Source organism: Streptomyces tanashiensis (assembly GCF_014648895.1).
GTDB classification, from domain to species: domain Bacteria; phylum Actinomycetota; class Actinomycetes; order Streptomycetales; family Streptomycetaceae; genus Streptomyces; species Streptomyces tanashiensis.
In genome coordinates, this window is the sequence record NZ_BMRZ01000013.1 from 57,672 (window position 1) to 115,342 (window position 57,671).

At 71.8% G+C, this 57,671-nt stretch carries 52 protein-coding genes and 1 tRNA gene (2 of these 53 cut by a window edge); 37 read left to right on the forward strand and 16 right to left on the reverse strand.

The annotated features are described in order from the left end of the window. Together IE237_RS29700 and IE237_RS29705 are read left to right on the forward strand one after the other, a co-directional pair. Positions 1-750, forward strand: partial view of an NAD-dependent malic enzyme gene (locus tag IE237_RS29700; RefSeq protein ID WP_189805215.1) — the 3' portion only. 681 nt of this gene lie to the left of the window's left edge; only the last 750 of its 1,431 coding nucleotides appear in the window; its start codon lies beyond the left edge, outside the window; it ends in the stop codon at positions 748-750. Positions 751-1,062: 312 nt separating this feature from the next. Further along, positions 1,063-1,344, forward strand: a complete 282-nt coding sequence (locus tag IE237_RS29705; RefSeq protein ID WP_015033921.1) for an HU family DNA-binding protein — start codon at positions 1,063-1,065, stop codon at positions 1,342-1,344. A gap of 112 nt (positions 1,345-1,456) precedes the next feature. Here IE237_RS29705 and murA read toward each other — a convergent pair whose 3' ends face one another. After that, the gene (gene murA / locus IE237_RS29710; RefSeq protein ID WP_189805216.1) at positions 1,457-2,797 is read right to left on the reverse strand and encodes a UDP-N-acetylglucosamine 1-carboxyvinyltransferase; all 1,341 of its coding nucleotides are present in this window, start codon (positions 2,795-2,797) and stop codon (positions 1,457-1,459) included. Between the two features lie 278 nt (positions 2,798-3,075). On the opposite strand from murA, the gene IE237_RS29715 reads away from it, so the two are divergent. From IE237_RS29715 to IE237_RS29785, 15 genes are all read left to right on the forward strand, one after another. Further along, a complete protein-coding gene (locus IE237_RS29715; protein ID WP_189805217.1) occupies positions 3,076-3,636 on the forward strand; it encodes a YqgE/AlgH family protein in 561 nt (186 codons plus the stop codon). A gap of 30 nt (positions 3,637-3,666) precedes the next feature. After that, positions 3,667-3,954, forward strand: coding sequence for a DUF3039 domain-containing protein (locus IE237_RS29720; protein WP_015033918.1), 288 nt, complete (start codon positions 3,667-3,669; stop codon positions 3,952-3,954). Between the two features lie 241 nt (positions 3,955-4,195). After that, entirely contained in the window at positions 4,196-5,512 is a 1,317-nt protein-coding gene (locus IE237_RS29725; RefSeq protein ID WP_189805218.1) for an extracellular solute-binding protein, read from the forward strand. Between the two features lie 5 nt (positions 5,513-5,517). Further along, positions 5,518-6,462 (forward strand): carbohydrate ABC transporter permease, encoded by a 945-nt coding sequence (locus IE237_RS29730; RefSeq protein WP_370468317.1) that lies wholly within the window; start codon positions 5,518-5,520, stop codon positions 6,460-6,462. Then, positions 6,459-7,307, forward strand: coding sequence for a carbohydrate ABC transporter permease (locus IE237_RS29735; RefSeq protein ID WP_189805219.1), 849 nt, complete (start codon positions 6,459-6,461; stop codon positions 7,305-7,307). The genes IE237_RS29730 and IE237_RS29735 overlap by 4 nt, the downstream gene beginning before the upstream one ends. Before the next feature lie 4 nt (positions 7,308-7,311). Next, entirely contained in the window at positions 7,312-8,946 is a 1,635-nt protein-coding gene (locus IE237_RS29740) for a beta-N-acetylhexosaminidase (protein WP_189805220.1), read from the forward strand. Positions 8,947-9,170: 224 nt separating this feature from the next. Then, a complete protein-coding gene (locus IE237_RS29745; RefSeq protein WP_189805221.1) occupies positions 9,171-10,046 on the forward strand; it encodes an FAD binding domain-containing protein in 876 nt (291 codons plus the stop codon). Next, complete coding sequence (locus IE237_RS29750; RefSeq protein ID WP_229842972.1) at positions 10,043-11,500, forward strand: (2Fe-2S)-binding protein; 1,458 nt, start codon at positions 10,043-10,045, stop codon at positions 11,498-11,500. The genes IE237_RS29745 and IE237_RS29750 overlap by 4 nt, the downstream gene beginning before the upstream one ends. Next, positions 11,497-13,818, forward strand: a complete 2,322-nt coding sequence (locus tag IE237_RS29755; protein ID WP_189805222.1) for a xanthine dehydrogenase family protein molybdopterin-binding subunit — start codon at positions 11,497-11,499, stop codon at positions 13,816-13,818. Before IE237_RS29750 ends, IE237_RS29755 begins: the two co-directional genes overlap by 4 nt. A gap of 162 nt (positions 13,819-13,980) precedes the next feature. Continuing rightward, positions 13,981-14,418: a DUF2563 family protein gene (locus IE237_RS29760; RefSeq protein ID WP_189805223.1), complete on the forward strand. Its 438-nt coding sequence runs from the start codon at positions 13,981-13,983 to the stop codon at positions 14,416-14,418. 92 nt (positions 14,419-14,510) lie between these two features. Further along, entirely contained in the window at positions 14,511-15,974 is a 1,464-nt protein-coding gene (locus tag IE237_RS29765) for a WXG100 family type VII secretion target (RefSeq protein ID WP_229842973.1), read from the forward strand. Positions 15,975-16,051: 77 nt separating this feature from the next. Continuing rightward, positions 16,052-17,227, forward strand: a complete 1,176-nt coding sequence (gene mycP, locus IE237_RS29770) for a type VII secretion-associated serine protease mycosin (protein WP_229842980.1) — start codon at positions 16,052-16,054, stop codon at positions 17,225-17,227. 49 nt (positions 17,228-17,276) lie between these two features. Next, entirely contained in the window at positions 17,277-17,699 is a 423-nt protein-coding gene (locus tag IE237_RS29775) for a hypothetical protein (protein WP_189805226.1), read from the forward strand. A 36-nt stretch (positions 17,700-17,735) separates the two neighbouring features. Next, the gene (locus IE237_RS29780) at positions 17,736-20,054 is read left to right on the forward strand and encodes a DUF6571 family protein (protein ID WP_189805227.1); all 2,319 of its coding nucleotides are present in this window, start codon (positions 17,736-17,738) and stop codon (positions 20,052-20,054) included. 5 nt (positions 20,055-20,059) lie between these two features. Then, a complete protein-coding gene (locus tag IE237_RS29785) occupies positions 20,060-20,704 on the forward strand; it encodes a hypothetical protein (RefSeq protein ID WP_229842974.1) in 645 nt (214 codons plus the stop codon). 8 nt (positions 20,705-20,712) lie between these two features. Here IE237_RS29785 and IE237_RS29790 read toward each other — a convergent pair whose 3' ends face one another. From IE237_RS29790 to IE237_RS29800, 3 genes are read right to left on the reverse strand one after another with little or no spacing between them, the layout of a single operon-like run. Beyond that, positions 20,713-22,809 (reverse strand): serine/threonine-protein kinase, encoded by a 2,097-nt coding sequence (locus tag IE237_RS29790; protein WP_189805229.1) that lies wholly within the window; start codon positions 22,807-22,809, stop codon positions 20,713-20,715. Between the two features lie 58 nt (positions 22,810-22,867). After that, positions 22,868-25,063 (reverse strand): serine/threonine-protein kinase, encoded by a 2,196-nt coding sequence (locus tag IE237_RS29795; RefSeq protein ID WP_189805230.1) that lies wholly within the window; start codon positions 25,061-25,063, stop codon positions 22,868-22,870. Positions 25,064-25,072: 9 nt separating this feature from the next. Continuing rightward, the gene (locus tag IE237_RS29800; RefSeq protein ID WP_189805231.1) at positions 25,073-25,987 is read right to left on the reverse strand and encodes a protein kinase family protein; all 915 of its coding nucleotides are present in this window, start codon (positions 25,985-25,987) and stop codon (positions 25,073-25,075) included. 298 nt (positions 25,988-26,285) lie between these two features. Between IE237_RS29800 and IE237_RS29805 the strand changes: the two genes are divergently transcribed. From IE237_RS29805 to IE237_RS29815, 3 genes are read left to right on the forward strand one after another with little or no spacing between them, the layout of a single operon-like run. Then, a complete protein-coding gene (locus tag IE237_RS29805) occupies positions 26,286-26,714 on the forward strand; it encodes a hypothetical protein (protein WP_189805232.1) in 429 nt (142 codons plus the stop codon). 15 nt (positions 26,715-26,729) lie between these two features. Beyond that, the gene (locus IE237_RS29810) at positions 26,730-29,051 is read left to right on the forward strand and encodes a hypothetical protein (protein ID WP_189805233.1); all 2,322 of its coding nucleotides are present in this window, start codon (positions 26,730-26,732) and stop codon (positions 29,049-29,051) included. A gap of 8 nt (positions 29,052-29,059) precedes the next feature. Further along, entirely contained in the window at positions 29,060-29,731 is a 672-nt protein-coding gene (locus tag IE237_RS29815) for a hypothetical protein (protein WP_229842975.1), read from the forward strand. Positions 29,732-29,758: 27 nt separating this feature from the next. Here IE237_RS29815 and IE237_RS29820 read toward each other — a convergent pair whose 3' ends face one another. Next, positions 29,759-30,145 carry a phage holin family protein gene (locus IE237_RS29820; RefSeq protein ID WP_189805235.1) on the reverse strand — a complete coding sequence of 129 codons (387 nt, stop codon included), beginning with the start codon at positions 30,143-30,145 and terminating at the stop codon, positions 29,759-29,761. Positions 30,146-30,202: 57 nt separating this feature from the next. Continuing rightward, positions 30,203-30,277, reverse strand: a tRNA-Cys gene (locus IE237_RS29825). A gap of 180 nt (positions 30,278-30,457) precedes the next feature. On the opposite strand from IE237_RS29825, the gene IE237_RS29830 reads away from it, so the two are divergent. From IE237_RS29830 to IE237_RS29850, 5 genes are all read left to right on the forward strand, one after another. Continuing rightward, on the forward strand, positions 30,458-31,945 hold the full coding sequence (locus IE237_RS29830) for an MFS transporter (protein WP_189805236.1): 1,488 nt from the start codon (positions 30,458-30,460) through the stop codon (positions 31,943-31,945). Positions 31,946-31,968: 23 nt separating this feature from the next. After that, complete coding sequence (locus tag IE237_RS29835; RefSeq protein ID WP_017237051.1) at positions 31,969-32,169, forward strand: ribbon-helix-helix protein, CopG family; 201 nt, start codon at positions 31,969-31,971, stop codon at positions 32,167-32,169. Then, a complete protein-coding gene (locus tag IE237_RS29840; protein ID WP_189805237.1) occupies positions 32,166-32,558 on the forward strand; it encodes a type II toxin-antitoxin system death-on-curing family toxin in 393 nt (130 codons plus the stop codon). The genes IE237_RS29835 and IE237_RS29840 overlap by 4 nt, the downstream gene beginning before the upstream one ends. Positions 32,559-32,698: 140 nt before the next feature. Beyond that, complete coding sequence (locus IE237_RS29845) at positions 32,699-34,492, forward strand: DEAD/DEAH box helicase (protein WP_189805238.1); 1,794 nt, start codon at positions 32,699-32,701, stop codon at positions 34,490-34,492. Between the two features lie 413 nt (positions 34,493-34,905). Continuing rightward, complete coding sequence (locus tag IE237_RS29850; protein ID WP_041129456.1) at positions 34,906-35,547, forward strand: IclR family transcriptional regulator; 642 nt, start codon at positions 34,906-34,908, stop codon at positions 35,545-35,547. A 297-nt stretch (positions 35,548-35,844) separates the two neighbouring features. Here IE237_RS29850 and IE237_RS29855 read toward each other — a convergent pair whose 3' ends face one another. Further along, complete coding sequence (locus tag IE237_RS29855) at positions 35,845-36,792, reverse strand: ArsR/SmtB family transcription factor (RefSeq protein ID WP_189805239.1); 948 nt, start codon at positions 36,790-36,792, stop codon at positions 35,845-35,847. Between the two features lie 81 nt (positions 36,793-36,873). Here IE237_RS29855 and IE237_RS29860 point away from each other — a divergent pair, with 81 nt between their 5' ends. Continuing rightward, positions 36,874-38,016 carry an alpha/beta hydrolase family protein gene (locus IE237_RS29860; RefSeq protein WP_189805240.1) on the forward strand — a complete coding sequence of 381 codons (1,143 nt, stop codon included), beginning with the start codon at positions 36,874-36,876 and terminating at the stop codon, positions 38,014-38,016. A gap of 9 nt (positions 38,017-38,025) precedes the next feature. After that, positions 38,026-38,829, forward strand: coding sequence for a S16 family serine protease (locus tag IE237_RS29865; RefSeq protein WP_189805241.1), 804 nt, complete (start codon positions 38,026-38,028; stop codon positions 38,827-38,829). On the opposite strand, the gene IE237_RS29870 is transcribed toward IE237_RS29865, so the two are convergent. The 4 genes from IE237_RS29870 to IE237_RS29885 all read right to left on the reverse strand — a co-directional run bounded on the left by IE237_RS29870 (position 38,762) and on the right by IE237_RS29885 (position 41,563). Then, positions 38,762-40,135: an MFS transporter gene (locus IE237_RS29870; protein ID WP_189805242.1), complete on the reverse strand. Its 1,374-nt coding sequence runs from the start codon at positions 40,133-40,135 to the stop codon at positions 38,762-38,764. The genes IE237_RS29865 and IE237_RS29870 overlap by 68 nt on opposite strands. Further along, positions 40,132-40,320, reverse strand: coding sequence for a hypothetical protein (locus IE237_RS29875; RefSeq protein ID WP_189805243.1), 189 nt, complete (start codon positions 40,318-40,320; stop codon positions 40,132-40,134). The genes IE237_RS29870 and IE237_RS29875 overlap by 4 nt, the downstream gene beginning before the upstream one ends. Positions 40,321-40,337: 17 nt before the next feature. Further along, positions 40,338-40,973, reverse strand: a complete 636-nt coding sequence (locus IE237_RS29880) for an ArsR/SmtB family transcription factor (protein ID WP_189805244.1) — start codon at positions 40,971-40,973, stop codon at positions 40,338-40,340. Between the two features lie 122 nt (positions 40,974-41,095). Beyond that, on the reverse strand, positions 41,096-41,563 hold the full coding sequence (locus tag IE237_RS29885; RefSeq protein ID WP_189805245.1) for an Lrp/AsnC family transcriptional regulator: 468 nt from the start codon (positions 41,561-41,563) through the stop codon (positions 41,096-41,098). A gap of 121 nt (positions 41,564-41,684) precedes the next feature. Here IE237_RS29885 and hppD point away from each other — a divergent pair, with 121 nt between their 5' ends. Next, positions 41,685-42,830, forward strand: a complete 1,146-nt coding sequence (gene hppD, locus IE237_RS29890; protein WP_189805246.1) for a 4-hydroxyphenylpyruvate dioxygenase — start codon at positions 41,685-41,687, stop codon at positions 42,828-42,830. Between the two features lie 99 nt (positions 42,831-42,929). Here the strand turns inward: hppD and IE237_RS41405 are convergent, their stop codons facing one another. After that, positions 42,930-44,345: a tetratricopeptide repeat protein gene (locus IE237_RS41405; protein WP_268253751.1), complete on the reverse strand. Its 1,416-nt coding sequence runs from the start codon at positions 44,343-44,345 to the stop codon at positions 42,930-42,932. 98 nt (positions 44,346-44,443) lie between these two features. Here IE237_RS41405 and IE237_RS29900 point away from each other — a divergent pair, with 98 nt between their 5' ends. Beyond that, on the forward strand, positions 44,444-45,811 hold the full coding sequence (locus tag IE237_RS29900) for an FAD-binding oxidoreductase (protein WP_189805248.1): 1,368 nt from the start codon (positions 44,444-44,446) through the stop codon (positions 45,809-45,811). A 23-nt stretch (positions 45,812-45,834) separates the two neighbouring features. Here the strand turns inward: IE237_RS29900 and IE237_RS29905 are convergent, their stop codons facing one another. Continuing rightward, on the reverse strand, positions 45,835-46,326 hold the full coding sequence (locus IE237_RS29905) for an SsgA family sporulation/cell division regulator (protein WP_189805249.1): 492 nt from the start codon (positions 46,324-46,326) through the stop codon (positions 45,835-45,837). Positions 46,327-46,660: 334 nt separating this feature from the next. Here IE237_RS29905 and IE237_RS41410 point away from each other — a divergent pair, with 334 nt between their 5' ends. Next, positions 46,661-48,247, forward strand: coding sequence for an RDD family protein (locus tag IE237_RS41410; RefSeq protein WP_189805250.1), 1,587 nt, complete (start codon positions 46,661-46,663; stop codon positions 48,245-48,247). 146 nt (positions 48,248-48,393) lie between these two features. Next, positions 48,394-49,152 (forward strand): RDD family protein, encoded by a 759-nt coding sequence (locus tag IE237_RS29915; RefSeq protein WP_189805251.1) that lies wholly within the window; start codon positions 48,394-48,396, stop codon positions 49,150-49,152. Positions 49,153-49,165: 13 nt separating this feature from the next. Here the strand turns inward: IE237_RS29915 and IE237_RS29920 are convergent, their stop codons facing one another. Continuing rightward, entirely contained in the window at positions 49,166-49,423 is a 258-nt protein-coding gene (locus IE237_RS29920; protein WP_189805252.1) for a hypothetical protein, read from the reverse strand. Between the two features lie 327 nt (positions 49,424-49,750). Between IE237_RS29920 and IE237_RS29925 the strand changes: the two genes are divergently transcribed. Both IE237_RS29925 and IE237_RS29930 read left to right on the forward strand, forming a co-directional pair. Beyond that, entirely contained in the window at positions 49,751-52,159 is a 2,409-nt protein-coding gene (locus tag IE237_RS29925) for an immune inhibitor A domain-containing protein (RefSeq protein ID WP_189805253.1), read from the forward strand. 122 nt (positions 52,160-52,281) lie between these two features. Continuing rightward, positions 52,282-52,593 carry a hypothetical protein gene (locus IE237_RS29930; protein ID WP_189805254.1) on the forward strand — a complete coding sequence of 104 codons (312 nt, stop codon included), beginning with the start codon at positions 52,282-52,284 and terminating at the stop codon, positions 52,591-52,593. Between the two features lie 131 nt (positions 52,594-52,724). Here the strand turns inward: IE237_RS29930 and IE237_RS29935 are convergent, their stop codons facing one another. Next, positions 52,725-53,324: a nicotinamidase gene (locus tag IE237_RS29935; protein WP_189805255.1), complete on the reverse strand. Its 600-nt coding sequence runs from the start codon at positions 53,322-53,324 to the stop codon at positions 52,725-52,727. Positions 53,325-53,409: 85 nt separating this feature from the next. Then, complete coding sequence (locus tag IE237_RS29940; RefSeq protein ID WP_189805256.1) at positions 53,410-54,738, reverse strand: nicotinate phosphoribosyltransferase; 1,329 nt, start codon at positions 54,736-54,738, stop codon at positions 53,410-53,412. Positions 54,739-54,852: 114 nt separating this feature from the next. Between IE237_RS29940 and clpS the strand changes: the two genes are divergently transcribed. The 4 genes from clpS to IE237_RS29960 all read left to right on the forward strand — a co-directional run. Further along, complete coding sequence (gene clpS / locus IE237_RS29945) at positions 54,853-55,158, forward strand: ATP-dependent Clp protease adapter ClpS (protein ID WP_189805257.1); 306 nt, start codon at positions 54,853-54,855, stop codon at positions 55,156-55,158. Beyond that, positions 55,158-55,742: a DUF2017 domain-containing protein gene (locus tag IE237_RS29950; protein ID WP_189805258.1), complete on the forward strand. Its 585-nt coding sequence runs from the start codon at positions 55,158-55,160 to the stop codon at positions 55,740-55,742. Before clpS ends, IE237_RS29950 begins: the two co-directional genes overlap by 1 nt. Before the next feature lie 322 nt (positions 55,743-56,064). After that, positions 56,065-57,522, forward strand: coding sequence for an amino acid permease (locus IE237_RS29955; RefSeq protein ID WP_189805259.1), 1,458 nt, complete (start codon positions 56,065-56,067; stop codon positions 57,520-57,522). A 76-nt stretch (positions 57,523-57,598) separates the two neighbouring features. After that, on the forward strand, positions 57,599-57,671 hold the beginning of the coding sequence (locus IE237_RS29960) for a M67 family metallopeptidase (protein WP_189805260.1). The gene runs 353 nt beyond the window's last position; the window shows 73 of its 426 coding nt (coding positions 1-73); its start codon is at positions 57,599-57,601; its stop codon lies off the right edge, out of view.

Below are 57,671 nucleotides of genomic sequence, written 5' to 3' on the forward strand. Positions count from 1 at the left end.
GCCCTCGACATCCCCGTCTTCCACGACGACCAGCACGGCACCGCCATCGTCGTCCTGGCCGCCCTCACCAACGCGCTGCGCGTGGTCGGCAAGGGCATCGGTGACGTACGGGTCGTCATGTCCGGTGCCGGCGCGGCCGGTACGGCCATCCTGAAGCTGCTGATCGCGGCGGGCGTGAAGCACGCCGTCGTCGCCGACATCCACGGCGTCGTGCACGCGGACCGCGAGGACCTCGTCGACGCCGCGCCCGGCACTCCGCTGCGCTGGATCGCCGACAACACCAACCCGGAGGGCGTCACCGGCACCCTCAAGGAGGCCGTCGTCGGCGCGGACGTGTTCATCGGCGTCTCGGCCCCGAACCTGCTGGGCGCCGAGGACGTCGCCGCCATGGCGGAGGGATCCATCGTGTTCGCGCTCGCGAACCCGGACCCGGAGGTCGACCCGGCCGCCGCCCGGCAGACCGCCGCCGTCGTCGCCACCGGCCGCTCGGACTTCCCGAACCAGATCAACAACGTGCTGGTCTTCCCGGGCGTCTTCCGCGGTCTGCTCGACGCCCAGTCCCGTACCGTCAACACGGAGATGATGCTTGCGGCGGCGTCCGCCCTCGCCGACGTGGTCACCGAGGACGAGCTGAACCCGAACTACATCATCCCGTCGGTCTTCAACGACAAGGTCGCCGGCGCGGTGGCCGGCGCGGTCCGGACCGCGGCGAAGGCCGCGGGATCGGGCACGGCGCCGTCCGGGCGCTGACGGCGCGTCGCGATTCGCGGAGCCGTAAACCCGCCTTTAGGGTGGCTTTTCGGCTCCGCGTGGTTTTCGTGGTGTCGACAGAACGTCACCACCACGGGGCTCTGGCGCTTTTCGTGTGACCCGCGGGGGTGCCGGATTGGCGTTCCCGCCGCTGGTGGGGGCAGGATGCGTGTTTGGGCGCGAGGGTCTGTCATTTGACCCGGGTCCGGGGACTGTCCGAGGGCCCTGGCAGCATCGGCTTCGCTGTACCCAATCGCGCGGCTTCCGCCGCGTGGCACGCCTCACAGGCAAGAAGAACACGGGAGTAACAACATGAACCGCAGTGAGCTGGTGGCCGCCCTGGCCGACCGCGCCGAGGTGACCCGCAAGGACGCCGACGCCGTGCTGGCCGCTCTCGCCGAGACCGTCGGTGAGGTCGTCGCCAAGGGTGACGAGAAGGTCACCATCCCCGGCTTCCTGACCTTCGAGCGCACCCACCGTGCCGCTCGCACCGCTCGTAACCCGCAGACCGGCGACCCGATCGACATCCCGGCCGGCTACAGCGTGAAGGTCTCCGCGGGCTCGAAGCTCAAGGAAGCCGCCAAGGGCAAGTAAGGCTGCCTGTAGGCGCCGAAAGGGCGGCCACCCTGTCAGGGGGTGGCCGCCCTTTCGTTCGTGCCTGTACGGGCCCGTGACGCCGTTCGTGCCTGTACGGGCCCGTGACGCCCTACACCAGCGCGCTGCCCGGGAGCTCGACCTTCGCGCCGAGCTCGACGAGCTTCTCCATGAAGTTCTCGTAGCCGCGGTTGATGAGCTCGATGCCGTGGACCCGGCTCGTGCCCTGGGCCGCGAGCGCGGCGATCAGGTACGAGAAGCCGCCGCGCAGGTCGGGGATGACCAGGTCGGCGCCCTGGAGCTTCGTCGGGCCGGAGACGACCGCCGAGTGCAGGAAGTTCCGCTGGCCGAAGCGGCAGTCGGAGCCGCCCAGGCACTCGCGGTACAGCTGGATGTGCGCACCCATCTGGTTCAGCGCGGAGGTGAAGCCGAGCCGGGACTCGTACACCGTCTCGTGGACGATGGAGAGGCCGGAGGCCTGCGTCAGGGCCACGACCAGCGGCTGCTGCCAGTCCGTCTGGAAGCCGGGGTGCACGTCCGTCTCCAGGGCGATCGCGTTGAGCGAGCCGCCCGGGTGCCAGAAGCGGATGCCCTCGTCGTCGATCTCGAAGGCGCCGCCGACCTTCCGGTACGTGTTGAGGAAGGTCATCATCGAGCGCTGCTGGGCGCCGCGCACGTAGATGTTGCCCTCGGTCGCCAGCGCCGCCGACGCCCAGGAGGCCGCCTCCAGGCGGTCCGGGAGCGCCCGGTGGGTGTAGCCGTCGAGCTTGTCGACACCGGTGATCCGGATGGTCCGGTCGGTGTTGATGGAGATGATCGCGCCCATCTTCTGCAGGACGCAGATCAGGTCCTCGATCTCGGGCTCCACGGCCGCGTTCGACAGCTCGGTGACGCCCTCCGCGAGGACGGCCGTGAGCAGCACCTGCTCGGTCGAGCCGACCGAGGGGTACGGGAGGCGGATCTTGCAACCGCGAAGGCGCTGCGGGGCCTCCAGGTACTGCCCGTCCGCCCGCTTCTCGATGGTGGCGCCGAACTGGCGCAGCACGTCGAAGTGGAAGTCGATGGGCCGGCCGCCGATGTCGCAGCCGCCCAGGCCCGGGATGAAGGCGTGGCCGAGGCGGTGCAGCAGCGGGCCGCAGAAGAGGATCGGGATGCGCGACGAACCGGCGTGGGCATCGATGTCAGCCACGTTGGCGGACTCGACGTGCGTCGGGTCGAGGACGAGCTCCCCGGGCTCCTCGCCCGGGCGGACCGTCACTCCGTGCAGCTGGAGCAGCCCGCGGACCACGCGGACGTCACGGATGTCGGGCACGTTGCGCAGGCGGCTGGGGCCGCTGCCGAGCAGAGCGGCGACCATCGCCTTGGGCACGAGGTTCTTCGCGCCGCGGACGCGGATCTCGCCCTCCAGCGGGGTGCCGCCGTGGACAAGCAGGACATCGTCTGTGCCGGTCATGAATCTCGCGTTCCGAAAGTGGGGTCCGACGGGTGGCCAGAGAAAAGGGTAAAGGGCCATGAGACCCCGATCGGGTGCCTCGGGGGGCCTGTCAGATGTAATGAATTCGGCACAACACCCTCTGTTCCCATGATCTTGCGGAGCGTCACCGTCCGCTTGTCCCCGCGGGCCGCCCCGGCGCGCCGGCCGCGTCCCTCCTGAACTGCGCTGGTCCCCGGCTTCCCCGCATCCCTCCCGACAACCCCCGCGAACGCCGAAGATGCGGGATCATGTGTCGCATGACCGAGGTGTCCTCGCTCACAGGACGGCTGCTCGTGGCCACCCCCGCGCTGGCGGACCCGAATTTCGACCGCGCGGTGGTCCTGCTGCTCGACCACGACGACGAGGGTTCCCTCGGCGTCGTCCTCAACCGGCCCACCCCGGTGACCGTCGGAGACATCCTCGCGCCCTGGGCCGCCCTCGCCGGCGAACCGGGCGTCGTCTTCCAGGGCGGCCCCGTCTCGCTCGACGCCGCCCTCGGCCTCGCCGTGATCCCCGGCGACGAGGGCCCCCTCGGCTGGCGGCGGGTGTACGGCGCGATCGGCCTGGTCGACCTGGAGGCCCCGCCCGAGCTGCTCGGACCGGCGCTCGGCTCGCTGCGGATCTTCGCCGGGTACGCGGGCTGGGGACCCGGCCAGCTGGAGTCCGAGCTCGGCGACGGAGCCTGGTACGTGGTCGAGTCGGAGCCCGGCGACGTCTCCTCGCCGCGCCCCGAGACGCTGTGGCGGCAGGTGCTGCGACGGCAGCGCGGCGAACTCGCGATGATCGCGACGTACGCCGACGACCCGTCCCTCAACTGAGGCCGCGGGCTTTCAGTACCCTTGGCGGTTATGAGCACTCTCGAGCCCGAGCGCGGGGCAGGTACGGGAACCCTCGTCGAGCCGACGCCGCAGGTGTCCCACGGTGACGGCGACCACGAGCGCTACGCCCACTACGTCCAGAAGGACAAGATCATGGCGAGCGCCCTCGACGGCACCCCCGTCGTGGCGCTGTGCGGAAAGGTCTGGGTACCGGGGCGCGACCCCAAGAAGTACCCGGTCTGTCCGATGTGCAAGGAGATCTACGACTCCATGGGCGCCGGCGGTGGCGACAAGGACAAGGGCGGCAAGGACAAGTAAGCGGGTCCTGACGTCGGGGACGGCCCCCGTCGTGCGTACTTCGGTGCGCACGACGGGGGCCGTTCCGCGTTCTCGGGTCCTCCGCGCGCGTTGCACGGGGTGCTTTCGCCGGTCACGGAGTGGTTGAGGTGGTCGAGACCTCTTGTCGGCCCGCCGGAGACGCGCCTAACCTCACGCGTGTTGTGCAGCACGAAACGCTCATTGCACATGATGCAACGCATGCATCCGGAGGGGATCCGCCATGAAGTCCGCCCGAAAGCTTCCCGCCAGCGTCACCGCCTCGGCCGCCGCACTCCTGCTGGCCGGCCTCACCGCCACCGCCTGCGCGCCCCAGACGTCCGGCGGCACGGCCACGGCCGACGAGAAGAGCGGGACCCTGCGCGTCTGGCTCTTCCAGGAGGTGAGCAACAAGCCCAAGGAGCAGGTCGTCCAGCAGGCCGTCGCCGCCTTCGAGAAGAGCCACGCGGGCGCGAAGGTCGAGGTCGAGTACATCCCCGTCGAGACCCGCGCCCAGCGCGTCAAGGCCGCCTTCAACGACCCGAAGTCGGCGCCCGACCTCATCGAGTACGGCAACACCGACACCGCCGGATACGTCAAGGACGGCGGACTCGCCGACATCAGCGCCGAGTTCGCCGCCTGGGACGAGGCCGAGGACACCGACCCCACCGCCAGGCAGTCCGTCACCGTCGGCGGCAGGATCTACGGCGCCCCGCTCTTCGTCGGCGTCCGAGCCCTCTACTACCGCACCGACGTGTTCCGGGAGCTCGGCCTCACCGCCCCCAAGAGCCAGGCCGAACTCGTCTCGACCGCCAAGAAGATCCGCAAGGCCAGGCCCGAGCTGTACGGCATCGCCGTCGGCGGCGCCTACACCTACGGCGCCATGCCCTTCGTCTGGGCCGCGGGAGGCGAACTCGCCACCGCGAAGGGCGACACCTACAAGGCCGCCGTCGACAGCGAGGCCGCCCGCAAGGGCATCAGCACGTACACCTCGCTCTTCGGCGACGACAACTGCCCGGCCGCCAAGTGCGCCCAGATGGGCGGCAACGCCACCGTCACCGCCTTCGCCTCCGGCAAGGCCGGCATGGCCATCGGCGGCGACTTCAGCCACGCCGCCGTCGAGGCCGGCACCGTGAAGGGCAAGTACGCCGTCGTCCCCCTGCCGGGCACCACCCCCGGCTCCATCGCCCCCGCCTTCGCCGGCGGCAACAACATCGGCGTCCTGAAGAGCACCTCCCACCGCAGCCTCGCCGTCGACCTCCTCAAGTCCCTGACCGGCAAGGAGACCCAGGGCAAGCTGTTCGACGCGATGGGCTTCCTGCCCACGTACACCGACGTCCGCACCGCCGCGGCCCGGCGCCAGCCCTTCGTGAAGCCCTTCATCGACACCCTCGGCGCGGGCACCCGGTTCGTCCCGGCGTCCCCCGGCTGGGGCCAGATCGACGCCTCCCTCGTCCTGCCCACGATGTTCCAGGAGGTCGTCAGCGGCCGTAAGGACGTCGCGACGGCCTCCGGCGACGCGGCGAAGAAGATGGACGCGGCGTTCTCGGCCGCGGGCTGAGCCGCATGACGACCCAGCTCACCCGGCCCGCCGAGCCGCTCACGGCCGCCGTGCGGACCCCCCGCACCCCCCGGCGCACCAGCCCCTGGACCCCCTGGCTCTACCTGCTGCCCGCCCTCGCCGTCCTCGGCGGACTCCTCGTCTACCCCGTCTACCAGCTCGGCCTGATCTCCTTCCTGGAGTACACCCAGGCCCAGGTCAGCGGCGGCGAACCTACCTCCTTCCAGGGCTTCGGCAACTACACGGAGCTCTTCACCGACCCCCAGTTCCGCCAGGTCCTCCTCGCCACCGTCCTCTTCGCCGCCGCCTGCGTCGTCACCACCCTCGCCGTCGGCTGCTCCCTCGCCGTCCTCCTCACGCGCGTGCGTGCCCTGCCCCGGCTGGTCCTGATGCTGGCCGCGCTCGGCGCCTGGGCGACCCCCGCCGTCACCGGATCCACCGTCTGGGTGTTCCTCTTCGACCCCGACTTCGGCCCCGTCAACAGGCTGCTCGGGCTCGGCGACTTCTCCTGGACCTACGGGCGGTACAGCGCCTTCGCCCTCGTCCTCCTCGAAGTCGTCTGGTGCTCGTTCCCGTTCGTGATGGTGACCGTCTACGCCGGCATCAAGGCCATCCCGTCCGAGGTCCTGGAGGCCGCCGCCCTCGACGGCGCCTCGCAGTGGAGGATCTGGCGCTCGGTCATGGCCCCCGTGCTCCGGCCGATCCTGGTCGTCGTCACGATCCAGTCGATCATCTGGGACTTCAAACTCTTCACCCAGATCTACGTGATGACGAACGGCGGCGGCATCGCCGGCCAGAACCTCGTCCTCAACGTGTACGCCTACCAGAAGGCCTTCGCCTCGTCCCAGTACAGCCTCGGCTCGGCGATCGGCGTCGTCATGCTGCTGATCCTGCTGGCCGTGACGCTGGTCTACCTGCGGCTGCTGCGACGCCAGGGAGAAGAACTGTGACCACCTCCCGTACGTACCGCATCCGGCGTCCCGGGCGCCTCGTCGCCGAGGCCGGCACCCTGCTCGTCGCCGCCGCCGTCGCCTTCCCGCTGTACTGGATGGTCCTCTCGGCCCTCAAGCCGGCGGGCGAGATCCAGTCCACGCACCCCCGCCCCTGGACGCTCTCCCCGTCCCTCGACTCCTTCCGGCGCGTCTTCGAGCAGCAGGACTTCGGCCGGTACTTCCTCAACTCGCTCACCGTCGCGGGCACCGTCGTCCTCGCCTCGGCCCTCATCGCCTTCCTCGCGGCGACGGCCGTCACCCGGTTCCGCTTCCGGTTCCGGACGACGCTGCTCGTCATGTTCCTGGTCGCCCAGATGGTGCCGGTCGAGGCGCTGACCATCCCGCTCTTCTTCCTCATGCGGGACTTCGGCCAGCTCAACACGCTCGGCTCGCTGATCCTGCCGCACATCGCCTTCTCGCTGCCGTTCGCGATCTGGATGCTGCGCGGCTTCGTCAAGGCGGTCCCCGAGGCCCTGGAGGAGCAGGCCCAGATCGACGGCGCGAGCCGCACCCGCTTCCTCTGGCAGATCCTCTTCCCGCTGGTCTTCCCCGGCCTCGTGGCGACGAGCGTCTTCTCGTTCATCTCGACCTGGAACGACTTCCTCTTCGCGAAGTCCTTCCTCATCAGCGACACCTCGCAGTCGACCCTCCCGATGGCGCTGCTCGTCTTCTTCAAGCCCGACGAGAACGACTGGGGAGGAATCATGGCCGGGTCGACCGTGATGACGATCCCGGTGCTCGTCTTCTTCGTACTCGTGCAGCGCCGCCTGGTCTCCGGACTCGGCGGGGCGGTGAAGGACTGACGCGATGACCCACCCCATGGACCTGATCCCGGCGCCCCTGCGGGTCGAGGGACCGTACCGCCGCGGCTTCGTCCTCGACCGGGAGACCACCCTGTACGCCGCCCCCGGCACCGGGACCACCGAGCGCTGGCTGCGCACCACGCTCGGCGCGGCCTTCGCGCTCCCGCTGCGGGACACGGCCGACGAGAACGCAGCCCACAGCATCCGGCTGCGCATCGACGACACCCTCGCCCCCGAGGCGTACCGGCTCCACGTCCTGGTCGACGAGGTCGTCGAGATCACCGGCGGCGGCCCCGCCGGCGTGTTCTGGGGCGCCCAGACCCTCCGCCAGCTCCTCGGCCCCGACGCGTACCGCAAGGCGCCGGTGAGGAGCGCGCCGGTCGCGGGTCTCGCGGCGCAGACGATCGAGGACGCCCCCCGCTTCGGCTGGCGCGGCCTCCTGCTCGACGTCTCCCGGCACTTCATGCCCAAGGACGACGTCCTGCGCTACCTCGACCTGCTCGCCGCCCACAAGCTGAACGTCTTCCACTTCCACCTCACCGACGACCAGGGCTGGCGCATCGAGATCCGGCGCCACCCGAAGCTCACCGAGGTCGGCGCCTGGCGCGCCCGGACCAAGTGGGGACACCGCGCCTCGCCGCTCTGGACCGAGACCCCGCACGGCGGCTTCTACACCCAGGACGACATCCGCGAGATCGTCGCGTACGCCGCCGAGCGGCACATCACCGTCGTCCCCGAGATCGACCTCCCCGGCCACGCGCAGGCCGCCATCGCCGCCTACCCCGAACTCGGCAACACCGACGTCGTCGACACCGCCGCCCTCACCGTCTGGGACACCTGGGGCGTCAACCCCAACGTCCTCGCCCCCACCGAGGCCGTCCTCCGCTTCTACGAGGGCGTCTTCGAGGAGGTCCTCGACCTCTTCCCGTCCACCTTCGTCCACGTCGGCGGCGACGAGTGCCCCAAGGACCAGTGGAAGGCCTCTCCGACCGTCCAGGCCCGCATCGAGGAGCTGGGGGTGGGCGACGAGGACGGCCTCCAGTCCTGGTTCATCCGCCACTTCGACCGCTGGCTCGCCGCCCGCGGACGCCGCCTCATCGGCTGGGACGAGATCCTGGAGGGCGGTCTCGCCGAAGGGGCGGCCGTCTCGTCCTGGCGGGGCTACGCGGGCGGGATCGCCGCCGCCGAGGCCGGCCACGACGTCGTCATGTGCCCCGAGCAGCACGTCTACCTGGACCACCGTCAGGCACCGGGCGAGGACGAGCCGATGCCCATCGGATACGTCCGCACCCTGGAGGACGTCTACCGCTTCGAGCCCGTCCCGCCGGGGCTCTCGCCCGAGGCCGCCGCCCACATCCTGGGAACCCAGGCCAACGTCTGGACCGAGGTCATGGAGAACCGCTCCCGCGTCGACTACCAGGTCTTCCCGCGCCTCGCCGCCTTCGCCGAGGTCGCCTGGTCCGCGCTGCCCGCGCCGGAGGCGCGCGACCACGCCGGATTCGAGCGCCGCATGCGCACCCACTACCGGCGCCTGGAGGCCCTCGGAGTCGACCACCGCCCGCCCGCCGGACCCCACCCGTGGCAGCGTCGCCCCGGGGTCCTGGGCCGCCCCCTGGAGGGCCGGCCCCCGAACGTGTGAGGGACCCGACGCCCCCCGTCACCCAAGAGCGGCGAAACGGAAGTTACCGTCACAGCGGGGGCGTCCCGGACGGAACAGTCCTTCGCGGACCCTCGCGCCGGACTCCTCGGAAGATGTGCCAGAGTTGCCACGTCCGGCCTGTGAGCACGTACGGTACGCCCACACGCAGGCGCGACGGCCGGGCACAGTCGGGGACCACCGGGACACCGGGAAGGGGCAGCGGGTTGACCACGCACGCACCACAGACGGCGCAGTCCGTGACGCTGCCCGCCTCGCTCGACGAGGCCGTGGCGGCGCTCACGGCCATGCCGGCCGCCGTGCCCGTCGCCGGTGGCACCGACCTCATGGCCGCCGTCAACAAGGGCCAGCTCCGGCCCGCCGGACTCGTCGGCCTGAGCCGCATCAACGAGATCCGCGGCTGGCAGTACCAGGACGGTCACGCCCTCCTCGGCGCCGGCCTCACCCACGCCCGGATGGGCCGCCCCGACTTCGCCGCCCTCATCCCGGCCCTCGCCGCCGCCTCCCGCGCGGCCGGGCCGCCCCAGATCCGCAACGCGGGCACCCTCGGCGGCAACATCGTCACCGCCGCGCCCACCGGCGACTCGCTGCCCGTCCTCGCCGCCCTGGAGGCCGACCTCGTCGTCCTCGGCCCGCTCGGCAGCCGCGAGATCCCCGTCTCCCACCTCCTCGCGGGCCGCGACCTGCTCGCCCCCGGCGAGCTCGTCGGCTTCGTCCGCGTCCCGCTGCTCCACGCCCCCCAGGTCTTCCTCAAGGCCACCGGCCGCACCGGCCCGGCCCGCGCCACCGCCTCCGTCGCCGTCGTCCTCGACCCGGCCCGGCGCGGCGTGCGCTGCGCGGTCGGCGCCGTGGCGCCCATGCCGCTGCGCCCGCTGGAGGCCGAGCGCTGGATCGCCTCGCTGGTGGACTGGGACAACGACCGGGGGCTCGCCCCGGAGGCGCTGGCGGCCTTCGGCGAGTACGTCGCCGCCGCCTGCATCCCGGACCCGCCGGGCGACGAACAGTTGCCCCCGGCCGTACAGCACCTGCGGCGCACCGTCGCCGCACTCGCCCGACGGGCACTGGGGAGGGCACTCGCGTGAGCAGCGACGAACAGCACGGCAACCAGGGCGGCTGGGAGCCGATCCCGCAGAGCGAGGGGTACGACGGCGACGCGACCGCCTTCGTCCAGCTGCCGCCCGACTTCATGCTGGACGGCGTCCCCCTGGAGGCGCCCGGCCACGGCTACGTACCGCCGATGATCACCCCGCTGCAGCCGCTCAGCCCGGTCGCGGCGACGGATCCGGCGGCGACGGGCAGCTGGACGGTGCACGTCCCGACGGAGGCGCAGCAGACGCAGTACTTCGACGGGTTCGAGGGCGGTGAGCCGGCGTACCGGGACCACGCGCCGGAGGGCCCGCCGCGGGAGGCGGAGCGCTTCCAGCCGCCGGCGTACGTGGAGAACGTGGTCGAGCACTTCGAGGCGCCCGAGCACTTCGAGGCGCCCGAGCACGCCGAGTACGTGGAGCACGCCGGGCACGCCGGGCACGTCGAGCACCTCGATCACGCCGGGCACGACGGGCAGGACCCGCACGCGACGGCCGAGTGGCGCTTCGACGAGGTCGTGGCGCCCGCCGCCGACCCGGGGGCCACGGGCCAGTGGCAGATCCCGGCCGTGCCGGAGGAGACCCCGGCGCCCGCCCCGTACGCCGAGGCCCCCGCGACGCTGCCGGGCGGCGCGCCCGCGCCCTGGGCGCTCCCGGAGGAGCCGGTGGAGCCGGTGGAGCCGGTGGCCGAGGCCGCCGGGGAGGAGCCGGAGGAGGCTCCGGAGGCCGTGGCGGAGTCCGCTCCGGAGTTCGCGGCGGAGTCCGCTCCGGAGTTCGTGCCGGAGTTCGCGCCCGAGGCCGCCGCGGAGGACGAGGCCCCGGAGGTCTCCGGACCCGTGTCCGCGCCCGCCGCCGCGCCCGCCGTCGACGCCTCCACGGACAGCGACGAGCACCCCCACACCTCGTACACCCTGCGGGTCAACGGGACCGACCGGCCCGTCACCGACTCCTGGATCGGCGAGTCGCTGCTCTACGTCCTGCGCGAGCGCCTCGGCCTCGCCGGGGCGAAGGACGGCTGCTCGCAGGGCGAGTGCGGCGCGTGCAACGTGCAGGTCGACGGGCGGCTCGTCGCCTCCTGCCTGGTGCCCGCGGCGACCGCCGCCGGCAGCGAGGTGCGGACGGTCGAGGGCCTCGCGGCCGACGGCGAGCCCTCGGACGTGCAGCGGGCGATGTCCCGGTGCGGCACCGTCCAGTGCGGCTTCTGCATCCCCGGCATGTGCATGACCGTGCATGACCTCCTGGAGGGCAACCACGCCCCCACGGAGCTGGAGACCCGCCAGGCCCTGGCCGGCAACCTCTGCCGCTGCTCCGGCTACCGGGGCGTGCTCGACGCCGTCCGGGACGTCGTCGCCGAGCGCGAGGCCGCCGCCGCGGCCAACGCGCCCGAGGCGGCCGGCGAGGCCCGTGTCCCGCACCAGATCCCCCACCCGCACGACGGAGGCATGGCGTGAGCAGCGACGCGACCACCGCCGCTCCCGCGGCTCTCGACACCCCCGGGGGCGTCGGCCAGGAACCGGCCGCGCACGGCCTCGGCACCTCGCTCCCGCAGGCCGAGGCGCGGGCGAAGACCGAGGGCACCTTCCCGTACGCCTCCGACCTGTGGGCCGAGGGGCTGCTCTGGGCCGCGATCCTGCGCTCGCCGCACCCGCACGCCCGGATCGTGTCCATCGACACCACGGCGGCCGCCGCCATGCCGGGCGTACGGGCCGTGGTGACGGCCGCCGACGTGCCGGGCGCGGCCACGTACGGGCGCAGGGTCGCCGACCGGCCCGTCTTCGCCTCCGACCTGGTCCGGCACCACGGCGAGGCCCTGGCGGCCGTCGCCGCCGACCACCCGGACACGGCCCGGCTGGCCGCCGCCGCCATCGGCGTCGAGTACGAGGTGCTCGACCCGGTGACGGACCCGGAGAAGGCGTTCGCGGCCGAGGCACTGCACCCCGACGGGAACCTGATCCGCCACATCCCGCTGCGCTTCGGCGACCCGGCGGCGACGGGCGAGGTCGTCGTCGAGGGCCTGTACCGGATCGGCCGCCAGGACCCGGCGCCGATCGGCGCCGAGGCCGGCCTGGCCGTACCGCGCCCCGACGGCGGGGTGGAGATCTACACCGCCTCCACCGACCCGCACACCGACCGCGACCTGGCCGCCGCCTGCTTCGGGCTGCCGCCCGAGCAGGTCAAGCTGGTCGTCACCGGAGTCCCCGGCGCCACCGGCGACCGCGAGGACCCCGGCTTCCAGATCCCGCTGGGGCTGCTCGCCCTCCGCACCGGCTGCCCGGTCAAACTCACCGCCACGCGCGAGGAGTCCTTCCTCGGCCACGCCCACCGCCACCCCACCCTGCTGCGGTACCGCCACCACGCGGACGCGGAGGGGCGCCTGGTGAAGGTGGAGGCGCAGATCCTGCTCGACGCGGGCGCGTACGCGGACTCGTCGTCGGAGTCGCTCGCGGCGGCCGTGGCCTTCGCCTGCGGCCCGTACGTCGTCCCGCACGCCTTCGTCGAGGGCTGGGCGGTCCGCACGAACAACCCGCCCTCCGGCCATGTGCGGGGCGAGGGCGCGATGCAGGTGTGCGCGGCGTACGAGGCCCAGATGGACAAGCTGGCCGCGAAGCTGGGCGTCGACCCGGCCGAGCTGCGCATGCGGAACGTCATGGCGACGGGCGACATCCTGCCCACCGGCCAGACGGTGACCTGCCCGGCCCCGGTGGCCGAACTGCTCGCGGCGGTACGGGACTTCCCGCTGCCCGCGCTGCCCAAGGACACCCCCGAGGGCGACTGGCTGCTGCCCGGCGGCCCCGAGGGCGCGGGCGAACCCGGCGCGGTGCGGCGGGGCGTGGGGTACGCGCTCGGCATGGTGCACATGCTCGGCGCGGAGGGCACCGACGAGGTGTCGACGGCGACCGTCCGTGTCATGGACGGGGTCGCCACGGTCATCTGCTCGGCCGTGGACACCGGCTCCGGCTTCTCCACCCTGGCCCGCCAGATCGTCCAGGAGACCCTCGGCATCGACGAGGTCCACGTCGCCCCCGTGGACACCGACCAGCCCCCGGCCGGCCCGGCCGCGCACGGCCGCCACACCTGGGTGTCGGGCGGGGCGGTGGAACGGGCCGCGAAGATGGTCCGGACGCAGCTTCTCCAGCCGCTGGCCCACAAGTTCGGCATGTCGACCGAGCTGCTCCAGATCACGGACGGCAAGATCACCTCGTACGACGGCGTCCTGTCGACCACGGTCACGGAGGCGATGGACGGTAAGGAACTCTGGGCCACGGCCCAGTGCCGCCCCCACCCGACCGAGCCGCTCGACGAGTCCGGCCAGGGCGACGCGTTCGTCGGCCTCGCCTTCTGCGCGATCCGCGCGGTGGTGGACGTGGACATCGAACTCGGCGCGGTCCGGGTGGTGGAGATGGCCGTCGCCCAGGACGTCGGCCGCGTCCTCAACCCCGCCCAGCTGACCGCCCGCATCGAGGCGGGCGTCACCCAGGGTGTCGGCGCGGCCCTCACGGAGAACCTCCGCACCGCCCGTGGTCTGGTCCGGCACCCCGACTTCACGGGGTACGCACTCCCGACATCCCTGGATGCCCCGGACATTCGCATCGTGAAACTCGTCGAGGAACGCGATGTGGTGGCCCCCTTCGGCGCCAAGGCGGCGAGCGCGATCCCCGTCGTCACCTCACCGGCCGCGGTGGCCTCAGCGGTACGCGCGGCGACGGGCCGCCCGGTCAACCGCCTCCCGATCCGCCCCCAGGCGGCGGTCGCCGTGCCCAATTCGTAACCATGTGATGTCCGTTGCTTGTGCAACCGGGAGGTGCGGACTGTCGTCGTTCCTGACTACAGTGAACTTCTAGACTTGTGCGGTACACAGCATGGTGGTTCACGGGGGAGGAGCGGCGGCATGCGAGCCGAGATGGATGGTGCGTCTTCCGGGATGCACGGCATGAGTGCGGACGCCGTCCGCTACAACTCCGAGTCCATGTCGGAGTTCAAGACGAGCATCGACGGACTGATCGAGATGCTCACCTCCTCGGAGGCCGACAAGGGCAAGATGAAGTCCGACCCGGTGACGCGCACGAAGTTCGGCGGCGGCGGGGCGGCCTGGGGCGAGGCCACCAGCGTCTACGACTCGTACAACACCGTCCTCAAGCAGCTGACGGAACTCTCGGGTCTGCTGCAGGACTGCCTCGAGGGCCTCGGCATCGCGGTCGTCGCGTCCAAGGACGGCTTCGAGCAGATGGACGACGACGTCAAGCGGAAGATGATCAACATTCACGACCGGACCTGGGACGCCAAGCAGAAGGCGGACAAGGAAGCGGGCCGAGGCGCGTCTGCGAGCGAAGGAAGCCAGTCGGCCGAGGGCGACGGCTCCCTCCAGTAGGCGGGTGCGGACGGAATGTCGGGGACACGGGGAAGAGGCGAAGGATGAGGCCTGCAGAGGGCGGCGGAGGCGGCGGAACCAATTTCCGCGCCATGACTCACCAGCAGATGCTGGAGTGGCTGAACGAGGCCAGCGAACCCAGCGTCAGGATCGCGGGCGACCGTCTGCAGGCGGCCGCCGAGGAGATGCATCGCATCGCCACCCAGCTCAAGAACCGTACGGGCCGGGTGGATTGGAAGGGCGAGGCGGAGAAGGCGTTCACCGAGTGGGCCGAGAGCGTGGTGAGCTCGACCCACTCGCTCGGCGACTACAGCGGCCACGCCTCCGAGTGGATGCACCGCGCCGCGCAGTCCATCGCCAGCGCGCAGAGCGCCATTCCCAAGTACACGTCCCACGAGTCGGCCAAGGCGAACCTGGAAGCCGCGCAGAAGTACCGCAACGATCCCGACTCGGCGACCGTCGCCCGCAACGCCCAGAAGGCGATGGCCGCGAGCGAGGAGCTCAAGGCCATCGAGGCCAAGGAAGAGGCGAACAAGCAGGCGGCGGCGGATGAGATGGAGAAGCTCTCGTCCTCGTACCAGTGGTCGAGCTTCCAGATGGGGAACTTCGTACCGCCGACGTTCCCGCCGCCGCCGGGCGAGTTCGTGCCGGCGGACGCGGGCGACCGGGGTACCGGGTCCCGTTCCAGCACCTATACGTCGCAGGGCGAGCGGTCCTCCGCCAACACGGATACGAGTACGGGGACGCGGACCACGCACACCCCGCCGGACACCCGGACCACGCCCGACGGCACCACGGTCCCGCCCACGGGCGACCCGACCGGGCCGACGCACGTCATCAAGCCCGAGGTCCGGCCCGACGTCCCCGTGGACCTGGGCATCGACAGCGTGCAGACCCTGCCGAAGCCGGACACCACCGGGCCGACGACGCACACCCCGGGCGGCCCGCCGCCGCTCACCAAGCCGGACGGCGGCACGCCTCCGTTCGTGACCACCGGCATGCCTCCGCTGCCCACGAAGGGCGGTCCGGGGCCCCTGGGCCCCACCTCGCCCATCACCGGCGGCACCAGCAACCCCCGCGGCCCGGTGACCGGCGGCCTCCGCAACGGCCCCGGCATGCCCCGCGAGGGCATCAGCGGCGGCCAGCGGGTTCCCAGCACCACCGGACGACCGCAGACCGGCATCCCGCGCAGCACCGTCATCGGCAACGAGCCCACCGGGCAGAACCGGACGGGCATGGGCCGCGGCATGGGCGGCGCGCACGGCATGGGCGGCCCCATGGGCGGTGGGTCCGGTCAGAGCGGCATCAGCGGCGGCCGGCGCCTCGCCGGCGAGTCCGGTGGTGTCGTCGGCGGCAAGGCGCAGCGCGCCGGTGGTGCCGGTGGCGCCGGCGGCGGGAAGCCCTTCACGGCCGGTGGCTCCGGCCTCGTGCGCGGGAACGCCGCGAAGCCGGGTGACCGCGAGGAGCAGAACGGAGAGCGTCCCGACTACCTGGTCGAGGACGAGGAGACCTGGCAGCAGGGCAACCGCCGCGTGGCACCGCCCGTCATCGACTGATCAGCGCGAGGAAGCAGATGCGTACCAGCAGTATTCGTCGGAGCCGTGCCCGAGTCACCGCTTCGGCCGCCTTGGGGATGCTGCTGGTGGGCATCGCTTCCGTTCCTGCCCACGCGGAAGGCATCCGGGGCCGGCAGTGGCACCTGGACGCCTTCGGTGCCGAGGAGATCTGGCAGCTCAGCACGGGCAAGGGCGTCACCGTCGCCGTCATCGACAGCGGAGTCGAGAAGCAGCAGCCGGACCTTGCGGGCCAGGTGCTCAAGGGCAAGGATTTCGCACCCGACGAAGCCGGTGACGAGTTCACCGACTACACCGGACACGGCACGGACATGGCCGGTCTCATCGCGGGCACGGGCCAGGCCAACGGAGGCGACGGTGCGTTCGGGCTTGCTCCCGGGGCAAAGATCCTCCCTGTGAGGGTGCCGGGCGCGGAAGGCGGCAAGAAGAGCCAGGCGGCGGCGAACCGGGAGTTCAACGCTGTCATGCCTGAGGCGATCCGCTTCGCAGTGGACTCCGGTGCCAAGGTTCTCAACATCTCGCAGGGCTCCCCGGAGGGGTCTCCACAGCTCACGGAAGCTGTGAAGTACGCCTTGGACAAGGGTGCCCTGGTGTTCGCCGCCGTCGGCAACACGGGCGACAAGAGGAACCAGACGGAATACCCGGGGGCGACCCCCGGCGTCGTCGGTGTCGGCGCGATCGACAAGAAGACGACCCGTATCCCGATGTCCCAGCACGGTCCGCAGGTCGACCTCGTCGCCCCCGGCAAGGACACGCTCGCTGCCTGCGCCGGTGGTCGCGTCTGCACCTCCTCCGGTACCAGTAACGCGACCGCTCTTGCCTCCGCCGCCGCCGCGCTCATCTGGGCGAAGCATCCCGACTGGACCAACAACCAGGTCCTGAAGGTCATGCTCAACACCATTGCCAAGCCCGCCCAGGGCGAGACGCGCAGTGACTACATCGGCTACGGCGCCATCCGGCCGCTCCGTGCGCTGAAGACCCCGGGGGACCCGGGCCCGGCCGACGTCCGTCCCATCGACGACCTCGCCGAGACCGTCACACCGTCCGCGTCCGCCTCCGCGTCCGGCTCGGCGGACCCGGGACCGGTGGAGTCCTCCGCCACCCCGGCCCCCACCCCCCAGGCCTCCCAGGAAGACGCCGGCAACACCGGTCTCTGGATCGGGCTCGGGATCGGTGCCGCCGTGCTGGTCGGTGCCGCGATCGCCGTTCCCGTACTTCGTTCGCGGCGGGGCTGAGTCCGAGCCCCTGCCGTCGACCGTCCGTAACTCACTCATGGGGAAGTAGATGTCGTTCGACGAGGAGTGGAGCCAGGTCCGCAGCGAGACCGCGGCGATGAGGCTCAACAGCGTGCCCATGGACCCCGGCGGCGGCGGTGGCGGCGGGGCCAGTGACTACAAGGTGACCTCCGCCGACCTCAAGGCCATCGGCAACGAGGCCCAGGAGCTCTTCCACTGGTTCGAGCGCGACGCCTTCCACGCGGGCGCCCAGAGCGACGCGGCGGCCAAGAGCCTGGACGGCGACGGGTTCCAGACCGGCTCCGCGATGTGGACGATGTGGGACACCTGGCGCGGCCAGGCCGAGGCGCTCCTCAGCGCCTGCGCGCACATCCACAACCACCTCGAGGACACGGTCATCAGCCACGCCAACCATGAAGAAGTGCTGGTCACGAACTTCTCCATGTCCGAGATCGACAAGCACTTCAACTGAGCCTGAGCCGGCAACGGCGGCTGACGAGGGAAACAGATGCTGAAGTTCGACCAGGTCCTCCACGCCCATCTCAGCGGCCTCAAGGAGGCCGTCACCGTCTGGTCGGAGACGGTGTCCAAGCTGGAGAAGACCAAGGAGAAGGCGGAGACCGGCCTTCAGGGCAAGGCCGACAAGGCCGACTGGAAGGGCGAGAACGCCGGCGTGACGCAGGCGTTCGTCCGGAAGACGGCCAAGGAGTTCGGTGACGCCCTGACCGAGGCGAGCAGCATCCGGAACATCCTGCGGGACGCGGAGAGCGAGTTCACCGCCGCCAAGACCGAGCTGGAGAAGCTCGTCGCGGAGGCTCCGGGCAAGGGCATCCGCATCGACCAGGACGGTGTCGTCAGCTATCTGATCCACCCCGACCGCCGCGCCAAGGACTACGACGGGCCCAAGCCCGAGCAGGCCGACTTCGAGGCGATGCGCTCGGCGATCAAGGCCGCCGTCGACCGGGCCAACAACGCCGACGACGTCGCCTCCCGCGCCCTGCGCGGACTCGTCGGCAGCGACAAGATGAACTTCTCCGGCACGAGCTACGACTCCCTCAAGGCCGCCTCGAAGGCACAGGACGCCGAGGACGCGCACGCCGCCTACGAGCTGTACAAGAAGGGCGACGAAGCCACCCCCGAGGAGATCGACAAGCTCAACGCGCTCTTCAAGGCCAACCAGAAGGACCCGTACTTCGCCGAGAAGTTCGCCCTGGAGGTCGGGCCCAAGGGCAGCATGGAGTACTGGGCCGACATGGGCGACCCGAGCGACGGCTCCCGGCTCGGTGTCGACCACCGCGACAAGCTGAAGGAACTCCAGACGAACTGGAGTCTGACGCTCGCCACCGCGACCCATTCCACGAGCCCCGAGATGGAGCAGTGGAAGGCCGACGTCATCAAGGCCGGCAGCGAGCCGATCCAGACGCGCGGCACCAGCCCGTACGGCTTCCAGGTCATGAGCAACCTGATGCGGGTCGGCGACTACGACGACAAGTTCCTGAAGGACTACGGCAACGGGCTCGTCGTCACCGAGCGGAAGATGACCCACGACGGGGCGCTGCCCGCCAACCGTGCCTGGCACCAGATCACCGGCGGGCCGAGCCACCTGAACTGGATGGGCGGCGACCTGGGCAACGACCCCATGATCGGCTTCATGGAGGGGCTCGGGCACAACCCGAAGGCGTCGACGGACTTCTTCAACAGCAGCATCGACCTCACGCCCGAGAACACCAAGGACGACAAGAAGCTCGACCCGTTCGACTACTTCACCAAGGACCGGGACTGGCCCGAGGAGCTCAACGACAAGGGCGACAGGACCAAGGAGCCCGGCTACAACGCGCTCGGTCACGCCCTGGAGTCCGCGACCACCGGCCACCCGTACGACGCCGAGGCCGAGGGCCTCAAGGACGTACGGACCAAGGAGAACGCCGAGGTCATGCAGAAGGTCGTCGAGCGGTACGGCGACAACCCGAAGTACATGCACGAGCAGCCGGGCATCGACGACAGCCTCGGCAAGATGGGCGCCGCCTACATCGACGAGCTGAACCGCTCCCTGGAGACGGACAGCGACACGACGATGGAGGAGAAGAAGAACTCGCCGTTCGGCTTCAACGGCGCCGACGGCAAGTCCCGCTTCGGCTCCGAGTTCGACACCGGGCTGCTCTGGAACCGCGGCGACGCCGTCAACTTCATGGGCATCGTGGCGCAGAGCGAGAACGGCCACTCGACCCTCTCGGCGGCCGAGTCGCTGTACACGACGAGCGTTCTCGACCAGGTGGGTCCCAAGCCCGGCTCCACCTTCGACGAGCGGGACCTCACCGACGCGCGGACCACGCTCCGCATCGGCTCGGAGGCGCAGGGCATCATGGACGAGTCCCGCATGGCGCAGATCGACAAGGACTACGAGAAGGACTCCGAGGAGCACAAGAAGGCGGTCGGCCGGACGACCGAATGGGTCAAGTTCGGTGTCGGCGCCGCGGCGGCGGGCGGCATCGCGGTCCTGACCGGCGGCGCCGGTGGCGTACTCGTACCGCTGGCCGCCGAGACGGTGGGCGGCGCGGTGACGACGGTCATCGGCATGGAGGCCGACGACATGGCCGAGAAGTACGAGAAGGACGAACTGCTGAAGAAGAAGTCGGACGACCTGTCGGACGAGGCGCTGGCCATGGGCAAGGAGAACTCGCTCCGTCCCGGCATCGCCTACGCCAACGCCCCCGGCTGGAGTGAGAAGGACCGGAACTACCTCGACGAGACCCTGGTCGACTACGTCAGGGACGCGCGCCTGCACGCCCGCGACAACTCGCTCCCCGACCCGTACGAGAAGAAGTGACGCACATGCGGTCTGCACTGGCACGAACGGGTGCGGCCGTCGCCGTGGCCGCCCTCCTCACGAGCTGCTCCGGCGGCGGGGAGCCCACGGAGGAACCGAAGGGCCTCACGGCGGCCGAGGCCTGCGGCGGCTTCGCCGGGGACGCGGCCGCCACGGCGGCGCTCAAGGCCGTGCTGGGCGGCGAGCGTTTCCAGGACTCCTTCTCGAAGCCGGACAAGGCCCTCTCGGGCCTGCGCGACGCCGCCGCCGCGCCGTGGGCGGACTCGTACCGGCCGCAGCCCGTGACGTACTGCGGGCTGCGCCCGGCGGAGGGCGGGACGAAGGACCTCAAGATCGAGGTGAACGCCGTGGGGAAGGGTCCGTACCTCGGTCCGGAGCTCGCCAAGTCGGTGACCTCGTACACCTCGGGAATCGAGGCCTTCTCCTCGGAGGGCCTCGGCCACGTCTACTTCTCCTGCCGCCTCAAGGCGCCCGCCCACCCGATCGTGGTGGAGACGACGATCTGGGGTCCCGCCGGCACACCCGACACCGACCTGGACCGGCGCACCCACCTGATCACCCTCGCCAACGCGGCGGCCCGACAGATCTCGGCCGAGCTGGGCTGCCAGGGGGACAAGCTGGCGACCGGCGTGCCTGCCGCTCGTTCCTGAGCGTCGGCCTACACCCCGAGCACCGGCAGCGCACCGATCCGGCCGGCCCTGGCGACGAAGACGCGGTTGCCGGCGCTCGCCAGCTGGTAGGTGCCCTGGCGCTTCATCTCGATGGTGAAGAGGTGCGCGTGGGTGTCTTTGTGGACGACCTTCACGTGGCTGCTGTCCGGGGAGTGGAGCCAGACCGTCGCGCCCTCCACCGCCGGCGGGTTGACGGTGCCGGGGCCGATTCCGTCCAGGACCTCGTACCAGTCGGAGACGGGGAAGTGGACGTCCACCATGGTGCTGTACCGGTAGGCGTTGTAGCTGTTGACCGCGAAGACGAGGTCGGCGGCGGCGGTGGGTGTGCCCCAGTTGCCCCCGAGGCCGGTCTCCTCCTCCCACAGGAAGTCGCCGCGGTCGAGGCGGCGGGCCGTGAGCTTGCGGCCGCCGAAGTACGCGGCGTTGTTGTCGCCGAGTGCCGGTGTCTGGCCGTCGGTGCCCTGGTCCTTGATCTCCCAGTCCGTCTCGCCCGTCTCCGTGTACAGGGCGGCGCAGTGGCCGTCCCTGCCGTGGATCACGAGCCGCTTCCTCCCCACGGCGGCCTTCGCGGGGCCGTTCTGGGACCGGGGGGACGTCATCGGGCGCGTCCAGGTCGTGGCCAGGGTCCAGGCGTCGACGGCGCGCAGTTCGTTGTCCTTCGTCACCAGGTAGACGTGGGTGTCGTCCGCGGCGAGGACGTCGTCGACGTCGGACTGGGTCTGCCAGACGGGGGCGCCGGTGGAGGCGACGAACGCGTTCAGGACGCCCTTCTTGTCGACCCCGACGACCAGTCGGTCGGCGACGGAGACGAAACCGGCGTCCGCTTCGATGTCCTTGGCCCGCCAGCGTTCCTTGCCGTTCGTCACGGACAGGGCGAGCAGGCCGCCCGTCTTCGCCTGCACGATCACCACGTCCCGTACGGGCAGGGGTAGTTCGCCCTCGGCCGCCATGACGTCGAGCGGACCCCACAGGGCCTTCGGGCCCTCGCCAGGCTTCAGATCGATGGCCGAGACGAACGCGGCCTCCGGGGTCGGCACGGCCGGCGGCACATCGGCGGTCGGCGACTTCGCCTCACCGCGGCTCAGCCACCAGGCGCCCGCCCCGCCTCCGGCGCCCAGGACCGCCACGCCCACGGCGGCGCCGGTGAGGAAGCGGCGCCGGGACGGCGCGGTGGAGGCGACGACGGTGTCCGCCGGGGCCGCCAGACGCTTCGTGGCCGCTTCCCGCCGCTTGATGTCCTCGGCCAGCGGGCCCTTGCGCCACGCGCGGTCGGCGCCCTTCGGCGGGGCGAAGGCCTCGGCGACCTGCGGCGGTGCCGGGCGGAACGCCGGATCCTTCGCCAGGCAGGGGCCGATCAGCGTCTGGAGCTCCGGCGGCACCAGGCTGAGGTCCGGGGTGCCGTGCACGACCTCGTACTGGACCGCCGCCACGTGCCCGCCGTCGAAGGCGCGCCGGCCGCTCGCCGCGTACGCGAGGACCGCGCCGAGCGAGAAGACGTCCGAGGCCGGTCCGACGCGCTGCCCGAGGACCTGCTCGGGGGCTCCGTAGCCCGGGGTGACGGGGATCTGGCCGGTGGTGGTGAGGGTCAGGCCGTGCTCGGGGCGCGCGATGCCGAAGTCGATGATCCGCGGGCCGGTGGAGGTGAGCACGATGTTCGCGGGCTTGAGGTCGCGGTGGACCAGGCCCGCGGCGTGGATGTCGTGCAGGGTGCGCGCGAGCTGGGCGGCGAGGGCGCGGACCGTCGGCACGTCCATCGGGCCGTACGCGCGGACGGCCTGGTCGAGCGTCGGTCCGGCGAGGAACTCGGCGGCGATCCAGGGCCGCCCGCCCTCGGTCTGCGCGCCGAGGACCCGCGCCACGCCCTTGCTGGTGACGGCCCGCGCCATGTCGGCCTCGCGGACGAAACGCTGCGCGAGGTGCTGGTCGTGGGCGAGTTCGGGGCGCAGGACCTTGACGGCGGCCGGCGCTCCGGAGTCGTCCCGGCCCACGTACACCTTGCCCATGCCGCCCTCGCCGAGGACGCCGAGGAGCCGGTACGGGCCGAGCCGGAGCGGGTCGCCGGTGGCGAGGGGCTGCGTGGTCACGAAGGCTGCTTTCCGGTTGGTGGGAGTGAACGGGGAGAGGGGTGGGGAGGAGGCGGGCTCAGGCGTAGGGGATCGCCACGACGGACGTCTTGCCGGCGCCGATGATGCGCGTCCGTTCCTTGTCGACGACGAAGCGGCCGGCGTCCGTGGGGAACACCCACGCCGAGCGGTTGCTGTCCAGGTCGACCGCGCTCAGCCCGCCCCGTACGGGCGTGTACACGTACCTCTCGCCGACCACGGGAGAGGCGAAGAAGTCGGGAGTCAGAGTGCGGCCGGAGGGCGACTCCGTCCACCGCCTGACACCGAGGTCGGCCGTGACGGCCACGAGCCCGGGGGTGTCCCTGTTCTCCTGCGCGTAGACGATGCCGCCCGAGACGGCCGGCACACCGTAGGAGGTGTCGGCGGAACCGGAGCCGTACTCCCAGGCGATCCCGCCGTCGGTGAGACGCAGCGCCCGGAGGCGGTCCCCGCCGAAGTACGCGTGCCGCTCGTCGATGGCGAGCTGGCCGGGGATGAACTGGGCGGATTCCTTCAGCGGAAGGCGGCGCTGCCAGAGCCGGCGGCCGGTCTGCACGTCGAGCGCCTGGACGAGGAAGGAGTCCAGGTCGCCGCTGTTCTTGCCCAGGATCAGCCGGCCGCCGGACACCTGGGCGAGCCAGGGGCGTACGCCGTCCCATTCGTACGCCTGACGCCACGCCTCCTTGCCCGTGCGCAGGTTGACGGCGAGCAGATGCCAGCCCGTCTGGTTCACGTCCGAGTCGATGCTGTGATCGCCCCGCCGCGAGGCGGCGAAGAGCGTCCCGCCGGCGGCGGTGAGGAGCTCCGTGCCCGAGCTCGAGCCGTCGAAGCCCTTCAGCTCGATCGTCTTGGCCGCTTCCTTGCCGGTGCGGGGGGCGATCGTACGGATCTTCAGGGCGCCCGCCTTCTCGAGGGGGCCGTCCGAGAGGTAGAAGGACGTGCCGTCGGTCGTGACCTGGTGCGGTTCCATGACCATGGAATCCGACCAGAGCACACTCCCGTCCTTCGGATCCAGCACCCGGAACGACACCGTCTCCGCGAAGCCGACCACGTCGCCCGCGAGGAGCTGGGTGGTCCGTTCCTCGCGGTCCAGGGACGATCCCTGCCACAGTGCCTTCGGCGCCCCGTCCGTGGCCGTCGTCGCCGGGATCGCGGTGGGGCCCGTGGCGGTCGGGGCGCCGGGGGAGCCGGTGTCGGAGGTGCGGGTGCCCAGCCATGCCCATACGCCCGCTCCCGCCCCCGCGAGGCCCAGCAGGGAGCCGCCGCCCAATGTGAGGGCGCGGCGGCGGGAGAGCGGGGTGCTCGGGACCGTCGCCGTCGTCGCGGATTCCGCCGGGGCCGGGAGGCGGTGCGGGGTGTGGAGCCAGACGTCGGTCGCCCGGCGGGCGATGTCGGCCAGGAGCAGGGGCGGCAGGTGGTCGGCGAACTCGCCGTGGCCGTCGTGGAGATGGTTCGTCAGGGTGTGCGTGGTGGGGCGGGCCGCCGGGTCCTTCGCGAAGCAGGCGGTCAGGAGCGGCAGCAGCGACTCCGGTACGCCGGTGAGGTCGGGCTCGGCGTAGCGCACGCGGTAGAGGAGGTCGGCGGGGGAGCCCGTGCCGAAGGGGCCGTGGCCGGTGGCGGCGAAGACGAGGACGCCGGCGAGGGCGAACACATCGCCCGCCGGGGTGTGTTCCTCGCCGCTCGCCTGCTCGGGCGACATGAAGGCGGGCGTGCCGGCCGCCGCCCCCGTGCGGGTGAGGTGGTCGTCGCCGGCCGCGCGGGCGATGCCGAAGTCGATGATCTTCGGGCCGTACGCGGTGACGAGGACGTTCGAGGGCTTCAGGTCGCGGTGGACCACGTCCGAGGAGTGCAGTTGGGCGAGGGCCCCGGCCAGTGCGGCGCCGAGGGCGCGGACGGTCGGTTCGGGGAGCGGGCCGCCGAGCGCGACGGCGTCGTCGAGCGGCGGGCCGAGGACGTACTCGGTGGCCAGCCACGGCGTCTCGGCGAGCGGGTCGGCGTCGACGACGGCCGCTCCGTGCCGCGCGCCGATGATCCGCGCCGCGTCCGTCTCCAGGCGGAAGCGGCTGCGGAAGGCGGGGTCGGTGGCGAGACGGGCGTGCACGGTCTTCAGGGCGACCGTCCGGCCGCCGGGCGTGCGCGCCAGGTAGACCGTGCCCATGCCGCCGGAGCCGAGACGGGCGATGAGGCGGTACGTGGCGACGGTGGCCGGGTCGTCGTGGGTCAGGGGCGACAGCATCAGGTCAGGTCAGGTCCGTGAAGAGGGGGCGGTGGCGGTGTCGGTGTCCGTGGGGAGTTCGGCCGCCAGGAGTTCGGACGACTGGCGCGCCAGTGCCGCCACCACCCGGCCCGGGAGCCAGCCCGGGGTCAGCAGGGCGCCGGCCGAGTTCAGGACGGTCCGGTGCGGGGTGGGTGGCGCGAGGGCGGCCATCAGGTCGGCGGCGGTGGGGCGGTCCGCCGGGTCGCGGGCCAGGCAGGAGGAGATCACCGGCCGCAGGGCGGAGGGGAGTTCGTCGCGTTCGGGCACGGTGTGGCCGGTGGCGGCGTACGCGAGGACCGCGCCGAGCGCGAAGACGTCGCCCGGCGGTCGCGGGCGGCCGCCGGACGCCTGCTCGGGGGCGAGCGCGCCCGGTTCGAGGCCGGGCAGGCCGGTGCGCGCCTCTCCGTCGGGGCCGGCCGCCCGTACGGCGCCGAAGCAGCTCAGCCGGGGGCCGTCGGCGGTGAGCAGGACGGCGGCGGGGGAGACCCCGGCGTGCGTGAGGCCCTGCGCGTGCGCGGCGGCGAGCGCCTCGGCGAGGGCGACGCCCACGGCCCGTACGGACCCCTCGGGCAGCGGCCCGCCGTGGACGGCGAGGGCGACCGGGAGGGGGAGGGCGGGGACGTAGGGGGTCGCGTACCAGGGGGACTCGCCGGGCGCGGCCAGGTCCGTCACCGGGGCGATCCACGGGCCGAGGAGCCGGCGGGCCGCGTCGGCCTCCGTGGCGAAGCGGGCCGGGTCGGTGCCGGGCAGCGGGGTGTTGAGCAGGACCGTGCGCTCGCCGTCCCGCGTGCACGCGACGAAGCGGCGGCAGGAGACGGTTGCCGTCGGCGGATCGAGGCGGGTGATCAGGCGGTACGGGCCGATCCGGCGCGCGGACTCCTCCCGCGTGCGTGCCTGTTCCACGTGTACGTCCCCCCGTCGTTCCCGCGCCCCGTGGTGACGGGGCGCCGGGAGAGCCTATCGAGGCGGGAGCGGGGGGCCGTTCCCGGGCCGGAACGCCCGGGCTGTCCGAGTTGCGAAGGTGAAGCGGAGCGCCTGGCCGCCGAGAACCTTGGAAATGAGGGGAGATTCTCTGTGCAGACTGCCCGAACGGGTGCTCGGAGATGACCGGCGGGCTACGATCGCGATGCCTCGCCCGGCGCGGAACTTGCTGAGGCGAAGCCGGAACGATCACCGCAGGACAGTCGCCACGGGGGAGAGCATGTCGTTCGAAGAGGAGTGGGCGTCCGTACGGTCCGCGTCGACGGCCAACGTGAGCATGAGGCTCAACCAGGTCGCGCCCGAGCCCGGGGGCGGCGGCGGGGGCAACGCCGACCTCGGCGTCGACCAGGACAAGCTCGGCGCCATCGGCAGCGCCGCGTACGCGCTGCACGGCCGGCTCGCCAAGGACGGCAACCACGCCCGTACGAGCACGACCGAGGCGGCCACCCAGCTGAAGGGGCACGACTTCCTCACCGGTTCGGCCATGGCGGCCGTGCAGGAGACGTGGGACTCCCAGCTGAAGACGCTCCTCGACGCCTGCGCGAACATCTCCAACCACCTCGACTACAGCGCGGCGTCGCACGCGAAGGAAGAGGAAGACATCAAGGCGGCCCTCGCGGCCTCCCAGATCGACCAGTACTTCAAGTAGGCCGGGGGATCCGCTGTGCTGACCTATCAGAACGTCATGCAGGCCGCGCTCGACCGGATGAAGACGGCCGCCGACGAATGGTCCGCCCTGAAGGGCAAGCTCGACACGCTCACCCAGGACGCCCAGTCCACCATGGCCGCGAAGGCCAGGGACGACTACTGGCGCGGGGTGAACGCCGAGGTCACGAAGCCGTTCGTGGACAAGACGGCGAAGGAGTTCGGCGACGCCGCGAAGGCCGCCGACGGCATCCACAAGATCCTCGCCGACGGCCACCAGGCCTTCAAGAAGGCCCAGGACGACCTCAAGGCGATCGCCGAGACGGAGGCCCCCGCCAAGGGCTTCTACGTCAAGGCCGACGGCACCGTCGCCGCCCGGGAGCCGCTCTCCGAGATCAAGGACCCCGGCGCCCGCCACGACCCCGACTTCCAGGACCTGGTCCGCAAGGAGCGCGCCGACATCCGGGCGATGGAGGAGCGCATCAAGGCGATCCTGGAGGTCTGCACCGAGGCCGACGTGGCCTGCTCCAACGCGCTCCGGGCCAACAACACCGGCGACCGGAACAACTTCAGCGGCCCGAAGTACACGAGCCTCGACGCCGAGGAGGCGCAGCGGGCCGTCGACCTCGCCAAGAAGGGCCGGGACATCTCGCACGAGGAGCTGATGCGCCTCAACGAGCTGCTCAAGGACAACAGCGGCTCCAAGGAGTTCTCCCGGGCCTTCTACGACGGCATGGGCCCGAAGGGGGCCCTGGAGTTCTTCGGGCAGCTGTCGACCGACACGTACGACTACTCGAAGGTCGACAAGCAGCGCCTCGCCGACGTCCAGGACCTGCAGAAGAACCTGGGCCTCAACCTGGCGACGGCGACGCAGGGCGGCGACGCGTGGACCGACAAGTGGTCCACGGACATGCGCAAGCTCGGCACGGAGCGCATCCCGCTGGTCAAGTACGACAACAACCCGGCGTACGGCTACCAGTTGCTCGGCGGCATCATGCGCTACGGCAACTACGACCCCAAGTTCCTGGTCCCGATCGCGGAGCACGTCACCCAGCTGCACGCGAAGGACCCGTACATGTTCGCCGACAGCAAGCCGCTCGGCGGCGGCTGGCTGAAGAACCAGTACAACCCGTCCGGCGTCAACGGCTCCGGCTTCGACCCGATGAACTCGATGCTGGAGGCGCTCGGGCACAGCCCGGAGGCGGCGAAGGAGTACTTCTCCAAGGAGCCCACGTCCTACAACAAGGACGGCAGCGTCGGCGGGACGGTGGACCTGGACCCGAAGAAGGACGGGGCCCAGAAGGGCTACCTGGACTACTTCCAGAACAAGGACTACGAGTTCTTCCCCGACGTCGAGGGCCACAACCCGGACGACTGGAAGAAGACCGCGGAGTACATGCCGGACGCCCTCGGCCACGCCCTGGAGGCGGCGACCACGGGTCACGGCTGGGACGACCCCAACCCGCAGCTGCACCGCGACGAGAAGTCCGCCGAGATCATGAAGCAGGTGATCGACTCGTACGGGACGAACACCGAGCTCCGCGGGCAGCACAAGCCGCTGATGGACAGCCTGGGGCGGATGGGCGCCGCCTACATCGACGACCTGAACTACTCCACGTACAACTTCGGCGATTCCGGTGACGCCCTCGGCCGGGACAAGCTGTTCGGCGCGAGCAGCGACGGAAGCTCGCGCACGGACTTCGGCGAGGGCGCCAGCCTCCGGTTCATGAACGCCGTCGCGGGCGACGAGCAGGGGTACAAGTCGCTCTCCGCCGCGCAGCAGGTCTTCGAGGCCGGCGGTCTCAAGGTGCTGGAGGGGGACAAGGACTCCCAGCTCACCTTCCTCCACAACTCGACCAAGCTGCACGGCATCCTCGACGAGTCGCGGATCGACGCCATCTCCCTGGAGTTCAAGGACCAGGAGGAGGCCAAGAACCTGGAGATGGAGAAGCAGGCCGAGTGGCGGAAGTCCGCCGTCAGCGGCGGTGTCGCCGCGGTGGTCGGTGTCGGCTCCGCCGTGGTGCTCGGGCCCGCCGCGGGACTCGTGGCGGCGACCGCGGTCCCGATCATCATGGAGACCGTCGGGTCCGCGGTCAGCACGGACTACGCCTCGGACACCCTGCAGTACCTCAAGGACAACGAGTACAAGAACGACGACGACGCGGACTCCGCCGTCGTGGACGCCCGCCAGCAAGGCCGTCGTGCCGTGGTCGTTCCCGCCCTCAACGTCGCCGAGATGCAGGGGCTGACCCAGGCCGAGCGGCAGGAACTGATCCGCGAGATCGAGTACTCGTACAACACGGGCGCGAAGAGCGTCGACGACCTAACCGCGAACAAGTGAGGCGGACAGTGAGCAAGACGCGGAGGCTGTCGGGGATCGCCGCCGGCGCCCTGGCGGCGGCCCTGGTCCTGAGCGGGTGCTCGGACGACGGGGACGGCGGGGGGAAGGAGCGTACGGGGGCCGTGCCCCCGGCCGCCCTGAAGAACTGCGGGAGGGTGTTCGGGGAGCGGAACGTCGAGGCGCTCCGGGCCGACCTCGGGGAGGACTTCCAGCCGCACGACCGCTCACTCACCGAGATGAAGCAGCGGATGCTCGTGGAGGCGCAGGGCTGGAACCCCGACACGGACGAGCTCGCGCGGACGACCTTCCGTCCCTGCCAGATCGAGGGCCGGGCCGACGGGAAGGAAGCCTGGGTCAACGCCACGGTCGGCTGGTCGAGGTACGACGTGGCCTTCGTGACCGAGGGAAAGCACGCGCGTGAATTCCGTGAGGTGGCGAAGGGGGTCTATCTCGACCGCCGCGAGGAGTTCGACGGCCGCTCCCTGATCATGCCGTGCACGGTCCCCGGCACCCGGGCCGGACAGGGCGAGGAGCTGCCGCTCCAGGTCTCCGTGGTCGACACGGACCGCACGACCCGGTCCGTGTCCACGGATCAGCTGCTGAAGGCGCTCGCGGAGAGCACCCGGGGGCTGCTCGGGTGCGCCGAGACGATCACGGTGCCGGAGAAGCTGGTGCCCTGAGGACGCGGGGGGGGCGGCGGGGGACGCTCAGTCCTCGGCCGTCTCCGTGGCCGGTGACAGCTGGGACAGGAGCAGGAGCGTCGCGCGGGTGATCAGGGCCGCGAGGAGGATCGTCGCGAGGCCGTCGACGTGCAGGTAGGCGATCTTCGGGCCCAGCCAGGAGAGCAGCCACCAGATCAGGGCGTCCTGGACGAAGCCGGCGAGGCCGAAGACCAGGAGGGCGGGGAGCGGGACGCGGCCCGACGGGCCTATGAAGATCACCTGGGTGAGGACCGTCATGACGACGCCCGCCATCAGGACGGAGAGGACGATGTCGATCGTCTCCGTGCCGCCCAGGGTGATGCCGGGCAGCAGGCCGCAGGCGAGGCCCACACCGAGGAGGACACCCAGCCTGCGTCTGCCTTGATCGTCCATGGACGGACTCTGGCACACCGTACGGCGTGTTGTGAAGATCCGGTAAGGAAGATCATCTGGAGACCGTGGCGGGAATCGAACCCACGTAACTCGCTTTGCAGGCGAGCCCCTCAACCTCTCGGGCACACGGTCGTGTTGTGCACGAGTACGACCGTAGGGCGGGAGCCCGGAGGGGCTCAAGGGTTTCCGGGGGCACGCCATGCGACTGCCACACCGCCGCAACATTCCGTTCGTGGTCGTACGTCCGAGGGCGGAGGCCGACCACGACTCCTGACAGGAGCCAACCCCGGGATCACCTCTTACTCTGGGGGAATGAGCGCCCTCGAACCCCGCGACGCCGACGTCGCCCCCATACCCGGACCCCCTGCCGCACCCGTCGACACCAAGGGGTCCGTCCTCGACCCGGCCCACCGGGCGCTCAGCATCGGCATCGTCTCCGTCGTCCTGCTCATCGCCTTCGAGGCGACCGCCGTCGGCACCGCCATGCCCGTCGCCGCCCGCGAGCTGGACGGCATCCCCCTGTACGCCTTCGCCTTCTCCGCGTACTTCACCACCAGCCTCTTCGGCATGGTCCTGGCCGGCCAGTGGTCCGACCGCAGCGGCCCCCTCGCGCCGCTCACCGCCGGCATCAGCGCCTTCGCCGCCGGACTGCTGCTCTCCGGGACCGCCGGGGGCATGTGGCAGTTCATCCTCGGCCGGGCCGTGCAGGGCCTCGGTGGCGGCCTCGTCATCGTCGCCCTGTACGTGATCGTCAGCCGCGCCTACTCCGAACACCTCAGGCCCGCGATCATGGCCGCCTTCGCCGCCGCCTGGGTCGTCCCCTCCGTCGTCGGACCCCTCGCCGCCGGAACCGTCACCGAGCACCTCGGCTGGCGCTGGGTCTTCGTCGGCATCCCCGCCCTCGTCGTCTTCCCGCTGGCCCTCGCCCTCCCCGCGATCCGCCGCACCGCCTCCGGCCCCGCCGACCCGTCCGCGCCCCTCGCCCCCTGGGACCGGCGCCGGATCCTGCTGGCCCTCGGCATCTCGGCCGGCGCCGCCCTCCTCCAGTACGCGGGGCAGGAACTGCGGTGGCTCTCCCTCCTGCCCGCCGCCGCCGGCCTCGCCCTCCTCGTGCCCGCCGTCCGCGGCCTGCTGCCGCGCGGCACCTACCGCGCCGCCCGCGGGCTGCCCTCCGTCATCCTGCTCCGCGGCATCGCCGCCGGGTCCTTCATCGCCGCCGAGTCCTTCGTCCCCCTGATGCTGGTCTCCCAGCGCGGCCTCAGCCCCACCCTGGCCGGTCTCTCCCTCGCCGTCGGCGGCCTCACCTGGGCGCTCGGCTCCTGGATCCAGGCCCGGCCGTGGACGGAGCCGTACCGGGAGCGGCTCACCGTCCTCGGCATGCTCCTCGTCGCCCTCGCCATCGCCGCCGCGCCCAGCGTGCTGATCACCTCGGTGCCCGTCTGGGTCGTCGCGGTGGCCTGGGCCTTCGGCTGCCTCGGCATGGGCGCCGTCATCTCCTCGACGAGCGTGCTCCTGATGAAGCTCTCCGCCCCGGAGGAGGTGGGCGCCAACTCGGCCGCCCTCCAGATCTCCGACGGCCTCTCCAACGTCCTGCTCCTCGCGGTCGGCGGCGCGGCCTTCGCGGCGCTCGGCGGCGGCGCGGTGGGCCACGCGATGGACGCCGGCGCGGCCACCGGCTCCCACCCCACCGCCTTCGCGGCCGTCTTCCTGCCGATGGCGGGGGTGGCGGCGGTCGGGGCCTGGGTCGCGACGCGGCTGCACGCGACGCTGGTGCGGGCCGACCTTTCGGTACCAGATTGACCCCAAGGTGGTACCGTTCTGGTATGGCTATGAACCTGCGTCTCCGCGACGACCAGACCGAGGCCCTGAAGCAGCGCGCCGAGCAGGAGGGCACCAGCATGCACGCCATACTGCTGCGGGCCGTCGACGACTACCTCGCGCGCACCGCCCAGGAGGCCATCGTGCGCAAGACGGCCATGGAGCAGGCGACCAAGTGGCACGAGCTGATGGAGCGGCTCAAGTGACCTGCGTCTACCTCACCGGCGAAGACGTCCTGAGCATCGCCGAGCACGCGGTCGACGACCAGAAGATCGTCGTCCGGGACGCCGGACTCCTCGGCTCGGCGGTGCACCGCCCCTCGGCCGCGATGTTCGGGAAGGAGGCGTATCCCGACCTCCTGGGGAAGGCCGCCGCGCTCCTGCAGTCCCTCGCGGTCAACCATCCCTTCGTCGACGGCAAGAAGCGCACGGCCTGGCTGTCCTGTGTCACCTTCCTCGCCATGAACGGCGTGCAGCTGCGCCCGGACATCGACGCCGCGGAACGCCTGGTCATCGCGGTGGCGACCGGCGAGACCGACGCGGTCGAGGTGATCGCGGACGGGCTGCGTGAGCTGATCGCCCCCGACGCGGGGTGAGTTCCCCCGCGACGTGAGCTGAATCGCAACCGGGGCGCACCCACCCCGTTTCATACGAGGTTCCGACCGGGCCGCCGGTAAGGTGGCCCGGTTGTCATATCTGGACTGTCATTTCGTGACGAGCGTCGAACCCGGAGATCGTGACTACTACCGCCACCTCCTCCCATCACCTTTCTCCCGCCTTCCCAGGACGGGCCCCGTGGGGTACCGCCGGCAAGCTGCGCGCCTGGCAGCAGGGCGCGATGGAGAAGTACATCCAGGAGCAGCCCCGTGACTTCCTCGCGGTCGCCACGCCCGGCGCCGGCAAGACCACCTTCGCCCTGACCCTCGCCTCATGGCTGCTGCACCACCACGTCGTGCAGCAGATCACCGTGGTCGCCCCCACCGAGCACCTCAAGAAGCAGTGGGCGGCCGCGGCGGCACGGATAGGGATCAAGCTGGACCCCGACTACAGCGCGGGCCCGCTCAGCAAGGAGTACGACGGCGTCGCCATCACGTACGCCGGCGTCGGCGTACGGCCCATGCTCCACCGCAACCGATCCGAACAGCGCAAGACCCTCGTCATCCTCGACGAGATCCACCACGCAGGAGACTCCAAGTCCTGGGGCGAGGCCTGCCTGGAGGCCTTCGAGCCCGCCACCCGGCGCCTCGCCCTCACCGGCACGCCCTTCCGGTCGGACACCAACCCGATCCCCTTCGTCACGTACGAGGAGGGCAACGACGGCATCCGCCGGTCGTCGGCCGACTACACCTACGGCTACGGCAACGCCCTCGGCGACGGCGTCGTCCGGCCGGTCATCTTCCTCTCCTACAGCGGCAACATGCGCTGGCGCACCAAGGCCGGCGACGAGATCGCCGCCCGCCTCGGCGAGCCGATGACCAAGGACGCGATCTCGCAGGCCTGGCGCACCGCCCTCGACGCCAAGGGCGACTGGATGCCGAACGTCCTGCGCGCCGCCGACCAGCGGCTCACCGAGGTCCGGAAGTCCATCCCCGACGCCGGCGGCCTCGTCATCGCCTCCGACCAGGACTCGGCCCGCTCGTACGCCAAGCTGATCCGCGAGATCACCGGCACCAAGGCCACCGTCGTCCTCTCCGACGACACCGGCGCCTCGAACCGCATCGACGAGTTCAGCGAGAACACCGACCGCTGGATGGTCGCCGTCCGCATGGTGTCCGAGGGCGTCGACGTCCCCCGCCTCTCGGTCGGCGTGTACGCGACGACGATCTCGACCCCCCTCTTCTTCGCCCAGGCCGTCGGCCGTTTCGTGCGATCCCGCAGGCGCGGCGAGACCGCGTCCGTGTTCCTTCCCACGATCCCCAGCCTCCTCGGTTTCGCCAACGAGATGGAGGTCGAGCGCGACCACGTCCTCGACCGGCCCAAGAAGGCGGGCGAGGACGAGGACCCGTACGCCGAGTCCGAGAAGGAGATGGCCGAGGCCGAGCGCCAGCAGGACGAGGACACCGGCGAGCAGGACATGCTGCCCTTCGAGGCGCTGGAGTCCGACGCCGTCTTCGACCGCGTGCTGTACAACAGCGCCGAGTTCGGCATGCAGGCCCACCCCGGCAGCGCCGAGGAGCAGGACTACCTCGGCATCCCGGGCCTCCTCGAACCCGACCAGGTCCAGCTGCTCCTCCAGAAGCGCCAGGCCCGGCAGATCGCGCACAGCCGCAAGAAGCCGGACACCGAGGCCGACCTGCTGGAGCTTCCCGCGGAGCGCCGCCCCGTCGTTTCCCACAAGGAGCTCCTCGAGCTGAGGAAACAGCTCAACACGATGGTCGGTGCGTACGTTCACCAGAGCGGCAAGCCGCACGGCGTCATCCACACCGAGCTGCGCCGGGTCTGCGGTGGGCCGCCGAGCGCCGAGGCGACGGCGGGACAGATCCGCGAGCGGATCAAGAAGGTCCAGGAGTGGGCCACCCGCATGCGGTGAGCCCCCCCGCACATGACGTGATCGAGGCCCGTACGCCGGCGTGCGTACGGGCCTCGGGCATCCCGTGGGGACGGGACCGGGCACGGAGACCGGCCCCCACGGTCGGCCTCCGGCCGTCCCCACGCTACGGGCACGACATAGCCGATCTTGTCCGCCAAAGTCCCTCGTCAGACCGACGAAGGTCCCGAACCGTCTCTATACGGTCGGTGGCGCCCGGATTCTGGACGAGGTCTTCCGCTGAGCGGAGCGCGCCGCTACTGTCCCGGCTCACAAGCATTCGCCCCGTGGCAGCGCCGCCGCGGAGCGCAGCCGGTGTACCCCTTCCTGCCGGCGGCCTCTGACGTGCGTCGCCGCGGGACCGGCGCCGCAACTCCGTGAGAGCCGCCGCCACTCACTCCGAAGGAGAGGGCGTCGTGACCGCGGAGACCTCCCAGACGCTCGACCGGGGACTCAGAGTCCTCAAACTGCTCGCCGACACCGATCACGGTCTGACGGTCACCGAGTTGTCCAACAAACTCGGTGTCAACCGGACGGTGGTCTACCGGCTCCTCGCCACGCTCGAGCAGCACGCCCTCGTCCGCCGCGACCTCGGCGGACGCGCCCGCGTCGGCCTCGGTGTGCTCCGGCTCGGCCGGCAGGTCCACCCGCTCGTACGGGAGGCCGCGCTGCCCGCGCTCCGCTCGCTCGCCGAGGACATAGGGGCGACCGCCCACCTGACCCTCGTCGACGGGGCGGAGGCGCTCGCGGTCGCGGTCGTCGAACCGACCTGGACCGACTACCACGTCGCCTACCGGGCCGGCTTCCGGCACCCGCTCGACCGGGGCGCTGCCGGCCGGGCGATCCTCGCCGCCCGCCAGGGCGGACTGACCGAACCCGGCTTCACCCTCACCCACGGCGAACTGGAGGCCGGCGCCAGCGGCGCGGCCGCACCGCTGGTCGGCGTCACCGGCGTCGAGGGCAGCGTCGGCGTCGTCATGCTCGCGGACGCGGTGCCGGAGCGGGTGGGGCCGCGGGTGGTGGACGCGGCGCGAGAGGTCGCCGACGCGCTGCGCTAGGGCGCGGTGCGCTGAGGCGCGCGGCGGAACCCGACCCTTGGGCCCCCGCGGCCCGCGCCTTGGCGGGGCGGCGCCCCGCGCCTCGTGTGTGCCCGCGCCCTGGCGGGCGGTGCGACCGCGTTCCGTCCCCCGGCCCGCACCACACGTGCGCCGTCACCAGGGGTGCGGGTCCAGGCTCAGCAGCCTCTGGCGCCGGCAAGGGCGCCGTCCCGTTGTGCCCACCCGTTCCGCCCCCGCGGAACGCCTGCCCACAACGGGCGTGGGGCAACGCCCCTTGCGGAACGCCTGCCCGCAACGTCACTCCCCGGGGAGCAGCTGGGCCAGGGGCGTCACCGCGTGGTGGACCGAGCGGCCCGTGCGGGTCGTCGTCAGCAGCCCCGCCGCCCGCAGCGCCTGCGCGTGCGCCGAGGCCGTCGCGTTGCTGACGCCGAGGAGACGGGCCAGTTCCGTCGTCGTGCGGGGGGTCGTCAGGGACCGGAGGAGCTCCGCCCGGGTCCGGCCCAGGACCCCCGCGAGGGCGTCCTCGCCGGGCGCGGCCGGCGGCCCCGGCGGCAGCCCCCCGCCCGCCGGGTACGCCAGGACCACCGGCCGGTCCGGGAGGTCCTGGACCAGCGGGCCGCCCCGCCAGTGGAAGGTCGGGAGGAGGACCAGGCCCCGCCCGGAGAGGTGCACGTCGCGCGGGGCCCCGGGCCACTCCCAGGTGCCGTCGCGGAGCTCCGGCGCGAGGGCCGTCAGGGCCGCGCCGAGCCCCCGCTCGGCGACCGTCAGCGCGTGCCGGGTGAACTCGGCCCGGTGCAGGTCCTGGACCAGCGGCCACACCGGGGCGAGCACCGTCTCGTACGCCGCCCGCTGGGCCCGCTCCAGCACCCGCCAGGCCTCCGGGCTCCCGGCGTGCAGGGCCCGGATCCACGGCGGTGCGGGCGCCCGCCCCGCCGCGTACACCCGCTCCAGCTCGGACCGTACGCACTCCGGCCGGGCCGCCCGGATCAGCGCGAGGCCCTCCTGCCGCGTCTCGCCGAGGACGTCGAGGAAGGACGGGGCCGCCCCGCCCGGCACCAGGTCGGCGAGCGGCTCGGCCGCGCCCGGCAGGGCGCGCAGCAGCCTGCCCCGCCAGCGTCCGAAGAGCAGCTCCTCGTGCGGGGCGCCCAGCATCATGAGGGCCGCGTGCAGCTCGGGCACGGGGGACGGCCGGGGCGCGAACCGCACCCGTGTGAAGTCCTCCGCCGTGAAGTGGATGCGCAGCAACCGTGCCCCCTCCGAACGCAATCCTTTCGGGCAGGGGCTGAACCTTCGCCCGCCTCCCCGCCCCGGCCAAGGATGCCGTGCATGAGCACCCATCCCGTACCCAGCCGCCGTACCGTCGCCAAGGGCGCCCTGCTCGGCGCCGCCGCCGTCCTGTTCGGCACCTCCGCCGCGCGGGCGGCGGAAGGACCGGCCGCCCTCCGGCTGCCCGCGCCCACCGGCCCCCACCCCGTCGGCCTCCGTACCTTCGCCCTCACGGACACCTCCCGCGTCGATCCCTGGGAGCCCGGTGTCCGGCAGGTGATGATCAGCGTCCTGTACCCGGCCCGTACCGTCCGCGGCTTCCGGCGCGCCCCGCAGCTCACCCCCGCCGAGGCCAGGGAGTTCGCCGGCCTGGCGCCCCTGGTGCGTCCCGGCCTGCCGGCCGCCGGTGTCGACTGGGGCGCGGTCCTCACGCACGGCCACGTGGACGCGCCCCCGCTTCCGGGGCGCCGCCCGGTGCTGCTGTACACGCCGGGCGGCGGCGATTCCCGCACCCTCGGGACGACCCTCGCCGAGGACCTCGCGAGCCACGGCCGGATCGTGGTCCTCGTCGATCACCCCGGCGACGCGAGCCAGGTCGAGCTGCCCGGTGGGTTGCGGTGGACCGTCCTCACCGGGCCCCCGGACCCGGCGACGTTCCGCACCATGATCGACACCCGGGTCGCGGACCTCCGCTTCGTCCTCGACCGGCTCGGCGGCCTGCCCCTCGCGCCCGTCATGGACCTGCGCCGGATCGGGGTGTACGGGCACTCGGCGGGCGGCACCGCAGCCGTCCACGCGCTGGCCGGCGACGGGCGGATCGCCGCCGGCGTCAACCTGGAGGGTCATCTCGATCTCGACCCGGACCTGGTGGCGGGCCTCGACCGGCCCCTGCTGATGTTCCGCACGGACGGTTTCGAGGAGTCCTCCCGCATCGAACGCTCGTGGGCGGGGGTCCGTGCCCGCCGTGTCCTGCTGCCCCGCGCCAACCACTGGATCTTCAGCGACTACGCGTACCTCGTCCCGCAGCTCCAGGCCGCCGGACTGGTCACCGCCGGGGCCAGGGCGGCGCTCGTCGGGCCCGGGGACCCGGCGGCGGCGACGGCCGTCGTACGGCGCGGGGTGCGGTCCTTCTTCGACCGGCGGCTGCCGGCCGCGCCCGCCGGCACGGGTGCCCCGGACTCGCCCCGGCGCGTGTCCCAGTAGCCTGGGGGCGTGCTCTCCAGCCTCTCCCGCCTCTCCCGCCCTCGCGCCCTCGCGCTCTGCGCCCTGCCCGTCGCCGCGCTCTTCGCCGTCGTCGGGCTCGCGCCGCTGCCGTACGCGATCGCGCAGCCCGGCACGACCGCCGACGTGCTCGGCGAGGACAAGGGGCAGGAGGTCATCACCATCACCGGCGCCCCGGTCCGGCCCACCGAGGGGCAGCTGCGGATGACGACGATCCTCGCGACCGGACCGTCCACGGACGTGGACCTCGGGGACGTGGCCGACGCCTGGTTCCGGACCGACCGGGCCGTCCTGCCGCACGACTCCGTCTATCCCTCGGGCAAGTCCGACGCCGAGATCGAGAAGCACAACCTCGGGCAGATGAAGGCGTCGCAGGACGCGGCCACCCTCGCCGCGCTCGGGTACCTGAAGAAGGATCCCGAGAAGGTGAAGGTGACCCTGAACCTTGCCGACGTCGGCGGGCCCAGCGCCGGGCTGCTGTTCTCCCTCGGCATCGTCGACAAGCTCGACGGCGACGGGAACGGCGGCGACCTCACCGGCGGCCGGACCGTCGCCGGTACGGGCACGATCCAGCCGGACGGCACGGTCGGCGCGGTCGGCGGGGTCTCCCTCAAGACGCAGGCCGCCGCCCGCGACGGGGCCACCGTCTTCCTCGTACCGAAGGACGAGTGCGCGGACGCCCTGGCCGAGCAGCCGAAGGGTCTGCGCCTCGTGCCCGTCACCGCGCTCAGCGACGCGGTGGCGTCCCTGCGGGCCCTGGAACAGGGGCAGGAGTCGAAGGTCCCGTCCTGCTGACGTCCTCGCCGGGTGCCTCGCCGGGCGCGTGGCGAGAGGTGCCGCCGGGCGCCGTGTCCATGCCCCGCCAGGCCGGGAAGACCATCGGCGAGAGAGTCGCGAGGAAGTAGAGCGTCCCGATCCCGAGCAGCGTCGCCGTCAGTCCGGCCCGCTCGACCAGGAGACCGGCCGCCAGACCGCCCAGCGGGGTCGTCAGCAGCACGCCGGCCGTACTCGCGCCCATGACCCGGCTGCGCAGCGCGTCGGGCACCTGCTCGTACATGACCGTGGTCAGGATCGGGTTCAGGACCCCGGCGCCGAAGCCGGCCGCCGCGACCGTCACGAGCAGCGGCGCGACGGTGTCGGTGAAGGCGGCCACCAGGTACGGCGGGGCGCCGCAGAGCAGGAAGCCCACCGTGAACACGGCCCGGCGCGGGAAGCGCTCCCCGACGGCCCCGTAGAGCAGGGCACCGGCCAGGGCGCACCCGGCGAAGACCGAGACGAGCAGGCCCTGCGCGGCGGGACCGCCGAGGTCCTCCCGGGCGTGGACCGGCAGCAGCACCGAACTCCAGCTCTGGTTCAGGCCGTTGGTGACCATCACCATCACGGTGATGGCGAGCAGCAGCCGGGCGCGGAACAGGAAGGCGTACCCCTCGCGCAGATCGGCGCGGTAGCGGGCGGGGGAGAGGCGGGGCCCGTCGCGCAGCGGCTCCGCCGACGGCACCCCGCGCAGGCCGGCCGTGACGAGCAGCGCGGAGGCGGCGAAGGTGGCCGCGTCGAGGTACAGGACCGTGCCGGGGCCCATGAAGGCGACGAGCAGTCCGGCGATCGCGGCTCCCGTCATCCGGGCCCCGCGCGCCACCGCGTCGTACAGGCTCGCGGCCCGGGTGAGCGAGGTCCCGGCGCGTCCGGCCAGGTCGGGGACGAGCACGTGGCGGGCCATCTCGCCGGGCGCGTGGAACAGGCCCGTGACCGCCATCAGCGCGCACAGCATCCAGAAGCGGAGTGCGCCCGTCTGGTGCAGGAGCGGGATCGCGGCGAGGGCGAGCCCGCAGATCAGGTCGGAGGCGATGCTGACCCGGCGGCGCCCGAGGCGGTCGATGACCGGGCCGCCGGCGATCGCGGCGAGGACGACGGGGACGGCCGCGCAGAAGGCGACGAGTCCGGCCTTGCCGGGGCTTCCCGTGGTCTCGAGCGCGAACCACGGGACGCCGATGAGCGTGAGCGAATTGCCGGTGACGGATATGGCGTTGGCGGTCAGGACGGTCCCCAGGGGGACCCGGTCGTGCGGTGGCGTCCTCACTTCGTCTCCCCCCGGAACGGTCATGCGGCCAGAACGGCCGGGCTGTCGGCGGGGGCGACCATGCGCAGGCCCAGTTCGACGAGCCGCCAGCCCAGTCGTGCGCGGAGGGCGGGGACGGGGGCGGCGGCGGGCGGCCGGACGGCGGCGGCCTCGTGCCGGAGCTCCTCGGCGGTCAGTGCGTGCAGCTGGAGGTGGATGTCGGCATGCATGATGCGGGTTCCTTCCGTCAGTCGTGCTGCGGGAACGCGTGCAGGTGCATCCGTACGCGGGCGGCGCCCGGCGCGTCGGGGTCGGAGGTGTCGGCGTACTCGTTGATCAGGGCGTGGATCTTCTGGTTGAGCTCGCGCAGCCGCTCGGGCGGGACGTTCAGCCTGAAGTCGCTGAAGTCCGAGGCGCCGTACCACTCCTCGCCCCAGGTGTGGCGGGTGGCGACCCAGGTCGAGAGCTCCTGGGTGTGGATGGTCGCGATCTCGTGCATGACGACGTCGAGGGCGCCCTGGACCTCGGGGTCGGGGTTCCTGTGGAGCGTCTCGTCGAAGATCGTCCCCCGGTGGACCGGCTTCCACCACCGCTCCCGGCCCTTGCCGCGCGTCGGGTCGTCCACGATGAAGCCGTGGGCGGCGAGCTGGCGCAGGTGGTAGCTGGTGGCGCCGCTGGACTCGCCGAGCCGCTCGGCGAGCTGGGAGGCGGTGGCGGGTCCGTAGCGGCGGAGGACGCGCAGCAGTTGGATGCGCAGCGGGTGGGCGATCGCGCGCAGGGAGCGCGGGTCGAGCGTGCGGCTCAGGGGCTCGTCGGGCTGCGTCCCGGGCTGCTCGTGGGGCTGCTCGTGGGGCTCCGGGGACTGCTCTTCGGACTCGGGCATGACCTCACCGTAGAGTTGCAAAGAAGTAGTTGCAAGGGTTTCTTTGCAACTACTTCTTTGCAGAGCTCTCTTTGCGTCCCGGCCGCGCCCCCCGGCCGCGCCTCCCGGCCGCGCCTCCCGGGCTACTCCTGCGCCGCCTGCTCCACCAGCGGGATGATCCGCAGCGGCACCGGGTTCTCCATCACGATCGCCGTGGACGCCCGCACGATCCCCTCGAAGGCCACCACCTTGTCGATCACCCGCTGGAGGTCCGCGTTCGAGCGGGCCACGAGCCGGCAGAGCATGTCGCCGTGGCCCGTCGTCGTGTGCAGTTCCAGGACCTCGGGCACCGTCGCCAGATGCCCCCGCACGTCCGCGCCCTGCCCCTGCTTGATCTCCAGTGTCGCGAAGGCCGTCACCGGATAGCCGAGCGCCGCCGGATCCACCTGGGGCCCGAATCCGCTGATCACCCCGCTCGCCTGGAGCCGGTCGAGCCGTGCCTGGACCGTGCCCCGCGCCACCCCCAGGCGCCGGGAGGCCTCCAGGACGCCGATGCGCGGCTCGCGCGCGAGGAGCGTGATGAGCCGTCCGTCCAGATGATCGATCGCCACAGCGGTCTCCCCATGGTCAGGATGTACAAGTCGCACGGCCATACTCGCCCGTCGCTGTGCAACATGACCAGCGGATCAGCGAACTCTTGCGCACCTTGCAGAACGGCGGGACATTGCTGCCATGACTGAGACCATCGATCACACCCCCTCCACCGCGCGGCAGGCCGATCCCTTCCCCGTGAAGGGAATGGACGCGGTCGTCTTCGCCGTCGGCAACGCCAAGCAGGCCGCGCACTACTACTCCACGGCCTTCGGCATGAAGCTGGTCGCCTACTCCGGACCGGAGAACGGCAGCCGCGAGACCGCCAGCTACGTCCTCACCAACGGCGCGGCCCGCTTCGTGTTCACCTCCGTCATCAAGGTCGCGACCGACTGGGGCCGCTTCCTCGCCGAGCACGTCGCCGAGCACGGCGACGGCGTCGTCGACCTGGCGATCGAGGTGCCGGACGCGCGCGCCGCGTACGCCTACGCCGTCGAGCACGGCGCCACCGGCATCACCGAGCCGTACGAGCTGAAGGACGAGCACGGCACCGTCGTCCTCGCCGCCATCGCCACGTACGGCAAGACCCGCCACACCCTCGTCGAGCGCTCCGGCTACGACGGCCCGTACCTGCCGGGCTTCGTCTCCGCGAACCCGATCGTCGAGCCGCCGGCCAAGCGCACCTTCCAGGCCATCGACCACTGCGTCGGCAACGTCGAGCTCGGCAGGATGAACGACTGGGTCGCCTTCTACAACAAGGTCATGGGCTTCACGAACATGAAGGAGTTCGTGGGCGACGACATCGCGACCGAGTACTCGGCGCTCATGTCGAAGGTCGTCGCGGACGGCACCCTCAAGGTGAAGTTCCCGATCAACGAGCCGGCGATCGCGAAGAAGAAGTCGCAGATCGACGAGTACCTGGAGTTCTACGGCGGCGCCGGCGTCCAGCACATCGCCCTCGCCACCAACGACATCGTCGCCACCGTGCGCGCGATGCGGGCCGCGGGTGTCTCCTTCCTCGACACCCCCGACTCGTACTACGACACCCTCGGTGAGTGGGCCGGCGAGACCCGCGTGCCCGTCGAGACCCTGCGCGAGCTGAAGATCCTCGTCGACCGCGACGAGGACGGCTACCTGCTGCAGATCTTCACCAAGCCGGTCCAGGACCGCCCGACCGTCTTCTTCGAGATGATCGAGCGTCACGGCTCCATGGGCTTCGGCAAGGGCAACTTCAAGGCCCTGTTCGAGGCCATCGAGCGCGAGCAGGAGAAGCGCGGCAACCTCTAGTCGCCCTGCGAGAGGGGTCCCGGGACGCCCCGGGACCCCTCTCGCACGTCCAAGCCCCGGGGTGGTGCTCCGGCTCACGCGGGGGGTGGGCCGGGGCGCCTACCCCGGCCTCGTGCCCGACGCCGCCGGGACCGCCGGCTTCCCGGCCGGCTCCGGGCGGAGCTCCGGCGGGAGTTCGTCCGGCAGTTCGCCCAGGGCCGCCAGAGCCGCCTCGGCCCTCCGGGCGTGCAGGGGCGAGAACTCGGGGTTGATCCGCAGGGCCTCCGCCAGGTGCCGGCGGGCCGGGCCGGTCTGTTCCAGGGCCCGCTCGATCTCGCCCCGGTGGTACATGAAGGGCGCGCTCCGCAGGCCCTCCTCGGTGGCCAGCTTCGCGTACCCCAGCGCCTCCTTCGACGCGCCCGAGCGGTGCAGCGCCCACCCCAGCGCGTCCGCCACCCGCACCGAGCGGTGGCCCCGCGCCCACTCCGCCCGCATCCGGACGGCCGCCGCCGCCGGGTCGCCGTGGTCCGCGTCGAGCAGCCCCAGGGTCGCCTCCGCCCCCGGCCGGCCGGCCGTCCGCAGCCGCTCGTAGAGCGCACGGGCGTCGCCCTCCAGGCCCAGCGACTCGTACAGCTCGCCCGCCTCCAGGAAGTACTCCGGCAGCGGGAGCCGGGCCAGGGCCGCCCGCCACTCGCGCGCCGCCTCCTCCGTGCGGCCGAGGGCCGTCAGCGTCCGCGCCCGCCCGGCGAGCGAGGGCCCGTGGTCCCGTACGAGCCGCAGCGCCGCCCCGTACCGCGCGAAGGCCTCGTCCGGCTCGCCCCGCTCCCACGCCAGGTCCCCGAGCCGCGCCAGCGAGGCCGCCCGGTCCGTGTCCGACTGCGCGAGCGCCACCGCGTCGAGGGCGGCCGCGTCGGCGTCCTCCCGCCAGCCCCGGTCGCGGTACGACTGCGCGGCCCTGCCCCGCACCACCGCGCCCGCGTGGAGCTCCTCCAGGCTCTCCATCGCCTTCTGGGCCGCCTTGTAGTTCCCGAGGCCGTTGTACGCGTCGATCAGGACGGGGTACGCGGGCCAACGGCGCGGGTCGGCCTTCCGCACCCGCTCGCCCCACTCCTTGGCCGTCTTCCAGTCGCCCCGCGCCCCCGCGAGCGCCCCGAGGGCCAGCTGCGCCTCCAGATTGCCGCGCGCGGCGGGCTTTTCGGCGAGCGAGCGGTGCAGCGCCCGCTCGGCCCGCGGATAGTCCCGTACGTCCCCGAGCCTGCTGCCCCGCTCCGTGTACGCCGCGCCCAGCTCGGCCCAGGAGGCCTCGTCGTCCGGATGGGCCCGCAGCCACTTCTCCCGGTCGGTGATCAGCGCGGCCAGGTCCGGGAGCGCGGCCTGCGCGCCCGCGTGGGCCGCGATCACGGCCCGTTCCGCCGGACCGGGCGGGGGAGTCGGGCCCTGGCCGGCGAGCTCCGGGAGGTACAGCAGGGCCGTCGCCGCGAGCACCGCGCCCACCCCGGCCGCCAGGACCGTCCTCGACACGTTCTCGGTCTTCATGGCGCTCACTGTGCGCCCGCATCCGCCTGTACGAAGAGCACACGAAGCGCTCGCTCCGGCGGGTTCACACCGATGGCCCCGGGTGCCACGCTGGACGCATGGACGATCTTCTGACGCGGCTGCGCGCCGGGCTCCCCGCCGAGGCGCTGCTCACCGATCCGGACGTGACGGCCTCCTACGCGCGCGACATGGCGAGTTTCTGCGAGGCCGGCGCCCCCGCGGCCGTCGTGCTCCCGCGCACGGTCGAACAGGTCCAGCACGTCATGCGCACCGCGACCGAACTCCGTGTGCCCGTCGTGCCGCAGGGCGCCCGCACGGGCCTGTCCGGCGGCGCCAACGCCTCCGACGGCTGCATCGTGCTCTCCCTCGTCAAGATGGACCGCATCCTGGAGATCAACCCGGTCGACCGGATCGCCGTCGTCGAACCGGGCGTCGTCAACGCCGTGCTGTCCCGTGCAGTCGCCGAACACGGTCTGTACTACCCGCCGGACCCGTCCAGCTGGGAGACCTGCACCATCGGCGGGAACATCGGCACCGCCTCGGGCGGCCTGTGCTGCGTCAAGTACGGGGTCACCGCCGAGTACGTCCTCGGCCTGGACGTCGTCCTCGCCGACGGCCGGCTCCTGCGCACCGGCCGGCGCACCGCCAAGGGCGTCGCCGGCTATGACCTGACCCGGCTCTTCGTCGGCTCGGAGGGCAGTCTCGGCATCGTCGTCGGGGCCGTGCTCGCGCTCCGGCCGCAGCCGCCGGCGCAGCTCGCGCTCGCCGCCGAGTTCCCCTCCGCGGCCGCCGCCTGCGAGGCCGTCTGCGCGATCATGGAGCGCGGACACACCCCTTCGCTGCTCGAACTCATGGACCGCACCACCGTGCAGGCGGTCAACAAGATGGCGCGCATGGGTCTGCCGGACACCACGGAGGCCCTGCTCCTGTGTGCCTTCGACACCCCGGACCCGGCCGCCGATCTGGCCGCCGTCGGGGAGCTGTGCGCGGCGGCGGGTGCCGCCGAGGTCGTCCCGGCCGCGGACAGCGCCGAGTCCGAACTGCTCCTCCAGGCGCGCCGGCTCTCCCTCACGGCCCTGGAGACGATCAAGTCCGCGACGATGATCGACGACGTGTGCGTGCCGCGGACGCGGCTCGCCGAGATGCTCGACGGCACGGCGGCGATCGCGGAGAAGTACCACCTGACCATCGGGGTCTGCGCGCACGCGGGCGACGGCAACACCCATCCCGTCGTCTGCTTCGACCACACCGACGAGGACGAGTCGCGGCGGGCGCGGGAGTCCTTCGACGAGATCATGGCGCTCGGGCTCGCGCTCGGCGGCACGATCACCGGCGAGCACGGCGTGGGCGTCCTCAAGAAGGAGTGGCTGGCACGGGAGCTGGGGCCGGTCGGTCTGGAGCTCCAGCGCGGGATCAAGGCCACCTTCGACCCGCTGGGGCTGCTCAACCCCGGAAAGCTCTTCTGAGTTCGCATCAGGAGGTACGGGGGTCACAGCTCGCCGTCCTGGGACTCGTCCGACGGCCACGGGTCGCGCAGCCACAGCTCGTCGGCGATCGCGGTGGTCGCCAGGAGCTCCGCCAGCCCGTCGTCGATGCCGAGCCGCTCGGACTCGGTGCCCGGCGGCACCGCGCGCAGGGTCCGCTCCAGCCAGGCGGACACCTGCGCGGACGGGGCCTCCAGGAGCGCGTCGCCGTCGGGGGAGGAGAGCGCCATCAGGATGACGCTGCGGCCGTCGACCTTCGTGGGCCAGATGCGGACGTCCCCGTGGCCGCAGGCCCGGAAGACGCCCTCGACGAGCAGCTCGCGCGCGAACGTCCAGTTGACCGGGTGGTCCGTGCCGACGTGGAAGGTGATGTGGACGGCGTACGGGTCGTCCGTCCGGTAGGCGAGCCGGGCGGGGACGGGGATGGAGCGCTCGGGGGAGAGCACCAGCTTCAGCTCCAGCTCGCGCTCGACGGTGGTGTTGTCGGTGTTCTGCATGGTCGTGCTCCTTCTCGTGGACGGGCCCCGGACGGGCCTTCACCTGGAGAGAGCGGGGTGGACGCGGCTCATTACGCGACTTCGGGAAGTTTTTTCGGGAAGTTTCCGGGGGAGGTGTTCCGGGCCGGCCTCCGCGCGGGATGCGGCGCGGGATGTGTCGGCCCGAACATCACCGGGAGTGATCGATTCCGGTAAGCGTCCCCCCGAAGGCGGGCTTTCTCGCGGGCTCCTTCTCCCCTCGGGGACGTTCTTCGTTACTGTCCTCCTTGGGCGCGGCACGCCCGGCGCGCGGCCGTGCGGATCAAAGGCGTTGTGACTGAACGGAGTCGGGGCAGTGGCTACTCCTCCTGGAGGCGGCGGAGAGGTACCGCAGGCGGGGTACTACCCGGACCCGTCCATTCCCGGATACATCCGGTTCTGGAACGGGGGCGCGTGGGTGCCCGGCACGAGCCGGCCCGCCCCCGCGGACGGCGAGGTTCCGCCCCAGCCGCCCGCCGCGGCGATCCCGGCGGGCCCGATCCTGGCCTCCGGCCCCGCCCCGGCCCCGGTGGCGGCACCCGCCAGGTCCGCGGAGCCGGAACCGTTCGAGGCACCGGCGCGGTCCGTGGCGCCCGTGCCGTCCCCGGCGCCCGAGCAGCCCGCCGCGCAGGTGCCGGCCGCCGCGTCCGTGCAGCCCACCGCGTACGTTCCCGCCCAGGCCCAGGCCCAGGCCCAGGCGCAGGCGCAGGCCCAGGCGCAGGCGCAGGCGCAGGCCCAGCCGCAGGCCCAGGCCCAGGCCCAGGCTCAACCACAGGCCCAGGCCCAGCCACAGGCGCAACCACAGGCCCAGGCCCCCGCACCGGCGCCCGCTCCCGTACCCACGGTGGAGGAGACCGGGCCCGTCTTCTTCGACGAGGAGCCCCTCGCGGCCGAGCCCGCGTCGGCCTGGCAGGCGGACTCCGCCCGGCAGACCGGGTTCGGCGGCGAGCTCGACCAGAAGGTCTCCTGGGGAGCGCCGCGGACGCCCGACCCGCGCACCCCGGCCGAGTGGCCGGTCGCGGGCGGGAGCGAGCCGGACGAGCCGCGGGCCGCCGCCCCGGCGCCCGTCGCGGACCCCCGGGCGACCGGGGGAGCGGCACGCCTCGGGGGCATGCCCGTCACCCCGATCCCGACGCCCTCCCCGGCACCCCAGCCTCAGCCTCAGCCCCAGCCCCGACCGGCTCAGGCCGCCGCGCCCGCCCCCGCGGCCCCGGCCCCCTCGCCCGTACCGACGCCCGTGCAGGCCCCGGCCCCCGCGCCGGCCCCCGCCCCCGTACCGGCGACACCGTCCACGCCCTCCTGGGCCGCTCAGCAGCAGCCCCAGGCCGGGGCCCGGCCCCAGCCGCAGGAACAGCAGCCCGTCGTCCCGTGGAAGCCGCCCGTCGAGGACGTGTTCCAGCAGGCGGCCCGCGCGCAGGCCTCCGCGCGCCCCGCGGGGCTCGGCAGGCGTCTGATCGCCCGTCTGATCGACGGCATCGTCCTGAGCGCGCTGGTCGGCGCGGCCTCCGTGCCCTTCGTGACCGCCGCCGTCGACCACATCGAGGGCAAGATCGAGGCCGCCAAGCAGTCCGGCACCACCGTCCAGGTCTGGCTGCTCGACTCGACGACCTCCGTCCAGTTCGGCATCGCGCTCGCCTCGCTGTTCGTGATCGGCATCCTGTACGAGGCGCTGCCCACCGCCAAGTGGGGCCGCACGCTCGGCAAGAAGCTGTGCGGGATCGAGGTGCGGGACATCGAGTCGCACCAGCCGCCGACGTTCGGGAAGGCGCTCCGCCGCTGGCTCGTCTACAGCGTCCTGGGGATCCTGGCCATCGGTGTCCTCAATGTCCTGTGGTGCCTCTTCGACCGCCCCTGGCGGCAGTGCTGGCACGACAAGGCGGCGCGCACCTTCGTGGCGCGCTGACGGTCCGCCGGGGAAGCGCCCGGGAAGCACGGGAGGCACCGGGGAGGCACCGGGACGGCGCGAGGGACGCCCCGCGAGGGACGCCCCGTCCCCCGAACGGGCGGTGATTCCTTGCGGGGCCGTCCCGCCCGGGATGCACTGCCCCCATGAGCACCGACCAGCCGCCGCCCGGCCAGCCGCCCGAGGACGACCCGTTCAGCAAGAGGCCCCCGGAGCCGCCGCCGGGAGGTCCGCCGCCGTCGGGGCCACCCCCGGAAGGCCCGCCTCCGGGAGGGCCTCCACCGGGAGGTCCGCCTCCGGGAGGGCCCCCGCCGGGAGGTCCGCCTCCGGGGAGCCCGTACGGCTCGCCGTACGACAACATGCCCCCGCCCCCGCCCCCGTACGGCAGTGGCTACGGAGGCGGTTACGGAGGGACCGATCCGCTCTCCGGGATGCCGCCGCTCGCCGAGACCGGCCGGCGCGTCCTCGCCCGGCTGGTCGACTGGCTGATCGTCGCGGTGCCGCTCGCGATCATCGGCATCCCGTTCCACATCTACGACCGGGCGACCCGGGACGGCAACGACTTCGGCGACACGGTCAACAGCCTCAACGGCGGCAGCCAGCTGGTCTTCCAGCTCATCACGATCGTCGCGTTCGTCGCGTACGACACCGTGCTCACGGCCAAGGACGGCCGGACCGTCGGCAAGAAGCTGATGAAGCTGCGGGTCGCGATGCTCAACGACGGATCGACGCCGCCGATGAGCCAGTCCCTGCTGCGCGCCGTCGTGCTCTGGGTGCCCGCGCTGGTCTGCTGCGCCTGCCTGTGGCCGCTGCTGATCCTGATCCTGATCGTGGTCGACAAGCCGTACAAGCAGGGCCTGCACGACAAGGCGGCGAAGACCGTGGTGGTGAGCGTCCCTCAGTAATACGGACGAAGCGTCACGAACCGATCCGGGTATCGGCCCCCGCGCCCACGCGCTCGGCCGGCACCCGGATCTCTTCGTCCACGGAGGTATTGACGGGTCGCTCGCGCACCGGCATCGTCACGGCCACGAGGGCGCCGAGCAGCAGGCCGGCGGCACAGATCACCGCGATGCCCAGGGTCGTCGTCGTACCGGAGAGCAGCAGCAGGGCGACGGTCGCGAGGACGACGGTGGCCGAACCGTAGGTGAGCTGTGCGGCGTTCGGACGCTGCATGACGTGTACCGCCCCTCGAGACTTCGGTACGACTCTACGACGGTGGATGCCCGGGCGGTGGCGCAGGTAAGCGTGACCTAACCCACGCTTCCGGTGCACGGGGGGCGCACGGGGTCACGAAATCGTCAATCTTCCTTCACGGTGCGCCCGCTGAGTGTTCGATTATCGGAAACCGGCTCCTGCATAGTGCAGTTGACCCGTGCAAGTCAAGATCTGTCTTTTCTCGTCCCACTCCGGTCGAATGTCGTCACTTGTGACGCGCGACCCCGCCGGACGGACACCCCACCTTCGGTCCGAGAGCGCGGGCGCCGGGGAGGACAACATCAAGTGACCAACAGACGACGGGCGATCAGAGCGTCCGCAGTCGTCGTGGCGCTCGCGGCCACCGCCGCCACCGCCTCGACCTTCACCACCGCCTGGGCCGACAATCACGTCAGCGTGGAGCCGGCCGGCATCCAGACCGTCGACAAGACGACGGTCGACCACGACCTCGAGGGTCCCTACAGCGACCAGCAGGAGCAGCAGCGCAAGGCTGCCCTGGAGCGGGTGCTGAACGGCGACGCCAAGGTCGAGAACCGTGGCGGCTCTCAGGTCGTGAAGCTCGGCGCGAAGAAGTACGTCGAGCTCGGCCGCGAGAAGACCGACAAGATCTTCACGATCCTCGTCGAGTTCGGCGACCAGGTGGACAACACCACCCTGGTCGACCGCAAGGACGACGACACGCCGGAGCTGAAGCCGAAGTACGGCGGCACGCCCGGCCCGCTGCACAACCGTATAGCCCAGCCGGACCGTGCGAACGACAACTCCACGGCCTGGCAGGCGGACTACAACCAGCAGCACTTCCAGGACCTGTACTTCGGCACCGGCAAGGACAAGAAGGGCCAGCCGAAGCAGTCCCTGAAGACCTACTACGAGCGGACCTCGTCCGGCCGTTACTCGGTCGACGGCACGGTCTCCGACTGGGTCAAGGTCCCGTACAACGAGGCCCGTTACGGCTCGAACTACTGCGGCCAGACCAACTGCTCCAACGTCTGGGACACCGTCCGCGACGGCCTCACCGCCTGGGTCGCCGACCAGAAGGCCAAGGGCCAGACCGACGCCCAGATCAAGGCCCAGCTGGCCACGTACGACCAGTGGGACCGTTACGACTTCGACGGCGACGGCAACTTCAACGAGGCCGACGGCTACATCGACCACTTCCAGCTCGTGCACGCGGGCGAGGACGAGTCGGCCGGCGGCGGCGCCGAGGGCAAGAACGCCCTGTGGGCCCACCGCTGGTACGCCTACGGCACCAACGCGGGCAAGACCGGCCCCGAGAACAACAAGGCCGGCGGCACCCCGATCGGTGACACCGGCATCTGGGTCGGCGACTACACGATGCAGCCGGAGAACGGCGGCCTCGGCGTCTTCGCCCACGAGTACGGCCACGACCTCGGTCTGCCGGACCACTACGACACCGCGGGCGGCGAGAACTCCACCGGGTTCTGGACCCTCATGTCCTCGGGTTCCTGGCTCGGCCAGGGCAAGGACGCCATCGGCGACCTGCCCGGCGACATGACCGCCTGGGACAAGCTCCAGCTCGGCTGGCTGAACTACGCCAAGGTCAACGACTGGCAGCGCTCCACCAAGACCACCCACAAGCTGGGCGTCTCGGAGTACAACACCAAGAACCCGCAGGCGCTCGTCGTCGAGCTGCCGAAGAAGCAGGTCACCACCGACATCGTCGCTCCCGCCGAGGGTGCTTCGCAGTGGTGGAGCAACATGGGTGACGACCTCAAGAACACCCTGACCCGCTCCGTCGACCTCACGGGCAAGACGTCCGCCTCCCTGGAGGTCCAGGGCTGGTACGACATCGAGGCCGAGTACGACTACCTCTACACCGAGGTGTCGACCGACGGCGGCGCCAACTGGACGGCCCTGGACGGCACCGCCGACGGCGTGGCCCTCCCGCGCGACGCGGCCGGCTCCCCGGCGCTGACCGGTGTCTCCGACACCCGCAAGAAGCTCGTCTACAACCTGGGCGCCTACGCGGGCAAGAAGTTCGACCTCCGCTTCCGCTACCAGACGGACGGCGGCGCGGGCGGCAAGGGCTTCACGGCCGACGCCATCAACCTGACCGCCGACGGTGCCTCCGTCTTCGCCGACGGCGCCGAGAACGGCGACAACGGCTGGGTCGCCAAGGGCTTCTCGCGGGTCGGCAAGGGCTTCACGAAGGAGTACGAGCAGTACTACATCGCGGAGAACCGCCAGTACGTCTCGTACGACTCGACCCTCAAGGTCGGCCCGTACAACTTCGGGTTCACGGGTGACAAGGCCGGCTGGGTCGAGCACTACGCGTACCAGAACGGTCTGCTCATCTGGAAGTGGGACCTGTCCCAGAAGGACAACAACACCTCCCAGCACCCGGGCGCCGGTCTGGTCCTCCCGATCGACTCGCACCCGAGCCCGCTGAAGTGGTCCAACGGTGAGCTGATGCGCAACCGCGTCCAGGCTTACGACTCGCCCTTCACCATCGCCCGCACGGACGGCTTCCAGCTCCACAACAAGGGCGTCGCCACGTGGGTCCCGTCGCAGGCCGGCAACCCGACCTTCGACGACCGCAAGGGCGTCTACTGGTTCGCCGAGAACCCGCGCGCCGGTGTCCAGGTAACTGACACCAACACCAAGATCCAGGTCGTCAAGGAGCCGAAGGATGGCCAGACGATCACGGTTCAGGTCGGTCCCTCGACCAAGTAATTTGTAGAACCGCAGGTCAAACCATGATCGGCCGTCGCCCTCTAGCGGGCGGCGGCCGATCGTGTTTAGGTGCGTCTGACGCAGTTCTTATTGACATCTGATCCACGGGGGAGTGGTTCCGCATGCCCAACGGAGGGTTCTGCAAGCTGCCGGGAGGCAGCGTGGTCGTCGCCATAGGGCTTCCCAGCCCGGCCCGCGACGGCGCCACCGTCCGCTTCCTGGTCCACGCCGCCAACCGTGCCCGCGCCCTGACCCGGCTGCGGAACCTGGGGCTGCGGGCCGTCTACCTCCGCGGCAACACCGAGCCGCCGACCCCGGACGAGGTCACCGCGGTCCTGCACCACCCGGACGGCCTGCTGTGGAGATCCACACCGGGCACCGCCCAGGAGCTCTGGCACCCGGTCCGCTCCCTCCCGAAGGAACCGGCCGCGTAGGCACCGGCCGCGCAGGAAACGGGCGCGGAGGACCCGGACGCGGAGGACCCGGTCGCGCGGGCGACCAACCCGCGGGCGACCGACCCGCGGGCGACCGACGCGCGGGCGACCGACGCGCGGGCCGCCCGGCCTCAGGCGACGACCGGCTTGCCCGTCAGCTCCACGCCCGCGGTCCGGAGCTCCTCCAGCGCCCGGTCCGTGGTCTCCTTGGCCACGCCGGCCGTCAGATCGAGCAGGACGTGGGTCCGGAAGCCCTCCCGCGCCGCGTCCAGGGCCGTGGCCCGGACGCAGTGGTCGGTGGCGATGCCGACCACGTCGACCTCGGTGACGTCCCGCGAACGCAGCCACTCCGCGAGCGTCAGCCCGTTCTCGTCGAACCCCTCGAAGCCGCTGTACGCCGCGGAGTACGCGCCCTTGTCGAAGACGGCGTCGATCGCCCCGCTGGCGACGGCGGGAGCGAAGTTCGGGTGGAAGCCGACGCCCTCCGTACCGGCCACGCAGTGCACCGGCCAGGAGGAGACGTAGTCCGGCGCCTCCCCGGCCGGGGCGAAGTGCGCACCCGGGTCGACGTGGTGGTCGCGGGTGGCGACGACGTGCCGGTAGGACGTGCCCGCCGTCTGGCCGACCAGGTCGGTGATGGCGGCGGCGACGTCCGCGCCGCCGGTCACCGCGAGGCTGCCGCCCTCGCAGAAGTCGTTCTGAACGTCCACAACGATCAATGCGCGGTGCATGGCGGGTGTCCTTAGCGCGTCGGAAGGGAGGCTTCGAGCCTAGAGACTTCCCCCTCCGTGCGGGAGGGGGCGTCCCCGAGGACTCCTACAGGTACTCGGTCGGCAGGACCGGCTCGCCCCGCGACAGCTGGATCGCCGACATCGGCAGCCCCGCGCGGGCCGCGATGTGCCGCGCCCTGGCGGCCTCCAGCGGCTCCCGGGCCACCACGTCGCCGCCCTTGACCAGCTGGACCAGCAGCTGGTGGTCGGCGAGCTCCGGCGGGACCGGGCCGGTGCCCACGACCTCCGCCTCGGCGGCCCCGGCCGCGTCGGGCCGGCGGGCGGCCCACTTCCGGCCGCCGACGGAGGTCTTCCCGCCCAGCGACTTCTTGGCCACCGGCACCAGGGGCGCCTTCGGATCGGCCGAGGCGGCCCGGGCGACCAGCTTGTAGACCATGGAGCAGGTCGGGTGGCCGCTGCCGGTGACCAGCTGCGTGCCCACTCCGTACGCGTCGACCGGGGCCGCCGCGAGGGAGGCGATGGCGTACTCGTCGAGGTCCGAGGTGACCACGATCTTCGTGTTCCGGGCGCCCAGCTCGTCGAGCTGCGCCCGCACCCGGTGCGCGACCAGCAGCAGGTCGCCGGAGTCGATCCGTACGGCCCCCAGCTCGGGTCCGGCGACCTCGACGGCGGTGCGGACGGCCTCGGCCACGTCGTACGTGTCGACGAGCAGGGTCGTGCCGCGCCCCAGGCTCTCGACCTGGGCGCGGAAGGCGTCCCGCTCGCTGTCGTGGAGCAGGGTGAAGGCGTGGGCGGAGGTGCCGACGGTCGGGATGCCGTAGCGGAAGCCGGCCGCGAGGTCCGAGGTCGAGTCGAAGCCGCCGACGTAGGCCGCGCGGGAGGCGGCGACGGCCGCGAGCTCGTGGGTGCGGCGGGCGCCCATCTCGATCAGCCGCCGGCCGGCGGCCGCGGCCGACATGCGGGAGGCGGCGGCCGCGATGGCCGAGTCGTGGTTGAGGATCGAGAGGATCACGGTCTCCAGGAGCACGCACTCCGCGAAGGAGCCCTCGACGCGCAGCACGGGGGAGCCGGGGAAGTACACCTCGCCCTCGGGGTAGCCCCAGATGTCGCCGGAGAAGCGGTAGCCGGCCAGCCACTCCAGGGTCGGCTCGTCGACGATGCCGCGCTCCCGCAGGAAGCCCAGGACGGCGGGGTCGAACCGGAAGTTCTCGACGGCGTCCAGGACCCGGCCGACGCCCGCGAGGACCCCGTAGCGCCGCCCCTCGGGCAGCCGCCGGGTGAAGACCTCGAAGACGGAGCGCCGGTCGGCGGTGCCGGCCCGCAGGGCCGCCTGGAGCATGGTCAGCTCGTACTGATCGGTGAAGAGCGCGGTCGACGGCACGTCCACCGGCAGCCCAAGGTCCGCAGCGTTCATGTCAGCGATGCTAGCGCAGAAATCGTCAGAGTGACGAATAGGGGGTCCGAATAGCGGGCCCCCCTGCGTGCCCCGTTTGCGCGACGACCCCCCAGGGGTGACAACATGGTGTGAGTGAGCGTCGCGCCTATTGAGATCGAACGTACGGAATCGGCCGAGGAGGTCTCCGCGGTCGTCGAACCCGACGTGCCCTGGGTGACCCTGGTGCACAACGATCCGGTCAACCTGATGAGCTATGTCGAGTACGTCTTCCAGTCGTACTTCGGATACTCCAAGGACAAGGCGCACAGGCTGATGCTCGACGTGCACAACAAGGGCCGCGCGGTGGTCTCCAGCGGCACCCGCGAGGAGATGGAACGGGACGTGCAGGCGATGCACGGCTACGGCCTGTGGGCGACTCTCTCCCAGGACCGCTTCTGATGGCCGGCCACTTCGAGACGCTCCCCGGCGGCGGCGCGGCCGTCGCGCTCGACGACGTCGAGATCTCCATCCTCCGCTCCCTCGCCGTGCAGCTCATGGAGCTGATCGGTCCGGGCGACGAGCCCGCCGCGGACGCGGACCCGCTGGCCGCGCTCTTCGCCGAGGGGCCCAGCGAGCCGCCGTCCGACCCCGCCCTCCGCCGCCTCTTCCCCGACGCGTACGGGGACGACAGTGAGGAGCTGCGGGCGGCCGCCTCCGACTTCCGCCGCTTCACCGAGAACGACCTGCGGGCCCGCAAGCGCGAGGACGCCCTCCTGGTCGTGCGCGCCCTGGACTCCCTCTCCGCCGAGGCGGCGGGGGAGGGCGGCGCGGTCCTGAAGCTCACCGCGGAGGAGTCCCGGGCCTGGCTCGGCGCGCTCAACGACCTCCGGCTGACCATCGGGACCCGCCTGGAGGTCACGGACGACGAGGAGAGCGAGCAGCTGTACCGGCTGCCGGACTCCGATCCGCGCAAGCCGATGGTGATGGCGTACCTCTGGCTGGGGGCGCTCCAGGAGTCCCTCGTCGCGACCCTGATGCCGTAGCCGTCTCTCCGATCGGCTCGATGTTCGCTCAGCGGACGCTCAAATCCGGATAACGAATGCGTTATCAGAGCGTCCGCTCTGCCGTCTTGCGTTGCCTTTTGTCCGTATTTTTTTATGGCGTGCGCCACACGGAACTCCGTCGATCACCCCTCACCCCGTGATAAATCTTCACGACCACTCGGGCACGCCACCCCTGTTCCCGAGGGCGCTTGAGCCGGCTGACCGCCGGTAGCACTCCATCCACATCCGGGGGGATCAGGAACTGATCCGCAGCAGACGCACTCGCAGTCGCGCGGATCAGCATGGAGAAAGGCGCACCACCATGACCTCAGTGCAGGTCGACAAGCAGCACGACGGCAATGAGGCCGCGGACTCCGCCTCGGGCGAGGGTTACCACCGGGCACTCGGCGCCCGGCAGATCCAGATGATCGCGATCGGCGGTGCCATCGGCACCGGGCTCTTCCTGGGCGCGGGCAAGGGCATCTCCATCGCGGGACCGAGCCTGATCCTCGCGTACGCCGTCGCGGGCCTCGTCATCTTCTTCATCATGCGGGCGCTCGGCGAGCTCCTCATGTACCGCCCGGTGTCGGGCTCCTTCTCGGAGTACGCCCGCGAGTTCATCGGCCCCTTCGCGGGATTCGCGACGGGCTGGACGTACTGGCTCTTCTGGGTCGTCACCGGCATCACCGAGGTCACCGCGGCGGCGACCTACATGACGTACTGGTGGGACATCCCGCAGTGGCTCTCCGCCCTCGTCTTCACCGTGATCCTCTACGGCGCCAACCTGATCTCCGTGAAGCTCTTCGGTGAGCTGGAGTTCTGGTTCTCCATGGTCAAGGTCACCGCGATCGTCGGCATGATCCTGATCTGCGCCGGCATCCTCACCCTCGGCTTCTCCGACGCCGGCGACACCGCCACCGTCACCCACCTGTGGGACCTCGGCGGCTTCTTCGCCGGCAAGGACGGCATCTTCTCGACCCTCATGACCCTCCAGATGGTCATGTTCGCCTTCCTCGCCGTCGAGCTGGTCGGCGTCACCGCGGGCGAGTCGAAGGACCCGAAGACGGTCCTGCCGAAGGCCATCAACACCGTGCCGTGGCGCATCGCCGTCTTCTACGTCGGCGCGCTGATCATGATCCTGTCGGTCGTCCCGTGGACCGCGTTCAAGCCGGGCGTCAGCCCCTTCGTCGCGGCCTTCGAGAAGATGGGCCTCGGCATCGGCGCCGCCATCGTCAACTTCGTCGTCCTGACGGCGGCCCTGTCCTCCTGCAACTCGGGCATGTACTCCACCGGCCGCATGCTGCGCGACCTCGCGCTCAACGGCCAGGGCCCGAAGGTCTTCACCAAGCTGACGAAGTCCGGCACCCCGCTGGTCGGCACCACCGTCTCGGCCGCGCTGATGATGGTCGGCGTCTGGATCAACTACCAGTGGCCCGGCGAGGCGTTCAACTACGTCGTCTCCTTCGCCACCATCTCCGGCATGTGGGCCTGGATCGTCATCCTGATCTGCCAGATCCGGTACCGCCTCAAGGCCGACCGGGGCGAGCTGCCGCACTCCTCGTTCAAGGCGCCGGGCGGCATCTGGCTCAGCGTCTTCTCGCTCGCCTTCATCGCCATGGTCATCGTCACCATGGCCATGGACACGGACAACCGGGTCGCGCTGTACGGCGCGCCGGTGTGGGGCCTGATCCTCGCCGTCTCCTACCTGGTCCTCAAGGCCCGCAACCCCGAGGGCGCCGCCTTCGCGAAGCGGTCCGACCGGGAGTCGGTCCAGTCCTGACCAGGCACGTCTCAGCATCCGGGCCGTTCCGTACCACTTCTCGGTACGGAACGGCCCGTCTGCTTATCCTGTCGGCATGCTGACCATCACCCGGGCCCTGTACGACCAGATCGTGGCGCACTCCCGAGCGGACCACCCCGACGAGGCCT

Bases quoted from the DNA above. Each gene is read 5' to 3' on its own strand.
- IE237_RS29705 (WP_015033921.1), top strand. From the start codon at position 1,063: ATGAACCGCAGTGAGCTGGTGGCCGCCCTGGCCGACCGCGCCGAGGTG.
- murA (WP_189805216.1), bottom strand. From the start codon at position 2,797: ATGACCGGCACAGACGATGTCCTGCTTGTCCACGGCGGCACCCCGCTG.
- IE237_RS29715 (WP_189805217.1), top strand. From the start codon at position 3,076: ATGACCGAGGTGTCCTCGCTCACAGGACGGCTGCTCGTGGCCACCCCC.
- IE237_RS29720 (WP_015033918.1), top strand. From the start codon at position 3,667: ATGAGCACTCTCGAGCCCGAGCGCGGGGCAGGTACGGGAACCCTCGTC.
- IE237_RS29725 (WP_189805218.1), top strand. From the start codon at position 4,196: ATGAAGTCCGCCCGAAAGCTTCCCGCCAGCGTCACCGCCTCGGCCGCC.
- IE237_RS29730 (WP_370468317.1), top strand. From the start codon at position 5,518: ATGACGACCCAGCTCACCCGGCCCGCCGAGCCGCTCACGGCCGCCGTG.
- IE237_RS29740 (WP_189805220.1), top strand. From the start codon at position 7,312: ATGACCCACCCCATGGACCTGATCCCGGCGCCCCTGCGGGTCGAGGGA.
- IE237_RS29760 (WP_189805223.1), top strand. From the start codon at position 13,981: ATGAGTGCGGACGCCGTCCGCTACAACTCCGAGTCCATGTCGGAGTTC.
- IE237_RS29765 (WP_229842973.1), top strand. From the start codon at position 14,511: ATGACTCACCAGCAGATGCTGGAGTGGCTGAACGAGGCCAGCGAACCC.
- mycP (WP_229842980.1), top strand. From the start codon at position 16,052: ATGCTGCTGGTGGGCATCGCTTCCGTTCCTGCCCACGCGGAAGGCATC.
- IE237_RS29775 (WP_189805226.1), top strand. From the start codon at position 17,277: ATGTCGTTCGACGAGGAGTGGAGCCAGGTCCGCAGCGAGACCGCGGCG.
- IE237_RS29780 (WP_189805227.1), top strand. From the start codon at position 17,736: ATGCTGAAGTTCGACCAGGTCCTCCACGCCCATCTCAGCGGCCTCAAG.
- IE237_RS29785 (WP_229842974.1), top strand. From the start codon at position 20,060: ATGCGGTCTGCACTGGCACGAACGGGTGCGGCCGTCGCCGTGGCCGCC.
- IE237_RS29795 (WP_189805230.1), bottom strand. From the start codon at position 25,063: ATGCTGTCGCCCCTGACCCACGACGACCCGGCCACCGTCGCCACGTAC.
- IE237_RS29805 (WP_189805232.1), top strand. From the start codon at position 26,286: ATGTCGTTCGAAGAGGAGTGGGCGTCCGTACGGTCCGCGTCGACGGCC.
- IE237_RS29820 (WP_189805235.1), bottom strand. From the start codon at position 30,145: ATGGACGATCAAGGCAGACGCAGGCTGGGTGTCCTCCTCGGTGTGGGC.
- IE237_RS29830 (WP_189805236.1), top strand. From the start codon at position 30,458: ATGAGCGCCCTCGAACCCCGCGACGCCGACGTCGCCCCCATACCCGGA.
- IE237_RS29835 (WP_017237051.1), top strand. From the start codon at position 31,969: ATGGCTATGAACCTGCGTCTCCGCGACGACCAGACCGAGGCCCTGAAG.
- IE237_RS29860 (WP_189805240.1), top strand. From the start codon at position 36,874: ATGAGCACCCATCCCGTACCCAGCCGCCGTACCGTCGCCAAGGGCGCC.
- IE237_RS29870 (WP_189805242.1), bottom strand. From the start codon at position 40,135: ATGACCGTTCCGGGGGGAGACGAAGTGAGGACGCCACCGCACGACCGG.
- IE237_RS29875 (WP_189805243.1), bottom strand. From the start codon at position 40,320: ATGCATGCCGACATCCACCTCCAGCTGCACGCACTGACCGCCGAGGAG.
- IE237_RS29880 (WP_189805244.1), bottom strand. From the start codon at position 40,973: ATGCCCGAGTCCGAAGAGCAGTCCCCGGAGCCCCACGAGCAGCCCCAC.
- hppD (WP_189805246.1), top strand. From the start codon at position 41,685: ATGACTGAGACCATCGATCACACCCCCTCCACCGCGCGGCAGGCCGAT.
- IE237_RS41405 (WP_268253751.1), bottom strand. From the start codon at position 44,345: ATGAAGACCGAGAACGTGTCGAGGACGGTCCTGGCGGCCGGGGTGGGC.
- IE237_RS29900 (WP_189805248.1), top strand. From the start codon at position 44,444: ATGGACGATCTTCTGACGCGGCTGCGCGCCGGGCTCCCCGCCGAGGCG.
- IE237_RS29905 (WP_189805249.1), bottom strand. From the start codon at position 46,326: ATGCAGAACACCGACAACACCACCGTCGAGCGCGAGCTGGAGCTGAAG.
- IE237_RS29915 (WP_189805251.1), top strand. From the start codon at position 48,394: ATGAGCACCGACCAGCCGCCGCCCGGCCAGCCGCCCGAGGACGACCCG.
- IE237_RS29920 (WP_189805252.1), bottom strand. From the start codon at position 49,423: ATGCAGCGTCCGAACGCCGCACAGCTCACCTACGGTTCGGCCACCGTC.
- IE237_RS29930 (WP_189805254.1), top strand. From the start codon at position 52,282: ATGCCCAACGGAGGGTTCTGCAAGCTGCCGGGAGGCAGCGTGGTCGTC.
- IE237_RS29935 (WP_189805255.1), bottom strand. From the start codon at position 53,324: ATGCACCGCGCATTGATCGTTGTGGACGTTCAGAACGACTTCTGCGAG.
- IE237_RS29940 (WP_189805256.1), bottom strand. From the start codon at position 54,738: ATGAACGCTGCGGACCTTGGGCTGCCGGTGGACGTGCCGTCGACCGCG.
- IE237_RS29950 (WP_189805258.1), top strand. From the start codon at position 55,158: ATGGCCGGCCACTTCGAGACGCTCCCCGGCGGCGGCGCGGCCGTCGCG.
- IE237_RS29955 (WP_189805259.1), top strand. From the start codon at position 56,065: ATGACCTCAGTGCAGGTCGACAAGCAGCACGACGGCAATGAGGCCGCG.